Origin of the sequence: Aequorivita sublithincola DSM 14238, assembly GCF_000265385.1 — a bacterium.
Taxonomy (GTDB): domain Bacteria; phylum Bacteroidota; class Bacteroidia; order Flavobacteriales; family Flavobacteriaceae; genus Aequorivita; species Aequorivita sublithincola.
The window spans coordinates 115343-172883 of record NC_018013.1; the positions used below are offsets into that span (position 1 = coordinate 115343).

63 protein-coding genes (2 of these 63 cut by a window edge) are annotated in these 57541 nt (G+C 36.2%); 13 read left to right on the forward strand and 50 right to left on the reverse strand.

What is annotated here, in order from left to right; all coding sequences use genetic code 11:
• Positions 1–299 carry the 5' portion of an STN and carboxypeptidase regulatory-like domain-containing protein gene (locus tag AEQSU_RS16865; RefSeq protein WP_245529095.1) on the reverse strand. It extends 217 nt beyond the left edge of the window, so 299 of the gene's 516 nt are visible here — the first part of the coding sequence; its start codon is at positions 297–299; the stop codon falls past the left edge of the window.
• 97 nt (positions 300–396) lie between these two features.
• A complete protein-coding gene (locus AEQSU_RS00520) occupies positions 397–1527 on the reverse strand; it encodes a FecR family protein (protein WP_014780892.1) in 1131 nt (376 codons plus the stop codon).
• Between the two features lie 115 nt (positions 1528–1642).
• Here AEQSU_RS00520 and AEQSU_RS00525 point away from each other — a divergent pair, with 115 nt between their 5' ends.
• The 6 genes from AEQSU_RS00525 to AEQSU_RS00550 all read left to right on the forward strand — a co-directional run bounded on the left by AEQSU_RS00525 (position 1643) and on the right by AEQSU_RS00550 (position 8132).
• On the forward strand, positions 1643–2206 hold the full coding sequence (locus AEQSU_RS00525) for an RNA polymerase sigma factor (protein ID WP_014780893.1): 564 nt from the start codon (positions 1643–1645) through the stop codon (positions 2204–2206).
• Positions 2207–2346: 140 nt separating this feature from the next.
• Positions 2347–3711, forward strand: coding sequence for an oxygen-independent coproporphyrinogen III oxidase (hemN, locus tag AEQSU_RS00530; protein ID WP_014780894.1), 1365 nt, complete (start codon positions 2347–2349; stop codon positions 3709–3711).
• A gap of 92 nt (positions 3712–3803) precedes the next feature.
• A complete protein-coding gene (locus AEQSU_RS00535) occupies positions 3804–5078 on the forward strand; it encodes an alginate export family protein (RefSeq protein ID WP_014780895.1) in 1275 nt (424 codons plus the stop codon).
• A gap of 37 nt (positions 5079–5115) precedes the next feature.
• Complete coding sequence (gene nirK, locus AEQSU_RS00540) at positions 5116–6585, forward strand: copper-containing nitrite reductase (RefSeq protein WP_014780896.1); 1470 nt, start codon at positions 5116–5118, stop codon at positions 6583–6585.
• Between the two features lie 89 nt (positions 6586–6674).
• Positions 6675–7367, forward strand: a complete 693-nt coding sequence (locus tag AEQSU_RS00545) for a formylglycine-generating enzyme family protein (protein WP_083834420.1) — start codon at positions 6675–6677, stop codon at positions 7365–7367.
• 147 nt (positions 7368–7514) lie between these two features.
• Complete coding sequence (locus tag AEQSU_RS00550) at positions 7515–8132, forward strand: SCO family protein (protein WP_014780898.1); 618 nt, start codon at positions 7515–7517, stop codon at positions 8130–8132.
• A gap of 78 nt (positions 8133–8210) precedes the next feature.
• Here the strand turns inward: AEQSU_RS00550 and AEQSU_RS16735 are convergent, their stop codons facing one another.
• The 33 genes from AEQSU_RS16735 to AEQSU_RS00710 all read right to left on the reverse strand — a co-directional run bounded on the left by AEQSU_RS16735 (position 8211) and on the right by AEQSU_RS00710 (position 36897).
• Positions 8211–8363: a hypothetical protein gene (locus tag AEQSU_RS16735; protein ID WP_014780899.1), complete on the reverse strand. Its 153-nt coding sequence runs from the start codon at positions 8361–8363 to the stop codon at positions 8211–8213.
• A 12-nt stretch (positions 8364–8375) separates the two neighbouring features.
• Positions 8376–9113, reverse strand: a complete 738-nt coding sequence (locus AEQSU_RS00555) for a sulfite exporter TauE/SafE family protein (RefSeq protein WP_014780900.1) — start codon at positions 9111–9113, stop codon at positions 8376–8378.
• 110 nt (positions 9114–9223) lie between these two features.
• Positions 9224–9670 (reverse strand): FixH family protein, encoded by a 447-nt coding sequence (locus AEQSU_RS00560; protein ID WP_014780901.1) that lies wholly within the window; start codon positions 9668–9670, stop codon positions 9224–9226.
• Between the two features lie 135 nt (positions 9671–9805).
• Complete coding sequence (gene ccoG / locus AEQSU_RS00565) at positions 9806–11227, reverse strand: cytochrome c oxidase accessory protein CcoG (protein ID WP_014780902.1); 1422 nt, start codon at positions 11225–11227, stop codon at positions 9806–9808.
• Between the two features lie 84 nt (positions 11228–11311).
• On the reverse strand, positions 11312–12205 hold the full coding sequence (locus AEQSU_RS00570) for a cbb3-type cytochrome c oxidase N-terminal domain-containing protein (RefSeq protein WP_014780903.1): 894 nt from the start codon (positions 12203–12205) through the stop codon (positions 11312–11314).
• Positions 12202–12399, reverse strand: coding sequence for a CcoQ/FixQ family Cbb3-type cytochrome c oxidase assembly chaperone (locus tag AEQSU_RS00575; RefSeq protein WP_014780904.1), 198 nt, complete (start codon positions 12397–12399; stop codon positions 12202–12204). Before AEQSU_RS00575 ends, AEQSU_RS00570 begins: the two co-directional genes overlap by 4 nt.
• A gap of 2 nt (positions 12400–12401) precedes the next feature.
• Positions 12402–14603, reverse strand: a complete 2202-nt coding sequence (ccoN, locus tag AEQSU_RS00580) for a cytochrome-c oxidase, cbb3-type subunit I (protein ID WP_014780905.1) — start codon at positions 14601–14603, stop codon at positions 12402–12404.
• A gap of 13 nt (positions 14604–14616) precedes the next feature.
• Positions 14617–14844 carry a cbb3-type cytochrome oxidase assembly protein CcoS gene (ccoS, locus tag AEQSU_RS00585; protein WP_014780906.1) on the reverse strand — a complete coding sequence of 76 codons (228 nt, stop codon included), beginning with the start codon at positions 14842–14844 and terminating at the stop codon, positions 14617–14619.
• A gap of 57 nt (positions 14845–14901) precedes the next feature.
• On the reverse strand, positions 14902–17313 hold the full coding sequence (locus AEQSU_RS00590) for a heavy metal translocating P-type ATPase (RefSeq protein WP_014780907.1): 2412 nt from the start codon (positions 17311–17313) through the stop codon (positions 14902–14904).
• An 81-nt stretch (positions 17314–17394) separates the two neighbouring features.
• Positions 17395–18600, reverse strand: a complete 1206-nt coding sequence (locus AEQSU_RS00595) for a hypothetical protein (RefSeq protein ID WP_014780908.1) — start codon at positions 18598–18600, stop codon at positions 17395–17397.
• 130 nt (positions 18601–18730) lie between these two features.
• Entirely contained in the window at positions 18731–19456 is a 726-nt protein-coding gene (gene ric, locus AEQSU_RS00600; RefSeq protein WP_014780909.1) for an iron-sulfur cluster repair di-iron protein, read from the reverse strand.
• 138 nt (positions 19457–19594) lie between these two features.
• Complete coding sequence (locus AEQSU_RS00605) at positions 19595–20059, reverse strand: hemerythrin domain-containing protein (RefSeq protein WP_014780910.1); 465 nt, start codon at positions 20057–20059, stop codon at positions 19595–19597.
• Between the two features lie 5 nt (positions 20060–20064).
• On the reverse strand, positions 20065–20358 hold the full coding sequence (locus AEQSU_RS00610) for a hypothetical protein (protein WP_014780911.1): 294 nt from the start codon (positions 20356–20358) through the stop codon (positions 20065–20067).
• A 122-nt stretch (positions 20359–20480) separates the two neighbouring features.
• Positions 20481–21200: an SDR family oxidoreductase gene (locus AEQSU_RS00615; protein WP_014780912.1), complete on the reverse strand. Its 720-nt coding sequence runs from the start codon at positions 21198–21200 to the stop codon at positions 20481–20483.
• 6 nt (positions 21201–21206) lie between these two features.
• A complete protein-coding gene (locus tag AEQSU_RS00620; RefSeq protein WP_014780913.1) occupies positions 21207–21878 on the reverse strand; it encodes a ferredoxin reductase domain-containing protein in 672 nt (223 codons plus the stop codon).
• A gap of 65 nt (positions 21879–21943) precedes the next feature.
• Positions 21944–22279 (reverse strand): carboxymuconolactone decarboxylase family protein, encoded by a 336-nt coding sequence (locus AEQSU_RS00625; RefSeq protein WP_014780914.1) that lies wholly within the window; start codon positions 22277–22279, stop codon positions 21944–21946.
• A 54-nt stretch (positions 22280–22333) separates the two neighbouring features.
• Positions 22334–22630: a cupin domain-containing protein gene (locus AEQSU_RS00630; RefSeq protein ID WP_042491535.1), complete on the reverse strand. Its 297-nt coding sequence runs from the start codon at positions 22628–22630 to the stop codon at positions 22334–22336.
• A 56-nt stretch (positions 22631–22686) separates the two neighbouring features.
• On the reverse strand, positions 22687–23109 hold the full coding sequence (locus AEQSU_RS00635; RefSeq protein WP_014780915.1) for a hypothetical protein: 423 nt from the start codon (positions 23107–23109) through the stop codon (positions 22687–22689).
• Positions 23110–23112: 3 nt separating this feature from the next.
• Positions 23113–23382: a hypothetical protein gene (locus AEQSU_RS00640; protein WP_014780916.1), complete on the reverse strand. Its 270-nt coding sequence runs from the start codon at positions 23380–23382 to the stop codon at positions 23113–23115.
• Between the two features lie 3 nt (positions 23383–23385).
• Positions 23386–24399 (reverse strand): cbb3-type cytochrome c oxidase subunit II, encoded by a 1014-nt coding sequence (locus AEQSU_RS00645; RefSeq protein ID WP_014780917.1) that lies wholly within the window; start codon positions 24397–24399, stop codon positions 23386–23388.
• An 11-nt stretch (positions 24400–24410) separates the two neighbouring features.
• Positions 24411–26213, reverse strand: a complete 1803-nt coding sequence (locus AEQSU_RS00650; RefSeq protein WP_014780918.1) for a cbb3-type cytochrome c oxidase subunit I — start codon at positions 26211–26213, stop codon at positions 24411–24413.
• A gap of 99 nt (positions 26214–26312) precedes the next feature.
• The gene (locus tag AEQSU_RS00655) at positions 26313–26747 is read right to left on the reverse strand and encodes an RrF2 family transcriptional regulator (RefSeq protein WP_014780919.1); all 435 of its coding nucleotides are present in this window, start codon (positions 26745–26747) and stop codon (positions 26313–26315) included.
• A gap of 101 nt (positions 26748–26848) precedes the next feature.
• A complete protein-coding gene (locus tag AEQSU_RS00660) occupies positions 26849–27277 on the reverse strand; it encodes an RrF2 family transcriptional regulator (protein ID WP_014780920.1) in 429 nt (142 codons plus the stop codon).
• A 117-nt stretch (positions 27278–27394) separates the two neighbouring features.
• Complete coding sequence (locus AEQSU_RS00665; RefSeq protein WP_014780921.1) at positions 27395–28660, reverse strand: acetyl-CoA hydrolase/transferase family protein; 1266 nt, start codon at positions 28658–28660, stop codon at positions 27395–27397.
• A gap of 197 nt (positions 28661–28857) precedes the next feature.
• On the reverse strand, positions 28858–29454 hold the full coding sequence (locus tag AEQSU_RS00670) for a thioredoxin family protein (RefSeq protein ID WP_014780922.1): 597 nt from the start codon (positions 29452–29454) through the stop codon (positions 28858–28860).
• A gap of 115 nt (positions 29455–29569) precedes the next feature.
• Positions 29570–30352 carry an ABC transporter permease gene (locus AEQSU_RS00675; RefSeq protein WP_014780923.1) on the reverse strand — a complete coding sequence of 261 codons (783 nt, stop codon included), beginning with the start codon at positions 30350–30352 and terminating at the stop codon, positions 29570–29572.
• Complete coding sequence (locus AEQSU_RS00680) at positions 30345–31055, reverse strand: ABC transporter ATP-binding protein (protein WP_014780924.1); 711 nt, start codon at positions 31053–31055, stop codon at positions 30345–30347. Before AEQSU_RS00680 ends, AEQSU_RS00675 begins: the two co-directional genes overlap by 8 nt.
• Entirely contained in the window at positions 31042–32295 is a 1254-nt protein-coding gene (locus tag AEQSU_RS00685) for a nitrous oxide reductase family maturation protein NosD (protein WP_083834421.1), read from the reverse strand. The genes AEQSU_RS00680 and AEQSU_RS00685 overlap by 14 nt, the downstream gene beginning before the upstream one ends.
• Positions 32296–32411: 116 nt before the next feature.
• Entirely contained in the window at positions 32412–32846 is a 435-nt protein-coding gene (locus tag AEQSU_RS00690) for a nitrous oxide reductase accessory protein NosL (RefSeq protein WP_014780927.1), read from the reverse strand.
• Positions 32847–32918: 72 nt separating this feature from the next.
• The gene (locus AEQSU_RS00695; protein ID WP_014780928.1) at positions 32919–33530 is read right to left on the reverse strand and encodes a hypothetical protein; all 612 of its coding nucleotides are present in this window, start codon (positions 33528–33530) and stop codon (positions 32919–32921) included.
• A gap of 209 nt (positions 33531–33739) precedes the next feature.
• Positions 33740–35710 carry a Sec-dependent nitrous-oxide reductase gene (nosZ, locus tag AEQSU_RS00700; RefSeq protein ID WP_014780929.1) on the reverse strand — a complete coding sequence of 657 codons (1971 nt, stop codon included), beginning with the start codon at positions 35708–35710 and terminating at the stop codon, positions 33740–33742.
• Between the two features lie 33 nt (positions 35711–35743).
• The gene (locus AEQSU_RS00705) at positions 35744–36319 is read right to left on the reverse strand and encodes a fasciclin domain-containing protein (protein ID WP_014780930.1); all 576 of its coding nucleotides are present in this window, start codon (positions 36317–36319) and stop codon (positions 35744–35746) included.
• Positions 36320–36390: 71 nt separating this feature from the next.
• Positions 36391–36897: a c-type cytochrome gene (locus tag AEQSU_RS00710; RefSeq protein ID WP_014780931.1), complete on the reverse strand. Its 507-nt coding sequence runs from the start codon at positions 36895–36897 to the stop codon at positions 36391–36393.
• A gap of 212 nt (positions 36898–37109) precedes the next feature.
• Here AEQSU_RS00710 and AEQSU_RS00715 point away from each other — a divergent pair, with 212 nt between their 5' ends.
• Positions 37110–37607, forward strand: a complete 498-nt coding sequence (locus tag AEQSU_RS00715; RefSeq protein WP_014780932.1) for a hypothetical protein — start codon at positions 37110–37112, stop codon at positions 37605–37607.
• Positions 37608–37656: 49 nt separating this feature from the next.
• On the opposite strand, the gene AEQSU_RS00720 is transcribed toward AEQSU_RS00715, so the two are convergent.
• The 5 genes from AEQSU_RS00720 to AEQSU_RS00740 form a co-directional block, all read right to left on the reverse strand.
• A complete protein-coding gene (locus AEQSU_RS00720) occupies positions 37657–38508 on the reverse strand; it encodes a universal stress protein (RefSeq protein ID WP_014780933.1) in 852 nt (283 codons plus the stop codon).
• Between the two features lie 45 nt (positions 38509–38553).
• On the reverse strand, positions 38554–39402 hold the full coding sequence (locus AEQSU_RS00725; protein ID WP_014780934.1) for a universal stress protein: 849 nt from the start codon (positions 39400–39402) through the stop codon (positions 38554–38556).
• Positions 39403–39590: 188 nt separating this feature from the next.
• Positions 39591–40424: a universal stress protein gene (locus AEQSU_RS00730; RefSeq protein ID WP_014780935.1), complete on the reverse strand. Its 834-nt coding sequence runs from the start codon at positions 40422–40424 to the stop codon at positions 39591–39593.
• A 168-nt stretch (positions 40425–40592) separates the two neighbouring features.
• Positions 40593–41633 carry a response regulator gene (locus AEQSU_RS00735; protein WP_014780936.1) on the reverse strand — a complete coding sequence of 347 codons (1041 nt, stop codon included), beginning with the start codon at positions 41631–41633 and terminating at the stop codon, positions 40593–40595.
• Between the two features lie 6 nt (positions 41634–41639).
• Positions 41640–42869, reverse strand: a complete 1230-nt coding sequence (locus tag AEQSU_RS00740; RefSeq protein WP_014780937.1) for a PAS domain-containing sensor histidine kinase — start codon at positions 42867–42869, stop codon at positions 41640–41642.
• A 110-nt stretch (positions 42870–42979) separates the two neighbouring features.
• Between AEQSU_RS00740 and AEQSU_RS00745 the strand changes: the two genes are divergently transcribed.
• The 5 genes from AEQSU_RS00745 (at position 42980) to deoD (ending at position 45996) form a co-directional block, all read left to right on the forward strand.
• Positions 42980–43384, forward strand: coding sequence for a hypothetical protein (locus tag AEQSU_RS00745; RefSeq protein ID WP_014780938.1), 405 nt, complete (start codon positions 42980–42982; stop codon positions 43382–43384).
• Between the two features lie 75 nt (positions 43385–43459).
• The gene (locus AEQSU_RS00750; RefSeq protein ID WP_014780939.1) at positions 43460–44326 is read left to right on the forward strand and encodes an RsiV family protein; all 867 of its coding nucleotides are present in this window, start codon (positions 43460–43462) and stop codon (positions 44324–44326) included.
• An 11-nt stretch (positions 44327–44337) separates the two neighbouring features.
• A complete protein-coding gene (trxA, locus tag AEQSU_RS00755) occupies positions 44338–44640 on the forward strand; it encodes a thioredoxin (RefSeq protein ID WP_014780940.1) in 303 nt (100 codons plus the stop codon).
• On the forward strand, positions 44640–45311 hold the full coding sequence (gene deoC / locus AEQSU_RS00760; protein ID WP_014780941.1) for a deoxyribose-phosphate aldolase: 672 nt from the start codon (positions 44640–44642) through the stop codon (positions 45309–45311). The genes trxA and deoC overlap by 1 nt, the downstream gene beginning before the upstream one ends.
• Positions 45295–45996 (forward strand): purine-nucleoside phosphorylase, encoded by a 702-nt coding sequence (deoD, locus tag AEQSU_RS00765; RefSeq protein ID WP_014780942.1) that lies wholly within the window; start codon positions 45295–45297, stop codon positions 45994–45996. The genes deoC and deoD overlap by 17 nt, the downstream gene beginning before the upstream one ends.
• 65 nt (positions 45997–46061) lie before the next feature.
• Here the strand turns inward: deoD and AEQSU_RS00770 are convergent, their stop codons facing one another.
• The 7 genes from AEQSU_RS00770 to AEQSU_RS16035 all read right to left on the reverse strand — a co-directional run bounded on the left by AEQSU_RS00770 (position 46062) and on the right by AEQSU_RS16035 (position 54714).
• Entirely contained in the window at positions 46062–46901 is an 840-nt protein-coding gene (locus AEQSU_RS00770) for a universal stress protein (RefSeq protein WP_014780943.1), read from the reverse strand.
• 11 nt (positions 46902–46912) lie between these two features.
• Entirely contained in the window at positions 46913–47212 is a 300-nt protein-coding gene (hpf, locus tag AEQSU_RS00775) for a ribosome hibernation-promoting factor, HPF/YfiA family (RefSeq protein WP_014780944.1), read from the reverse strand.
• A gap of 180 nt (positions 47213–47392) precedes the next feature.
• Positions 47393–47599: a YgaP family membrane protein gene (locus tag AEQSU_RS00780; RefSeq protein WP_014780945.1), complete on the reverse strand. Its 207-nt coding sequence runs from the start codon at positions 47597–47599 to the stop codon at positions 47393–47395.
• A gap of 73 nt (positions 47600–47672) precedes the next feature.
• Positions 47673–50870, reverse strand: coding sequence for an efflux RND transporter permease subunit (locus tag AEQSU_RS00785; RefSeq protein ID WP_014780946.1), 3198 nt, complete (start codon positions 50868–50870; stop codon positions 47673–47675).
• Between the two features lie 2 nt (positions 50871–50872).
• The gene (locus AEQSU_RS00790; protein WP_014780947.1) at positions 50873–51952 is read right to left on the reverse strand and encodes an efflux RND transporter periplasmic adaptor subunit; all 1080 of its coding nucleotides are present in this window, start codon (positions 51950–51952) and stop codon (positions 50873–50875) included.
• 6 nt (positions 51953–51958) lie between these two features.
• Positions 51959–53263, reverse strand: a complete 1305-nt coding sequence (locus tag AEQSU_RS00795) for a TolC family protein (protein ID WP_014780948.1) — start codon at positions 53261–53263, stop codon at positions 51959–51961.
• A gap of 299 nt (positions 53264–53562) precedes the next feature.
• On the reverse strand, positions 53563–54714 hold the full coding sequence (locus tag AEQSU_RS16035) for a T9SS type A sorting domain-containing protein (protein WP_014780949.1): 1152 nt from the start codon (positions 54712–54714) through the stop codon (positions 53563–53565).
• Positions 54715–54996: 282 nt separating this feature from the next.
• Between AEQSU_RS16035 and AEQSU_RS00805 the strand changes: the two genes are divergently transcribed.
• Positions 54997–55590: a class I SAM-dependent methyltransferase gene (locus AEQSU_RS00805; protein WP_014780950.1), complete on the forward strand. Its 594-nt coding sequence runs from the start codon at positions 54997–54999 to the stop codon at positions 55588–55590.
• A gap of 178 nt (positions 55591–55768) precedes the next feature.
• Here AEQSU_RS00805 and AEQSU_RS00810 read toward each other — a convergent pair whose 3' ends face one another.
• The 3 genes from AEQSU_RS00810 to AEQSU_RS00820 form a co-directional block, all read right to left on the reverse strand.
• Positions 55769–56341: a cytochrome b/b6 domain-containing protein gene (locus AEQSU_RS00810; protein WP_014780951.1), complete on the reverse strand. Its 573-nt coding sequence runs from the start codon at positions 56339–56341 to the stop codon at positions 55769–55771.
• Positions 56342–56373: 32 nt separating this feature from the next.
• Positions 56374–56763 carry a DUF302 domain-containing protein gene (locus tag AEQSU_RS00815; RefSeq protein ID WP_014780952.1) on the reverse strand — a complete coding sequence of 130 codons (390 nt, stop codon included), beginning with the start codon at positions 56761–56763 and terminating at the stop codon, positions 56374–56376.
• A gap of 517 nt (positions 56764–57280) precedes the next feature.
• On the reverse strand, positions 57281–57541 hold the 3' portion of the coding sequence (locus tag AEQSU_RS00820) for a GIY-YIG nuclease family protein (protein ID WP_014780953.1). It continues 63 nt past the right edge of the window; only the last 261 of its 324 coding nucleotides appear in the window; its start codon lies beyond the right edge, outside the window — the gene reads right to left on this strand; the stop codon is at positions 57281–57283.

Consider the following 57541-nt stretch of genomic DNA (forward strand, 5'->3'; position numbering starts at 1 on the left):
AGGCCTTGCAATACTTCTATAACCGGCTTGTCTTCCGCAGAAAAAATCACTCTTTTACGAACGTTTACATCTTTACTGTTATAAAAGAAATGAAAGTCGGTTTGATCTTCAATAATTTGAAAAACCTGAGTGAGTGGCACTCCGTCTGCAATAACAGAAACATTTTTTCCTTGTCCGTAGCCATTGGTAGCGTTCATCTGGAAAAGACTGACAAGTAATAATGTGAAAGTGAGTTTCATCTTTAAATGATTGGTGTTGAAAATGTACCGAAGCACACCTCTGATTGATTCGTTTTTCATAATTTTACATCGGTTTTACTTTGTTGGAAATAAGGTTAAATCACTTTTATTAAAGGGAGGTGTTGGCGCATCTTCCTTTTTTTGGTTAAATATGTTTCTATTTTTTAGGCTTGTTTATAGTAACCGTCCCATTTTTAATATAATAGTCGAAATTTTTATAGGTTTGGAAAGTCTTTAAAACTTCCTCAATAGTTTCATTTTTGAAAGTCGCTGTAATATATATTTTAGCGAGTTCAGGATAGTTATTTTCAATTTTTACATTGAATTTTCGCTCTAATTTGTTGGCTATAACTTTAAAAGAATCATCTACAAAAACCAACTCACCTTGAACCCACGCAACATATTTGGCAACATTTACTTCTACGATTTGCAAAGTTTCGTTTTCAAAAACCGCCTTTTCGTTAGGACTAATGATCTTTGTATCATTGTTTGCGAGTTTACTGTGTGCAGCCACTTTTCCTTCAACCAAAACAGTATACGTTTTTTGGTCATTGGTATAAGAAGTTACGTTGAAATGTGTTCCCAAAACCTCAACATCCATATCTTTCGTATTCACTATAAAAGGGTGTAATGGATCTTTGGCAACTTCAAAATAAGCTTCTCCATCCAAGAAAACCGTGCGATTTTCGCTCTTTATAAAATTGACGGGGTATTTAAGTTTTGTTCCAGCATTCAAAACAACTTGCGAACCGTCGGAAAGCACAAGTTTGAAAGTTTTTCCATAAGGAACATTCAAAGTGTTGTATTGCAAAGTTTCTTCAGGAGTAGCATTTCCATAAACAAGTTCATTTTGTTTTTGTTCTGAAATTATATTTCCGTCCGCATCTACAATCGTGGAATTATTATTTTCATCAATAATTTTAATACTGCCGTCCTCTAGTTGTAAAGTAATTTGGGGAGCGTCCATAAAGGCATTTTTTTGCGGGGAATTCAAATAAATACCGTAAGTTAAAATGGCCACTCCCACAAAAACAGCGGCATATTTCAGCCAATGAGGAATAAGTTTTCTAATAGGGGTAGTTATTTTTACTGCTGAAAGATTCGTCATCAACTTAGAATAAGCAGTTTCAGAATCCACAGATGCTGAAAGCTTGTTGAGACGATGGTTTATTTTAACGAACTCCTTAAAAGTTTTTTGATTTTTTGGAGTTTGTAACCATTCAATAAGCTGAAGTTTTTCTGCTTCGGAAATGGTTTCGTTTAAATATTTAATTATAAGTGTTTTCAAAACTAAATTTTCTCTTTTATACCGCTATGATGCATAATAAATGATTTACCCTTAAGTTTTTTTTCATTATTTTTAATATTCCTAACTTCGACACCGAAATCTCGCAAAAACACCAATGGATGATGACCATTTGATAGCAGATATAAAACTAGGAAATGAACGAGCGTTCAAGTCTTTGTTTGAAAAATACTACAGGCCGCTCTGCGCCTACCTTAGAAGCTACACCCCAGATTTTGATTCCGCTGAAGAATTGGCCCAAACCACTTTCGTAAAATTTTGGAATAAACGCGAAGAAATTGATGTTCATACTTCTGTGAAAAGCTATCTTTTTAAGATGGGTTATAATTCTTTTTTGAAAACCATTCGGCAGAAAAATAAGCAATCCACTTTGCTAGAAGAGCTTAAATATAAAGCTTTGGAAGAAGAGGAAAACCGTCCAGAAAATGATTTGCAAGCAGCCACAGAACGTTTACGTAACATTATTGAAACCCTTCCTCCGCGCTGCCAAGAAATACTAAAACTGAAACTGGAAGGTTTAAAATATCAGGAAATTGCGGATCAATTGAATCTTTCAATAAAAACCGTGGAAGCTCAAATGCGGATTGCATTCACCAAAATTCGAGAAGACTTTAAGGATGGATTGATTTTGTGGATTTTGCTGAATACCAGAAAAGTTTAGCCACGAATTCACGAATAATTACGTGTAAAATATTCGTGCATTCGTGGCAAAAAAAGTATCATTTCCAAAATCTAAACTGACAATTATCATTTTATAGTTTTTTAAGCAAAGGTAATTTTGAAGCAGAATTCAAAAAAGCCATGCAAAATAGTTTAGTTTCAAAATACAACGTTCCCGGACCTCGTTACACAAGTTATCCAACCGTTCCATACTGGAATAATGAAGGTTTCTCATTGAGTGAATGGAAGAAAGATATAGTCCGAAGTTTTAATGAAAGCAACACTGAAGAAGGAATCAGTCTCTACATCCATCTTCCCTTTTGCGAAAGTTTATGCACTTTTTGTGGCTGTAACAAGCGGATTACTAAAAATCACGGCGTAGAAACTCCTTATCTAGAATCTGTTTTAAAAGAATGGCAACTTTATACTGAAATCTTGCCAGAACGCCCCATAATAAAAGAACTGCACCTCGGTGGCGGTACGCCAACCTTTTTTTCTGCTGAAAATTTACGTCTGCTTTTAAAAGGAATTTTTCGCGATGCAACTATGGCTGAAAATCCATCCTTTAGTTTTGAAGGACATCCAAACAACACCAAAGGCGATCATTTACAAACGCTTTATGATTGCGGTTTTACGCGAGTGAGTTATGGTGTTCAGGATTATAATCCCGCAGTTCAAATTGCAATTCATAGACTTCAACCGTTTGTAAATGTGGAACGTGTTACTAAAACCGCTCGCGAAATTGGCTATACTTCCGTAGGTCACGACCTTATTTTTGGATTGCCTTTTCAGAAGAAAGAACACGTAATTTATTCCATAGAAAAAACAAAGAAATTGATGCCAGACCGAATCGCTTTTTACAGTTACGCACACGTGCCGTGGATAAAAGGAAACGGTCAGCGCGGTTTTAAAGATGAAGATTTGCCAAGCGCTGCAGAAAAGCGGGAAATGTACGAAACTGGAAAACGTATGCTTGAGGAAGCTGGTTATATTGAAATTGGGATGGATCATTTCGCCCTAAAAACCGATAGTTTATATAAAGCTGTTGAAGAAAAAAACCTACATAGAAATTTTATGGGTTATACTGAAAGCAAAACGCAATTAATGCTTGGTTTAGGTGTTTCCGCCATTGGCGACAGTTGGTACAGCTTTGGACAAAACGTAAAAAATGTGGAAGAATATCAAGACTTGGTTTCCCAAGGAATTATTCCTGTTTATCGCGGTCATATGCTAAATGAAGAAGACCTTATAATTCGAAAACATATTCTAAATATGATGTGTCGATTGGAAACTTCTTGGGAAGACGCATCGCTTCAATTTAAAGAATTACCGGAAGCACTTCTAAAACTGAAAGAAATGGAGGAAGATGGTTTAGTGAAAATTTATTCTGAAAAACTTCAAATCACTGAAAAAGGAAGACCATTTGTTCGCAATGTTTGTATGGCTTTTGATGTGCTCTTACAACGTAGCCAGCCAGAAACACAACTATTTTCAATGACCATTTAATTTATTCTTAAAAAAAATGAAAAACTGATATTCATCATATTTGATTAAAACATCAATACTGACCTTTGTATCAGAAATTAAAAACAATTTCAATGAATTTCTCTAAAAGTGTTTTTCTCGTAATTTTATTCTTTGGCTTAACCAACAGTTATGCACAGTTTACAGTAGATGCGGAGCTTCGTCCGAGGTTTGAATTTCGTCACGGTTACAAGACACTTTTCCCAAATGATGTAGAACCTGCTGCTTTCGTTTCACAAAGAACAAGATTGAATTTTGGCTATAAAACTGAAAAGCTTCATTTTTATTTAAGTACTCAGGATGTTCGGGTTTGGGGCGATGTTCCGCAACTGAATGTAGCAGACCAAAACGGATTTTCGCTTCATCAAGCTTGGGCAGAAATTGAATTGGTTAACGAACTTTCATTAAAATTAGGACGACAAGAAATTGTTTATGACGATCAGCGTTTCTTCGGAAATGTTGGCTGGGCACAACAAGCCAGAAGCCACGATGCTGCAATTGTAAAATTTGAACCCAAATATATGAAGCTTCATTTTGGAGCAGCTTACAATCAAGATGGAGAAACCTTAACTGGAAATATTCTTAAAACGAATACGTATAAAAGCCTTCAATATGTATGGCTTCATAAAGATTGGGAGCAGTTTTCTGCAAGTTTTTTGCTGCTGAATAACGGTTTGCAATTTATTGATGAAATAGATGAAACTAAAAATGATACACGATACAGTCAAACCGCTGGACTTCATTTAAAGGCCAAAATGAACAAATTCAACTTTGTTTCCAACCTATATTACCAGCTAGGAAAAGATATTTCTGATAATGATTTAAGCGGGTATCTACTTTCTTTAGAAGCAAATTACGAAGCAACCGAAAACCTCAAGATTGGCTTAGGTAGCGAACTACAAAGCGGAAACAAGTACGGAAAACCAACAGACGGAAAAAATAAGGCTTTCAATCCTCTCTATGGAACTAATCATAAATTCAATGGATTTATGGATTATTTTTATGTTGGCAACCATATTAATAATGTAGGGCTAATTGATTTTTACGGAAATGCGAAATATACTTTTAATTCAAAATTAAACCTTAATCTTGCAGCGCATCAATTTTTTGCTGCTACGACAATAAATGACGAAGTCTCAGAAAATTTGGGTTTCGAGATGGATTTAGTAACTTCGTACAAATTGAGTGAATTTGTGGGTGTCCAAGCTGGTTATTCACAATTTTTTGCTTCAAAAGGCATAGAAACTGTAAAAAACAATTTTGACGGAAATACCAACAATTGGGCTTGGTTAATGTTAACCATTGATCCTGTTCTATTTACTTGGCAAAAATCAGATTCTAAAAACTAAAAACAAGAAATAATATCAATTTTAAAACAACCAATCAATGAAACTAAAAATCAACAAAACCACTGTAACCAAAATGCTGCTTGGCCTGAGCACGGCAGTATTTTTAACGGGCTGTGTTAACGACCAATCAGACAAAAAATACAACGACACCGTAGATATTCCCGTGAATCAAGAAATGATAGCGGAACTTACATCGCCCCCATTCGTTCCAACTCCTGTAGGAAAGCGTATGGCAAAAAAGTTAATCGTCGATCTTGAAATTCAAGAACGTGAAGGCGAAATGACCAGTGGCGTAAAATATGTTTACTGGACTTTCGGCGGAACCGTTCCAGGAAGTTTCATCAGAACCCGTGTGGGTGATGAAGTGGAATTTCACTTAAAAAACCACCCAGACAATAAATTGCCTCACAATATTGACCTTCACGCTGTGAACGGTCCTGGTGGTGGTGCCGAATCTTCTTTTGTGGCTCCAGGGCACGAAAAAGTATTTTCTTTTAAAGTGCTTAACCCAGGTCTTTATGTGTACCATTGTGCTACTGCACCAGTAGGGATGCACATTGCCAACGGAATGTATGGGCTAATTTTAGTTGAGCCAGAAGGTGGATTAGAACCTGTGGACAAAGAATATTACATTATGCAAGGTGATTTTTACACCGAAGGAAAATATGGTGAGCGTGGTTTACAGGCGTTCGATATGCAGAAGGCTATTGACGAAAAAGCAGACTATGTAGTTTTCAACGGTCACGTTGGCGCAATGACTGGTGACAACGCTCTTACTGCAAAAGTTGGCGAAAAAATACGTCTGTTTGTTGGTAATGGCGGACCAGGGCTAGTTTCCTCTTTCCACGTGATTGGAGAAATTTTTGATAGAGTTCACGTTGAGGGTGGAGATTTAATTAACGAAAATGTTCAAACTACTTTGATTCCTGCTGGTGGTGCTGCAATTGTGGAGTTCCGCGTGGATGTTCCCGGAACTTTTATACTTGTGGATCACTCTATTTTTAGAGCCTTCAACAAAGGTGCTTTGGCAATGCTTAAGGTGGAAGGTGAAGAAAAGAAAAACATTTACTCTGGAGAGATCCACGATGGTATTTATCTTCCAGAGGGTGGTGTAATTCAATCCATGCCTACTGGAAATAAGAAAGATGAAGGTGAAAAAGAAGTGAAATTATTAAGCTTTGAAGATCAAATGAAATTTGGTAAAGATAAATATATGGCAACCTGCGTTGCTTGTCACCAGGCCAACGGTTCTGGTATTGAGGGCGCGTTCCCTCCTTTGGCAAAATCAGATTACCTAAATGCAGATATTGATCGTGCTATAGATATTGTATTACACGGTAAAACAGGCGAAATAACTGTAAACGGTAAAAAATACAATAGCGTTATGACTGCTCAAGCTCTTTCTGACGAAGATGTATCCAACGTACTTACTTACGTTTATAACAGCTGGGGTAATAACAAAACAGTCGTTACTCCTGCAATGGTGGAAGCCGTTAGAAACAAATAGAACTATTGTTTAAATTGAAATTTTATAGCACCGCCCTTTTCCTAGTCATTGCTTTATTGTCTTGTAAGCTCTCAGCTCAAAATGATAAAATGGCTTTAGTAAAGGGCGGTGTTTATCTTCCACTATATGGTGCAGAAGGTAAAACCGTTAAAGTTGATGCTTTTTTGATGGATGAATATCCTGTGACCAATGCAGATTTCTTAAAGTTTGTAAAAGAAAATCCGCAATGGAAAAAAAGTAATACTAAAGCATTATTTGCAGACAAGAGTTATTTAACCAAATGGCAAAATGACGAAACCTACAGCGGACTTCCAAACGCTCCAGCGACCAATGTATCTTGGTTTGCTGCAAAGAAATATTGCGATTGTCAAGGCAAACGTTTACCAAAAATGGACGAATGGGAATATGCTGCAATGGCCAATGAAACTGTTCCCGACGCCAGAAAAATAGAATCCTACAATCAATATATTTTAGGTTGGTATGAAACACCTAAAACCTACAATAACCCAGTTGGAAAAACATTCAAAAATTATTGGGGAATTTATGATTTGCACGGTTTGGTTTGGGAATGGACCCAAGATTTTAATACCGTACTTATCTCTGGAGAGTCTAGAAAAGACGTAGATAAAGATTCCAACCTTTTCTGCGGAAGCGCGGCAATTGGCGCTTCAGATTTAATGAATTATGCGGCATTTATGCGCTTTGCATTTCGTGGAAGTATGAAAGCTCGTTATTCGTCCCAAAATTTGGGCTTCCGTTGCGCAAAGGATATTGAAAAATAGACCTAAGACAAAACGACTTATGACTTAAGACTTAAGACTTAAGACTTAAGACTTAAGACTTAAGACAAATTTTAAATAATTTTTAGTCTAATATCTTACGTCTTATCGACTAACGTCATTATTTAAAAAATTAAAAATCAAATTATTATGAAAAACTTCAAATATATTTTAATTGTACTTTCAGTATTTGCAATATCCTGCAATAACACTTCAAAAAAAGATTCGGAAACAACTGCTGAAAACACTAAAGAAAACACTGATAGCAACAAAATTTCTGATATGTCTATCTACAACCTTCCCTCCCATTGGACCACTCAGGATGGTAACGAAATAGAACTTAAAGAACTTAAAGGAAAAGTTTTGGCAATGGTAATGATTTACACTTCCTGCAAAGCTGCTTGCCCACGATTGGTTGCGGATATGCGTAATATTGAAAAGCAAATTCCAGAAGACAAAAAGGATGAAGTACAATTTGTTTTTGTGAGCATAGACCCTGAAACAGATACTCCAGAACGATTAACTGCTTTTGCAAAAGAGAACCAAATGGAAGATGAAAAATGGCTTTTCTTGCGTGGATCTGAAGAAGACACTCGTGAGTTTGCAGCAGTGCTTGCCGTAAACTACAAACAAATTTCCCCCTTGGATTTTTCCCACTCAAACATTATCAGCGTTTTTGATCAAGGTGGCGAACTTGCCCATCAACAGGAAGGTCTTGGTGTGGACAATAAGGAAACGGTTGAGGCTATTATTGATTTAGCCAAATAGTGAAAAAGTGGGTAGCGGGTAGTTTGTAGTGTAGAATTTAATCTTACTTTAAAAAAAGTATTCTAAGTTTTCTACCAACTACAAACTATCCTCTTGATTGTCTTCCTTCTTTTTTCCTTTAAACACAAAGCTAAGAACTAGGACTGTCATTGCGACGCAAAGTACTGCAAAGAAAATTATAATTGCGGTTCCCATTCCCCAATTGGCAAGTGGTAAGATTGAATTTGTCATAGTCTAAATATTTTATTGGTTATTAATTGTTTCGTTTTCTGAAAGCATCGGAGCGCAATTTTGATTGGCATCTACAATTTCAGTCATTGGTTTTGGCGATACATAAGGAATTCCCAAACCTAAGCCGCGAATTATAAAAAGGCAGCCAATAATTACTACAAAAATAGGAATTGCGCGTCTAATTCGCTGGCGTACTTGCCCGTTTATAAAGTTTCCTAGATATATTGCCGAAGTCATTAAAGGAATAGTCCCTAAGCCAAATAACGCCATATAAAGGCTTCCTTGCAAAGCATTTCCTGAAGCGATTGCTCCAAAAATAGCCATATAAACTAAACCGCAAGGAAGAAAACCATTCAGAAAACCGATGGTTAAAAAGGTATCAGGAGTTTTCTTTTTAAGTTCTTTCCCCAACGCCGATTTCACTTTTGAAATAATTTTATAAACTGGTTTTGAGAAGTTGTACTTATTAAAAGTTTTCTGCGGAAGAAAAATCACCAAAAGCATCAAAACACCAATAATAATAGAAAGCTGTTGCTGAAATCCGAAAAGGTTTAAACTTTTACCCACCAACCCGAAAACAAAGCCTAAAATGCTATAAGCCAAAACTCTTCCGAAGTGATACAGAAATATCTGTCCAAGTTTCTTTACTTGGTTATTTCTATCAACTGGTAATAAAAATGCAATAGGGCCGCACATTCCCACGCAGTGAAAACTACCTAATAAGCCAAATATAAGTGCGGTGTATAGCATTCAGTTATCTGTTATCTGTTATCTGTTATCTGTTATCTGTTATCTGTTATCTGTTATCTGTTATCTGTAAAAACTAAACTTTTAAACCTTTAAACTCATAAACTTTCCTATCAATAAACAATTTTGCTTTTATACAAATAATCCTCTCCTTCGTAACTCCATTGTACGGTGGTGTTCCATCTTCCGGCTATCATTTTTTGGTCTTCAATAAGTAAGTTTGGGCTGGAAAGATTCAACGGAATTTGAAAATCTAACTTCTTGTTTGACGGTCTGTAAAGAAAAACGGTGCCTTCTATTTTTGAATAATCAATATTCTTCGGAAAAGTGAGCATCCATCCTTCCGCTACCTTTTCACCGAAAATATTACCATCTAATGATTTTGAATTTTCCTCAGCATCAATCTCCTGTTGATAAACCATTTCCTTTTTGTAATATTCCTCGGTCACCAAATCATAATCGTATTGTTCATCAATACTAATTCTTATAACGAAATATAAAATAAAGGCTATAAAAAGCGCCATCCCAATCACCAATCCTGTTCCCCAATTTATCTTCATCGCATTATTATTTATTGATTATTCATATTATTTATTTCTAATCTTCAATTTAAACCTACAAGGAGCCCCGCTAAAAAAGTGGGGAACACCTTGCAGGTTGTTTCGGTCATCGGTCACCCGTCATCAAGCACCCAACTATTTATAACTTCTAGGCCCTAAAAACGTGACACTTGTGGTTTCAATTAAATCCTCGCCACTATAAACTTCTATGACGGCCCGATTTTTATCGCCGCTCAACGCTGCATTGTTTATTTCTATGAAGAGTGTCCCTTCGGCTAAATCCTGTGCGGGAACTGTTAGTTCACCTTGTTTTACGGTGTGAATTTTTCCTTTGGGAGATTTCAGTTTAAAGTGAATATCCTCAATATTTTTCGTGGTTTTATTCAGTAATTTATAGGTGAAAACATTGCTGATAATGTTACCATCCTTATGTTCATAAAGCTGTCCTGGAAGTCTCAAAATACTAGCTTCCACATCACTTCGCAAAAACAATAATCCTGAAAGAACACCAATTAATATAACCAAAACTGCAGTATAACCTTTCAGTCGTGGCGTGAACTTAAAGGGTTCTTTCTTTTCTATATTTTCTTCACTTGCATAGCGAATTAATCCTTTTGGAAGATTTACGGCTTCCATAATAGTGTCACATTCGTCAATACAAGCGGTGCAGTTTACGCACTCCAACTGCGTTCCGTTACGAATATCTATTCCGGTTGGACAAACGTTTACGCATTGAAAACAATCAATACAATCTCCTTTTCCAGATGCTTCACGATCTTCGTTTTTCTTGAATTTTGCACGTCCCACTTCTTTTTCGCCACGCTTATGATCATAAGCCACAACGATGGATTTGTTATCGAGTAGCACACCTTGCAACCTTCCGTAAGGGCAAGCAATAATGCAAACCTGTTCGCGGAACCAAGCAAAAATAAAATAGAAAACTCCTGTGAAAATAAATAGTGAAATCAGCGTACTAACGTGGTCTAAAGGCCCTTCAAAAACATATTGAATCAATCTGTCACTGCCGATGAAATAAGCAAGAAAGATGTTTGCAATCAAAAACGAAATAACGAAAAAAATGATCCATTTTAAGACTCGTTTCCTAATCTTTTCAGCATCCCATTTTTGTTTCGCTAAACGAATCTGTGCACCTCGATCGCCATCTATCCAATATTCTATTCGTCGGAAAACCATTTCCATAAAAATGGTTTGTGGACAGATCCAGCCGCAAAAAATTCTACCAAAAGCCGCAGTAAAGAAAATTATGAATACAACGCCTATGAGCATCATAATAACAAACAAGTAAAAATCCTGTGGCCAAAATGGAAACCCTAAGAGATTAAAACGACGCTCCAAAACATTGAAAAGCAAAAACTGGTTGCCGTTAATCTTCACAAAAGGTGCCGCGAACAAAAATGCAAGCAGTATGTAGCTCACATATTTTCGGTATTGGTACAGTTTGCCCGAAGGTTTCTTAGGATAAACCCAAGCTCTTTTTCCTTCTTCGGTCATTGTTCCTAAAGTATCGCGGAAATGTTCGTTTTCTGGAGTATCCAAATTGTTAGTTGTTATTTGTTAATTGTTCGTAGTTAAAAGTATCTCGTCACTGAACATTGAATCTTGAATTTTGAACATTGAATTTTACTCTGCCGAAGCGGTTTCATCTTTCCAAACATCTCCTTCTGGCTCTTTTCCATCTGGTGGATTTGTTCCGTGAAGACTCAAAACATAACTGCCAACTTGTGCAATTTCACCTGGTTTTAGGTCAGATTTCCATGGAATCATCCCTTTTCCGGCGCGGCCTCCTTCGCTAATGGTGTGGAATACATTTTTAATTCCGCCACCCAAAATCCAACTATCATCGGTAAGGTTTGGACCAATTCCGCCACCGCCATTATCTTTATGACAAGCTACACAGTTTTCGCCAAAAATTGTTTTTCCTGCTGCAAGATCGGCAGGCTCAGTTAATAGCTCAACGTTTTCTGCGTCTATTAAATCCTTATTGTTTTTCTTGTATTCGGCCATTTCTTCCTTTGCTATTGCTACTTCTGCTTCATATTCATCAATTTGGGTTGGACCATCAAAGACTTCATAATACACAAAATAAACAACCGCAAAAACAATGGAAATATAAAAAAGATACGTCCACCAAGGCGGAAGGTTATTGTCTAACTCACGAATACCGTCATAGTTGTGGTCTAACACAATTTCTCCTTCTTCTGAAACAGGTTTGGCTCCAAGCATTTCAACGTATTTTCTTTTAAACCATCCAAACTGGTTTTGTTCGCGCAAAGCTTCTTTAGCAATGTATCGCTCTTTTGCTTCTTCATTTAAACCCGCAAATAAAATGCGGTGTAATGCTGCTGCAACTATTTCTAAAGCAATAGCGAAGAAAAACACCATCCCCAAGACTGCCCAAATGATTGGATATTTTACTATTGCCAAACTATCTCCAGACTCAACAATGATTTCCAGTAGAAAAAAGGCGAGGATCATAAAGCCGATGACCCTTAAATATGATGCTGTGGTTTTCATAGTATTTCGTCGTTTTGGTTGTTAGTATCGTTTTCCAATGGAATATTGCTCACTTCAGTGATATGTTCCTTTTTCGCTGTGAATACCCAGTAAAAAAGCACAACAAAGAAGACGAAAAATATCAAAAGTGAAATCAATGGATATATTTGAACGTCGTCTATGTTTTCTAAATTTCCTTTTATAAATCTCAACATAACTATTCGGTTTTGGCTGAAGTATCCTCAGCATTTTCTACTTTAATATCGGTTCCTAAACGTTGCAAATATGCTATTACTGCGACTATTTCGCGGTTCTTCATTTCTATGAAATCTTCACCGTTATCCTTTGCATATTTTTTATCTGCTTCATAGGTTTTTTCAAAATCAGGATCACCATAAAGGTTCTTTTCAATCTTAGCTCCTTGCTCGTCCATCAACTTTTGGGCGTTTGTAATTTCTTCTTCGGAATAAGGAACTCCAAGCATAACTAAGGCTCGCATTTTTGCTTCGGTGTCTGATTTGTCCAATTCTGAAGTTATCAACCAAGTATAGCGAGGCATAATGGAACCGGGTGAAGTACCCTGAGGTTCGTACATATGGTTTAAGTGCCAACTGTCTGAATATTTTCCACCAATTCGGTGTAAATCTGGGCCTGTCCGTTTACTTCCCCAAAGGAATGGGTGGTCATAAACAAATTCCCCCGATTTCGAATATTCGCCATAGCGTTCCACTTCACTTCTGAAAGGACGAATCATCTGTGTATGGCAGTTTACGCAGCCTTCACGAATGTAGATATCACGTCCTTCTAATTCCAAAGGTGTGTACGGTTTCACACTAGTAATTTTAGGTACATAATCATCAACCATCAACGAAGGAATAATCTGAACCATTCCCCCAATTAAAATTGCGATAGTTGCATAAATCGTCAATTTAACTGGACGTCGCTCTAACCAAGTGTGCCATCCTTCACCTGCAGTTTGTCTTTTGGTTACTGGTGTTAGCGGTGCTGCTTCGGCAAGTTCATCTGTAACTTTACTACCTCTTCTGGCAGTCATAATTACGTTGTAAAGCATTATAAATGCTCCAATTATAAAGAGCGTTCCACCAATGGCGCGCATCCAATACATTGGCATAATCTGGGTTACCGTTTCTAGGAAGTTTGGATATTTAAGATTGCCATCTGGGTTAAATTGGTTCCACATAGAAGACTGCATAAACCCTGCAACGTACATTGGTAGTGCGTACATAATGATTCCTAAAGTACCTATCCAGAAATGTGCGTTCGCCAATTTAATGGAATATAATTTTGTTTTGAAAAGTCGCGGAACCAACCAATAGATCATACCAAAAGTTAGGAATCCGTTCCAGGCCAAGGCGCCAACGTGAACGTGTGCAATAATCCAATCACTAAAGTGTGCAATGGCATTAACATTTTTAAGCGAAAGCATCGGGCCTTCAAAAGTTGCCATCCCGTAACCTGTTATGGCTACTACGAAAAATTTTAAAACTGGATCTACACGAACTTTGTCCCAAGCGCCACGAAGCGTCAAAAGACCGTTAATCATACCTCCCCAAGACGGAGCCAAAAGCATTACCGAAAAGGCAACACCCAAGTTCTGCGCCCATTCTGGAAGTGCGGTGTATAACAAGTGGTGTGGTCCAGCCCAAATATATATGAAGATCAAAGACCAAAAGTGAACAATGGAAAGTCTATAAGAATATACTGGTCTGTTGGCGGCTTTCGGTACAAAATAATACATCAAACCAAGGAATGGTGTAGTAAGGAAAAACGCAACCGCATTATGCCCATACCACCACTGAACAAGCGCATCTTGAACGCCTGCGTACATTGAGTAACTTTTTAAAGCGGTTACAGGAATTGCCATACTGTTCACAATATGCAAAACGGCAACGGTAACCCAAGTTCCTAAATAGAACCAAAGCGCAACGTATAAGTGACGTTGGCGTCTTTTAACCATTGTCATAATTAAGTTTATTCCAAAAGCCACCCAAATTACTGCGATAGCAATATCAAAAGGCCACTCTAATTCGGCATATTCTTTTGAAGTTGTGTAACCCAAAGGAAGCGTAATGGCAGCTCCAACAATAATAGCTTGCCATCCCCAAAAGTTTAGGTTGCTTAAAAAATTGCTCCACATACGTGCTTTTAGCAAGCGCTGGCTAGAATAATAAACCCCAGCAAAGATTGCATTCCCAACAAAGGCGAAGATAACTGCATTGGTGTGCAATGGTCTTAAACGCCCAAAACTGAGCCAAGAAATGCCTTCAGTCATATTCGGGAACAAAAACATATATGCCAGCAACAAGCCGACGCTCATACCAATGAGACCCCAAAAAATGGTCGCATTGATAAATTTTTTGACAATCTGATTGTCGTAATAGAACTTTTCTGTTTGCATAGTGTTCGTTGGTTTATTCCTGCTCGTGTGCAGAGATGGTTTTGGGATTGGTTGAGTGTTTATCTGAAGTTTTACATTTTACTGAAGGACCTTCTTTTACCAATTCATCATCAAAAAGCATTCGTACAGAAGGGGTGTAGGTATCATCATATTGGCCTTTTTTCACCGAAATAATAAACAGTACAAAAAAGATGAGCGCCACAAAAACACTGATTGCTAATAGCATATAAATGATGTTCATACCTAAAATTTATGGTTCAAAAATATTGTTGAAAACGCCTTTAAAATATGACATTTGTCAACTTTGCTTATTTATATTCATTCTTAATCTCTTCCCAATATATTGAGTTGCTAGAGTCGTAAAAACCACAATACTTATTGAACTTAAAGGCATTAAAATAGCCGCAACTACTGGCCTTAAATGACCTGTAACTGCAAATGCTAATCCTATCAAATTATAAAACAGAGAAAACAAAAACGCCCACTTTATAATGCTTACACCTCTTTTTGAAAAGTTTAAATAATCTCCAATCTTTTCAAAATGTGAAGCATCCAAAATACCATCGCAGGCTGGCGAAAAAACGTTAGTGTTTTCTGAAATTACAAAGCCAACATTACTTTGCCTTAAAGCTCCAGCATCATTTAGACCATCGCCTATCATCAAAACTTGTTTTCCGCTTTTTTGAAGCGATTTTATAAAATTGAGCTTATCGTCTGGTTTTTGGTTGAAGTAAAGTTTTGTTCCTTTAGGAAGTAGTTTTGCCAGGCGCTCCCGTTCGCCTTCGTTATCGCCAGAAAGAACGATTACATCTTTGTCAGTTCCTAATTGTTTAAAAATTTCAGCAACGCCTTCTCTGTATTCGCTGTTGAAAATATAGCAACCTTTGTAAACCTTGTTGGTACTGATGTGGACAGTAGTTCTATTTTTTACTTCGGAAGTATTCTCATCATAAAACCCGACAAATTCATACGAACCTACTTTTATGGAATTATCATTGAAAGTTGCGGAAATCCCCTTCCCTATTTCTTCTTCAAAATTGTCTAAAGTTTGGATATTGTTTTTATCCAAAATATTGTAAAGCGAACGACTAAGCGGATGACTAGAAGCGCGTAACGTACTAGTGAGTAATTGCTTTTCCTCCGAAGAAAGTGCTATGCCTTCATACGTTATCAAGTTTTTTTGATTGGTTGTTAGTGTTCCTGTTTTGTCAAAAACTACGGTGTCTAACTTCGCCATTTGTTCGATTACGGAAGCTTCTTTTAAATATAGCTTCTCTCTTCCGAAGATTCGCAAAACGTTCCCTAAGGTAAAAGGTGCGGCCAACGCAATCGCGCACGGACAGGCAACAATTAATACAGAAGTAAATACATTGAATGCTTTTGACGGATCTACCATCAACCAAAAAATGGTGGAAATAAAGGCTATGGAAAGAAGAATTACTGTAAAACGTTTACTAATACTGTCCGTAATATTTTCAAAAGCACCCGTTTTGTCTTTGCTGAAAACGTCATTGCTCCAAAGTTGCGTTAAGTAGCTTTGGGCGACAGGTTTCAATACTTCAACTTCCAGAATTCCAGCTTGTTGTTTTCCGCCGGCGAAGAGTTTGTCGCCGCTTTGTTTGGTAATTGGCTCCGCTTCGCCAGTGACGAAACTGTAATCTATTAGTGCGTTTCCTTTGATTAAAATTGCATCAACCGGAATTATTTCGTTGTTACGAATAAGCAAACGGTCGCCTTTTTTTACTGTGTAAACTTCGGCTTGTTCTTCAACGGTTTTTCCCTCAGTATTTTTGAAAAGGCGTGTTACGGCAATTGGAAAGTATGATTTATAATCACGTTCAAACGAAAGATAACTGTAGGTTTTCTGCTGAAAAAACTTTCCCAGCAATAAAAAGAAAACGAGCCCAGCAAGGCTGTCGAAGTAGCCCGTGCCCCAATCCATCACAATATCTATCGTACTTCTTATAAAAAGAACGGCAATTCCGAGAGCAATAGGAACGTCAATATTCAAGATTTTGGAACGTAAACCTTTATAAGCAGAAGTGAAATAACCACGTCCCGAATAAAAAACCACCGGAAGCGAAAACGCAAACATCAACCATCTAAAAAATGGTTTAAACTGATCTAACCAAAATTCAGAATGCTCAAAATATTCAGGAAACGAAAGGAACATAATGTTTCCAAAAGCAAAACCTGCGATGCCCAATTTATATATTAGACTTCGGTTTATGTGTTTTTCTTTTTTATCTGAATCATCCAGCGAAATGTAGGGTTCGTAACCAATTCGACTTAAAAGAATGACTAGGTTTTTGAGTGAATTCTCTTCCGCAGTAAAAGTTATCCGAACGGTTTTCTCAGGAAAATTTACTTGTGAAGATTTTACCGCAGAATTTAGCTTATTGAGATTTTCAAGAATCCAAATACAACTGCTGCAATGGATGGAAGGAATTACGAAAGAGACAATCTGCGTTTTTCCATCATTAAATTCAAGCATTTTCTCAACGATAACTTCGTTGTCTAGAAAGTCATATTTCCCAGCGATTTCCTTTGGAGAAATACCTGGGTTTTTTTCAAGATCATAATAATAACTTAAGTCGTTGTCGTGGAGAATATCATAAACCGTTTTGCAGCCATGGCAGCAGAAGGATTTTTCCTCGTGCTTTATTTCTACGTCCAAACACGCATCACCACAGTGAAAACAGTTTACCATCAATTAAAAATTTGCTTGTTATAACGGTTGCAAAGATTAAGAATGATTGTGGTTTGAAAAATGACAATTGTCAGTTATCAATTATGAACTACGAGATTTCAAATTTTTGAAGAATAAAATTCCTACTGCCACGGGAAATAAACAGCTTAAAACAGCAAGACAGATATAATAATCCTGAAAAAATGGAAGCCCAAGCCACACAGCAAAAGCTTTGTAGAAAATTAGGAATTCCGTGGTAACGAAAGCCACGAGAAAGATAGAAATGAAACTCTTTGGAAGTAGAATCAACTTAAAATATTGAAGGAAGGCAAGCATTGTTGTGATTACAATTCCGAGGAAAACTAAGTGAAGATAGCCAATCACAAAATCTTTAAGCAGAAAAGCGAGATTGGCGATATACGGAAAAGCCGAAAACAATTGCATCAGTAATTTTACTAAAACCAAACCTCCAGCAATTTTCAGAAGAAAAAAAGCGCGTGGCGTAAATACCTTTTTGAGGACAGGAAAATGGTCCTTAAGAAGCAAGAAAAGTTCAAAGAAAGCCAGACATTGTGCCACTGCTCCAATTAATCCCAACACATAAAAAACAGTAGGCGGAACAAACCAAAGTACGGAAAGGAAAACTGTAAACAGTACGCCAAAATTCAAAAGAAGAAAAAATGATTTCAGCTTTTGAGGGTTAAACTGGATTCCTTTTTCCTCAAAAACATAAAACACTACGCCCAAAAGCGCCAAGATAAACCAACCGTTGTACTGAAAATGAAGATAGAAATAAATGGAGGTTTTGTACCAAATAGACTCAGGCCCCAAAGTAGCCATCACGCCACCGATTGTCCACGGACCAATACTGGAAAGCACGAGATACCAGAGTGAAGCTTTTATAAGTTTCCACGAAAAGCGTGTTTTAAAATGCGCCGGAATGTGATTCATCGCAAACCACGAAAACCAATAGGAAGCGAATAAAAACAAAGTTGAAAAAATGATGGAAAACAACGCATACCCTTGAAAAGGAAAGGTTATCATCATACCAACAATACAAACATTTGTAAATATGAAGATGCGTTTGTAAAGTTTAGGCTTTTGTGCTTCGGAAAGGAAAATTTTGTAAATCAGAGTAGTCAAGCCCAAGTAAATCCAGCCTAACAAGGCGGTGTGGGAATGTGCGTGGAGTAAAAATTTAAAGTTGAAAGGAAGCGAGACAACAAAATAAAACCTCAGCAAAATACCCATTAACGCTACTGCCAAAAAATAGGCCAAGGCAATACCTATATGTTTTTTTAAATCCATCAAGCACAAAATTAAAAAAACAGTTCAGAATTTGGCAGAAAACCTTCCTTATTGCCATTCTTCTGAACTGTCCTAAAAACCAATCAAATAAAAATCTAAAATTAGGGGATAGTTAAAGTTTACTAAAAGGTTAGTTGTTCTTTAGTTTCTTTTCCAAACCTAAAGCTTTTGGGAAGAGAATATTATTTTCTAAGTGTATGTGTTGGTGCAAATCCTGCTCAAACTCATCTAGTTTAGCGTAGAAAGCGCGATACGTATTACAAGCGCCTTCTGGTGGGGTAAAATTGCTGCTCAATTCCGAAATTCTACGCATAATCTGGCCAGCTTCTTCGTGCTCCTCCTCCATCATTTTTATAGGATTTTCAACAGTACCAAAATGTACTGCAGGCACTTCTGTATTTTCTCTTTCTGCTTTTACCAATCTTTTAATGAAAGGAAAAAGAATCAGTTCTTCTTTCTTTTGATGGGCTGCCATTGCCTGAACAACTTGAGTTACCAAAGATTCTATTTCTGCAAGTTCGGTATAATGATGGCCGTGAACGTGATTTACACGTTTAGAATATTGCAAAAGCAATGGGCTACTTTCCTCAACATAATGATGATGCACGTTTACAATATGATCCGCAAGAAAATCTAGTTTCCAGCTATTATAATCGTGAGCACGATCTTGAACAGAGTCCAAATTTAACAATTCCGTTTCCAAAACGGAAGGATCTATTTTTGCCTTTTCGCAGGCTTTTTTAATGCTGATGCCGCCGCCACAGCAAAAGTCTATTCCGTGTTTTTTGAAAATATGAGCGGCTTTTATGTTTTCTGTAACCACATCGGCTACGGTACGTTCTTGAAGTGTTGTCATGGTTCTAAAAGTTTTAATGAATAATTTATAAAGCAAATTTCATAATAAAAAGAGAAACAAAATATGACTTAAATCATAAAATGACATTTTTATCAGAAATTAAATTATGTCGAAATATTCAATATTAAAAAAAAATAATTATTCCCAAAAAGGGTCTTGATAATCTGGATATTTTTTTAGTTCGCTATGAATCTCCGCTATCTTTTGTAGTTGAGCTTCTGTAGCGACTTCCTGGATTTCGTTAAAGAGAATACGTTCTTCAAAACGAATATGAGCATCTAATTCTTCTTCTAAACGATGCAGTGATTTTTCTGGATCTTTGGTATCGTTAAACAGACGTTTTATGCGACGGTGTTCTTTTAAGGCACGTTCAATTAGTTCATTGTCCGGTTCTAAAATTGGGAAAAGATATTTTTCTTCATCATTAAAATGTGGTTCAATTTCATTTTTAAAAAACCATTTTGCATACTTCTGCATACGCCCAATTTCAATATCTTTATTAAAGCCTTTCCGCAGTTTCCAACTGAACAGCAATCCAAAATGATGTTGCCGGCTTAACGGTTGTAAAGCCACATGACGTTTTATTGGTTTTTTCTTTTCCATGAATTTTAGGGAGTTTCTATGTATTTTATATGTTTGCCACCACATTTGGAGCAACGTTCAACGATTCGTTTTTTGTTTTTGAAGCCATCTACGTGTTCCACCATAAATTTGCCAACTTTCACATATTTGTCTTTATGGTTTTTTACATCAATCTGTTTGTCTTTTGTCAATAAACGGGTTTTATCATCATATTCTTGATAGCCCCAACAAAAAGGACAGTTTTCATCACCGACTAGCTCTGGCTCTGGCGCTTCAGCTTTTTTCTTGAAAAATGTAAGAACACGATTAAAATAGCTCATTTCAGATGAATTAAAAAATTGATTTTTCACTTATAAAGACTTAGGACTTCTCGACCTAAGACTTAAGACCAACTACTTTATACCATACATTAGTCCTACGGCTTATTTCTTTACGTCTTATGTCAATTTTTGTCTGGTGCTTTTGGATTTAATGGCCGAACCGTCATTTCGCTTATCAACATATTGTCTGGTGTTTTCAAAATGTGCAATAACGTTGAAGCAATATCTTCTGCTTGAAGCATATTTTCGTGCGACTTGATTCCCGAACTTTCAAAAAACGAAGTATCAATAGAACCTGGATTTAAACAGCTTACCTTAATATTATATTCGCGTAATTCCTTAAAAAGGGCTTCACTAAACCCGCTGATACCATACTTTGTGGCAGAATAGGCAGCACCTTCCGAACGTGTTGTTATGCCTAGAATAGAGCCTACATTAATTATATGCGTACTTTCCTTTTTTGGTTTCATAAGTCTTACAACTTCAGAAGTAATGCAGTACATTCCATTCAAATTGGTATTTATCATTTTATACCATTCTTCAGATGGCATTTCGTCTATCTTTCCAAAAGAACCTGTTCCAGCATTATTTATTAAAATATCTGGTGATTTTTCCTTTGAAAATGTTTCTGCAACCCAATGTTTTACAGCTTTTTCTTCTGAAATATCTAGAATAACTGGAGTAAAATTATTTCCAAGGTTTTTTTGAATTTTTATAAGGGCGTCGCTATTTCTAGCAAGACCGTAAACGATTGCGTCCTCAGCAATCAACGCTTCAGAAATAGCCGCTCCCAGCCCACTACTGGCCCCTGTAACTATTGCAATTTTATTCTGTATTTTCATTATAAATTAAAATGCTTCTTTCACTATTTTATCCGCTGGCACTTTTAGGTTTTGCAATTGTTTTTCAACTGCATCCATCATTGGTGGTGGACCGCAGAGATAAAAATAGGAGCCTAATGGACCACTATTCTTCTCAATAAATTCCTCTGAAATTTGACCGTAGGCATATTCTTCCGTTTTTTCTTTTGAAAGGATATTGATGAAATTTTCGCCTAACATTTGGCTAAATTCATCATTCATAATAATATCATCCTTCGTTTTATTTGCGAAGATCAGTTTATTAATTCCTAGTTTTTTCTTTTCATTTAAATCTCTGAAAATCGAAATAAATGGCGTTACTCCTGCCCCACCGGCAATAAAGGTTCCATCGCCTTTGTATTCTATAGCTCCAAAAATATCGTTTACAATTAAAGTGTCGCCGGCTTTTAAACTGAGCAATTCATTTGTAACTCCTTTATGATCTGGGTAGGTTTTTATGGCAAATTCTAGATAGTCATCCTTCGGGAGACAGGTAAAAGTGAAAGGTCTGCCTTCATTTTGCCAGCCTTGTTTATCCACAAAAATCTCGGTGGCTTGACCGGGTGTAAAATCGGCTCCAAATGGTTTTTCTGTTACAATCTGCAACACATCGTGCGTAAGGTGTTTGATTAATTTGATTTTAACGGGTTCATTTTTCATAATCATATAGTTTAATTGTTTTCAAACATATTGTTCACAGCCGTTAAAATTAGAATCTCAAATTATTAGCTGTGTTTTTCCATTTCTTCCATGGCAAGAGTTGCGTGCGCGTAAGCGGCGCCGGCGCGCATTTCTGAGGCTACCCAAATGGCTTCCATAATTTCTTCTTTGCTGGCACCTTTGCGCATTGCTTGTGGAGTATGCGCGCGAATGCAGTATGGGCATTGTGTAACGTGAGCCACTGCAACTGCTATAAGCTGTTTCGTTTTTTCATCTAAAGCTCCCGCTTGAAAAACAGTTTTGCTAAAGTTGCGCCAAGCTTCAATATTTTGTGGTGCAAGTGCGGCTTTTTTCTCGGCTAATTCTCGTGTTGTATTCGGAAACATATCTGTATTATCCATAATTCAGTTGTTTAAAATTATTACTATTTAATCGAAATCGCAGTTAAAGGTGTATTAACTTTCAAATTGAATTTCTGAATCATTTTCCATAATCGCAATGGCGTGAAAATCCTTGTTAATTTTTAAACTATGATCTACCATTGCTGGAATTATAAAGGTGGTATTTTGAGAAAGTACATGCTCTTGCGTTGGCATTTTTAAGATTGCTTCTCCTTTTAAAACAACAATTACTGCTTCTTTGGTACTGTGATGAAGCGGCATTTGCATTCCTGCTTTAGCGGTTATATTCAGTGTTTTGAACTTCTCGCCATTATTAAGAGGCGTCATTTCGGGTTTATATGAATTTTCCATAACAATTGAATTTTTAAAATTTCATTTCATATTCATTTTTAACTTCCAAAAATTTCCTAAAAGAAAGATTTATATAATTCTGGACTCCAATACATAATTAGGTAGAACAATCCATAACCTATTACTCCAACTAACAAAGCCCAAACCCAAGCAGGAATTGCTTTTGGTGTTTCGGAACCTTTAATTACAAAGAAATCCTTTGTTTCACTTCCGTAGGCATTGATAATTAATGGAACTTGAGTATCTACGGTCTCGTTATCCTTCAATCCTACTATTGAAATCGCAGGACCATTTCGAACCACAAACGGAATTTCACGAACACCTTCTATTCCATTTGAAGACTTTGCCACAATTTTTAAAGTGTGTTTGCCATCGGGGATTTTGGTAGTGTCCAAAACAATCTTAACTGGAGGAGCGAAAGACGCAAATGGTTTTGGGTCTTCATCCAAAAAAACTTTTATGATTCTGTTATCTTCCATAATTTAAAATCCTTCATTTTTAACGATATTCTTTATGTGGTCAGGGTTATTTTCCTTTGGTCTGATTAAGTATTTAAGACTTAAAAATAACGTGGCCGCCACAATTATAATTCCAACCCATATTATTATATAATCGAGTGTGCCAGAAGGTCCAGGGCCGTGGGTGATATTCTCAAAGCCGGCTGGTTGGTTTTTTTCGCAAACATCACAAGCCCAGCTTAGTTGATTTCCTAAAAAAATCAAGATTGTGAAAATTGATAGTATCTTTTTCATCTTTTATTTGTTTAGTTCGTTCATAACCATTTCACGAATTTTCTTTACATCTTCTTCTTTTACAGGAGGAGCATCGTTACCCCAACTGCTACGCTCGTGGGTTGTGATAGCTGCGATTTCAGCATCAGTTAATAAATCGCCAAATGCTTGCATCACACCATAATCAGGGCGAGCATCATAGCCTTGAAGGACTATTCTTAATAGCATTTCGGGGTTTTCATCATTGACAATCTTACTTCCTGCCAAAGGTGGGAACGCTCCAGCAATCCCTTTACCATTGTCTTGATGGCAGGCGGCACAGGTTTGTTTAAATAGATTTTCTCCGTCTAAACCACCAGCTGTCTTGCCTTCGCTCATTCCTTCTTCTTGAATTTTTCGCAACGCAGGTATAAAATCATTCACGTTACCTCCTGGTAGCTCTGTTTGTTGAAGCGATTTTAAATAATCGACCAATAATAGCGCTTCTTTACTAGCAACGATTTTTCTTCCCGGCTCATTGAAATACTCCTTCGGAACAGCGACAACTTTATCGTCTTTTGTAACTGAAACACTATCAATTTCTCTAAACATCCAAGGATATGAAGGCATAACAGATGCTGAAACTACTGCTCTTGGATTGTATAAGTGCAACAAGTGCCAGTCTTCACTTGGTTGGCGTTTACCGATATTGGTAAGATCTGGACCTGTTCTTTCACTTCCTAAAAGCGAAGGAGATTGCCTCCAAACATCCAATCGTTGTTTGCTGTAATAATAATCTGATGGAATGGAAGGACGACCTCCCCAAACATTATCCATTTCTATATTCCGAACTTGCTGGGTATGGCAGGCCATACAGTTTTCGGAAACATAGATTCGTAAGCCTTCTTTTTCGTTGGCGGTTAATGGTTTTTGATCTGGAATGGGTTCCGTTTCCTGCATCTGAAATGCGGGAATTATCGCTATCATTATACTCAGTGCTACAAACACGACTCCTGCCGTGAGCACTAGATTTTTATGTTCTTTGTGAAAATTGAGCATTTTTAATCTTATTAAACAGTTATTTCCTCTATTTCTTTTGACTTAACTTCGGTTTCCACCTTTCTATAATTTTTCACCATATAATAAAAATTATAGACGAAAACCAAATGCGAAAGGAACATTAACGAACCGCCAATGGCACGCCATACCCAATAGGGTCTCATAAGAATAACCGATTCTATAAAAGCATTGCCTTCTATCCAGCTAAGTCCTTTGTAAGTTCCTCCAGCCATTAGGGAAACCATATAGGCGAAAAGCCCAAGAAAAGCCATCCAGAAATGCGCTCCAACCAAAACTTGTGGTGGTTCTTTTCCTGTTATTTTTGGTAGAATTGCATAAATACACGCCCATAAAAAGAAAGCGACAATTCCATACATCGTCATATGGCTATGCGCCACGTTAAAATCTGTAAAGTGCCAAACGAAGTTCGTAAATCGAAAGGCTTGAACCGTTCCCTGCATAGAGCCTACGAAGTAAAAAATAGTTCCTACTAAGAAGAAAGGCAAGACATAACTTTTTGAAATATGGCTCCAACTGCCTCTCATAGTCATTAAGAAATTTGTGGTTCCCGCAACCACTGGAATTATCATTCCTACACTGAAAACAATCGCTACAGTTTGTAACCACCAAGGTAACGGACTAAACACGAAGTGATGCGTTCCAATCATTGTGTAAAACAGCATTTGTGTCCAAAACGCCAGTACTCCTAAGGAATATGAATAGATTGGTTTGTTTAGAGAAGATGGTAAATAATAATAAACCAAACCGAGTGTAAAGGTCATGAACCACATTCCTACTCCTTGGTGCATATAATATCCTTGGATTACGGTTTCGCCTAAACCGTCTTGATAAAACGGTAAATAACCAATAATAGACAAAACGATAGTCCAAATTAAGGAAGCAAGTATAAACCAGTTTGAGATATATATTTCTGAAATTTTACGTCTTGCAACCGTTTTATAGAAATTGAAAAACGTAATTATCAAAGCAATAGCGAAGAGAAGCATAATGGGCCAAATATATTCGCGATACTCACCACCTCCATTATTAATACCCGACATAAGGCTTAAACTCCCCAATATTATGGTTGAATTTATAAGCCACCAGCCAGTCCAAGCAAGTTTATAACTGTGTATTACAGTATTAGATGTTCTTGCAACAACGAAATAGCCCAAACCAATCATTGCCATAGATGACCATCCCCAAAAAACCATATTGGTATGAACAGGTCGCAACCTTCCGAAAGAAAGCCATGCTTGATGATCCATTTCTGGCCATACAAATTTCATCCCTAGATATTGGCCAATAAAGGTTCCTACAATCAACCAACAAGCCGCAGCACCAATGTAATAGATTACAATTTTCTTTAATGCTTCGGGAGTTTCGATGCTAAGTGTAGTCTTCTTTTTTTCATCAAAAAAAGCATTATTTGGCTTATTGTCTATATGATGAATCAATCCTTTTTCATCTACTGCTTCATTTTCTCCTCCTAACTCATCACCGGATAGTTTATAAGTGAGTGCTGCCTTCCTTTTTTCGAGGATGGAATCGATTTCTCCTCCATCCATGGCAATAATTTCATCATCAAAAGCCATTTTATTTTTATCGTGCTGCTTTCTTTTCAGCGTGTCTATGTAGGCATTTAATTTTACCAATAGAATTATAACTGCAACTACCATAACAATGGCAATCAAAACGAAAGTGCCAATAATTCCCGGGCTCGACAACCAGTTTTCTGTTGAAATACTTCCCTTGTTTTGCGAAATTGCAAATTGTGGAATCAATCCTAGAATCAATAGTATTAACCAATTCATTTTTTTCATTTGTATCTAATATTTGCTTATTTAGTATAAGATAGAAGCTTTGTTAGTTAGTCTTCTTTTTCGTTTTCTACGATAAAAATACAATTTTATTTAACGCTTCAAAAATGACATTCCAACGTCCAAACCATTTGCTAATTCAAAGAGACTTGTGGTTTCCAACATTACTCTAAGATTATTTCTGATAGCAACAAATTTATTGTGCATTGGGCAAGGTTGAAGAGCATCACATCTGTCAAATCCAAGTGCACAACCCACATAAATTGAATCACCATCAATGGCTGACACAATATTGCTAAGTTTAAGTATTTCTGCCCTACCTTCAGGAATTTCAAAGCCACCTGTTGGTCCTTTTAAAGATGTTAAGATGTTTTGCTTTGCTAATTGATGAAGAATTTTTGCGGTAAATGCTTCAGGAGAATCAATGCTTGAAGCAATCTCTTTCAAACTAACGCGATTACCCAACGCAGACTGCGATGCTATAAACACCGAAGCTTTTATTCCATATTGGCAGGCTTTTGAAAACATTTTATCGTTTTTGTTTCTGCAAATATATACAAAAATCCTATTTCTGATAAATTTATCAGAAATTAATTATCAAGCTTAAATATTAGATTGGTTTAGGAAGATTAAAGTTTCAAGAATGTTTCTCCTCTGCGAAGTCTTTCAGAAAGATCAAGTACCAAAGTGTTTTCACACATATTTTTTAAACCGTCTCTAACTGCTTTAAATTGGTCATGAACTGGACAGGGATGGGCTGCAGAACATTCAGGCAGACCTAAACCACAGCCCGTAAAAATAGTATCACCATCAATAGAGGTAACGATATCAATTAGCTTAAGCTTTGAATCTTTTTCAAGATAGAAACCGCCATTGGGTCCTTTTTTGGAAAGAATAACGCCCGCACGTGCAAGTTGTTGACAAATTTTAGCAGTAAACGGCTCTGGAGAATCAACAGCTTTGGCTATTTGCACAACATTTGGTCGCTTATCTAACTGGGATTGTTCTGCAATGAATAGAACTGATCGTATTCCGTATTCGCACGCTTTTGAGAACATAATATTTTGTTTTGCCCAAATTTAAAAAAAATCAGTTACTAAAAGTATAAAAACATCTTAAAGTCTGAGCGGACAAAATCTCAATTTGGTAAATACGACAACTCTCTTTAAAAAAAGTTAGTTAAAACGCTGTCTCGCTTCTCGTTCCAATGCTTCTCGATGATTTGGATGCGCTATTGAAATTAAAGCTTTTGCTCGCTGTTCCAATCCTTTTCCAAAAAGATTTACAACGCCGTATTCTGTAACCACATAATGAACGTGCGCGCGTGTTGTTGTTACACTTGCACCTTCTTTTAAAAAAGAAGTTATTTTTGAAATTCCTTTGTTGGTAATAGAAGGCATCGCAATAATTGGCTTCCCTCCTTCTGAAAGTGAAGCACCGCGAATAAAATCCATCTGTCCGCCAACGCCGGAATATTGGTATGTACCAATACTATCTGCACAAACTTGACCTGTTAAATCAATTTCAATGGCGCTATTTATGGCTGTTACCTTCGGGTTTCGTCGAATAATTGCGGTATCATTTGTGTAAGCTGCTTCTTTAAAATGGACTAGTGGATTATCATCAATAAAATCATATAACTTTTTTGTTCCCATTGCGAAACAAGTAACAATTTTACCTGTTTTCACTTGCTTATCTTCGCCTGTAATAATTCCTTTTTCAACTAGCGGAAGAATTCCGTCGCTAAACATTTCGGTGTGAATTCCCAATCTTTCATGGTTACCTAAATTGTGAAGCACGGCGTTAGGGATGTTGCCAATTCCCATTTGAAGAGTGGCGCCATCTTCTACCAATTCCGCTACATTTCTTCCTATTATAGCTTCAATTTCTGATGGTTCACCGATAGTTGCAGCATAAATTGGAGTACTAATTTCTACTCCAAAATCAATATTATTTATATGAATTATACCATCACCATGCGTTCTTGGAACATTTGGATTTATTAAAGCAACAACATGTTTTGCAGTTTGAATGGCTGGTAAAGTAACATCTACCGAAAGTCCCAACGAACAAAAACCATGTTTATCCGGTGGTGAAACTTGAATAAAAGCGACATCCAACGGCAGAATATTTCTTCTAAAAAGCCAATGTATTTCACTTAAAAAAACAGGAATATAATCTCCGTGAATAGTATCTACACCCTTCCGAACATTATCCCCAACAAAACAACTGTTTAGACGAAATGCTTTAGTATAAGGAGCTACAGTGTATTTTGCTTCGCCGTGGGTGTGAATTTGAATTATTTCAACATTTCTAAGTTCGCGATATCGTTCACATAATGTGTCTATCAACAAATTGGGCGTCATTGCTGCGCCCTGAAAATATATGCGATTATTAGATTTTACTATGGATACGGCTTCTTGTGCGGATACTATTAGCATAATTTATGTTTTTATGCAAAGATTGTAAAACTGTTAGGTTTTATAAATGATATTGGTCAGATCTTTGGAATATAAGAAAATGTACTTCTTTGTGTCCTTTGTGAAAACCTTGGTGTTCTTTGTGGTTAATATTACCCTTTTTAACCAGAAAGATCATAGAGTTAAGGCACAGAGTTCACAAAGTATCTTTATTCAGTTCAAGCTGAAAACTTCACACATTTCAAAAGATCATTTACAACAGAAACTCCTTTATCATTATTATACCAAACTTGTAGCAATTCTTTTAAAGTATCGTCAACTTTTCCGTGTTGGGTTAGATAATCTGTTATCAGTTTTGTGGCCGTCTTGGAACGTGGACCAAATGTTTGAAGCAGATTATTTTCAGAATCTACCATAATAACTATAGGAATAGACATCGAGCCATTGGTTAAAAACTCATTCATCAATGCTGGATTTTCGTCGCGAAGCACAATTTTTAATTCTATATTTTCTGAAAGTTGTGCTATTTTATTCAAATACGGAAGTGTTTGCGCTGCATCGCCACACCAAGGTTCGCTGATTACGAGCCAGGTTTGTTTTTGCGAAACATTTTTGAAAATCTCCATAGCCTCATCCGAGATTTTGGCTGTTTTATCAAGTCTTTTCGTCCGACTGAAATTCAATTTTGTGTAATCGATTTTCTCTTGGGTTTGCTCGCCAGTTGTTCTGCCTTCTTCCACTAATTGTTTAAAAAGTAAATTGTACTGCGCGTAATCCATTGCTTTGGAAATGCAACTTTCAATCAAATTATTCATCTTGTTGTTTTCTTTATTGCAAACATAAGTGCAAGATTGTTATAAGGAAATGATATGGGTAAAAATATTTTAGTGTATCTTCATTATCTCCAAAACACAACCATTGTTATAAGATTTAAAAATCCTTCCGCTTAGCTATTCTCCAAATAAAGAAAGTTGGAATTACTACCCAAAATACTAACATTACAAAAGATAAAATCAGTCCGAAACTAGTTCCAAAGAATTTCTGAAACACAGCGCCAGTATAACCCAATAAGGCTGAAATGTCAAGCTTTAAGAGTATTAAGACTCGTGATAAATCCACTGGGTTTAGCATCGTGGCAACCAAAGAGAATTTATCTAATGGATAATCTTCAAAATAAAGAAGTGACATTAAAAAGAGTCCGTCGTAGATTACTGCCATAAAAAGCCAAAGCAAAATGGCATAGCCAAAACCTTTAATTCTATTTTCGTTGGAAAGGGCGATTACAAAGGCTAAAGCCGTAAAAATAAAGGTTAAAAAAGCACCTGTTATAAGCAAGAGCGTAAAATCCCAAATAGCGTTACTGTTGAAAATTCCGTAAAAAACAAAGGGCAATCCTAAACCTATTACTAAACTCATTGCCAATGAAGTGGCGACCCCGAAATATTGTCCTAAAAATATGGAGCTTCGTTTTACGGGTTGCGCTAAGAGCAGTTCGGTAAATTCGCGGGAGTTGTAATAATACATCACTCCAAAAATAGTTCCGATTAAAGGAACGAGAATAATGATAACGTTCATCAGCGTGATTACCGCTTTTGAAAGATCGTTGTTTAAAAATAGAAGCACAACGCCAAGCAGTAAGTAGAACAAGAAATATACGTAGCTCCAACGGCTTCGCATTAAATCGTAAAAACTGTATTTTAATATCTTAAGCATAACTGGCGGATAAAATGGAGGCTATTGCGTGTTCAAAATCGGGTTGTTCAGTCTTAGATTTTAGCTCGGGTATGGTTCCTTTGAAGTAAATTTTTCCTTCCAAAAGGAAAACAATTTCATCGGCAATTTCTTCTACAAAACTTAAAATGTGAGACGTAACTAAAATTGTTTTTCCTTTTTCTTTTTCAGAAAAAATTAAATTTTTCAATCGTAAATGTGAAATTGGATCTAAGCCACTTGTAGGTTCATCAAGGATTATCAATGGGCTATCAAACATGAACGTAAGCACTAAGTTCACTTTCTGTTTTGTTCCTCCTGAAAGGTTTACCAATCTTTTATTCAAAAATGGTTGTAGTTTAAAAAGTTCGATTAGCTCTTCATCTTTTGTAGCTTCGGATGCTCTTAAATCTTTAATCATATCTATAAGCTCGTTCACTTTCAGGTTTCCTGGAAAGTTGGCTATTTGCGGTAGGTAATCGATCTTTTCGCGATATTTAAAATTGTTCTTTAATGATTTGTCATTAATGAAAATTTCACCCGAATCTGGCAAAACCATCCCCAAAATAGCTTTTATAAGTGTGGTTTTCCCTGAACCGTTTGGCCCGAGAATAGAAAATATTCCACCTTCTTTTATAGAAAGATCAATGCCTTTTAGCACTTCGTTCTTTCCGAATTTTTTATATAAATCCTTAATTTCTATCATGTTGTAAGAGTTTCATTCTTGGATTTTCATCCGATAAATCGTCTGGTGTGAATACTGGGGAAACTTTTTCGGAAAAATCAATGATGTCTATAAATAGACTTCGCATTAAAATAATGGTTTCCGGAGTGCGGTTCACTATATATGAAAAGAGCTTTACAGGGCGAAATGGTATATCGCCAATTCCGTTTTTGTCGAGGTCGTAACCTGTGTAATTACTCCAATAATTGTTATCAAATTTATTGTCGTTGATTCTTCCATTATAGGAAATATCGAACGAGTTATAAAGAAAGTTGTTATTGATTATTTCATTAGCATAACAAGCGCCTTTTACCTTTATCGCATAACCATTACTTGTGAAATCGTTGTTGGAATACACGAGACGGTTACTTCCTTCAACGGTGATGCCGACGGTGTTTTCACTAAATACGTTGTTTATAAGATTGGCGTCATTCACTTCCTTCAACAGTAAACCATAAGCTGCAGTACCCCAGTTTTTCTTAATAACGTTATTTTCAACCTCCATAAATTTTGAAAACATCAATGCTATTCCCGCTCCGTTGGTTTCAAACACATTATTGATGACTTTGTTATTATTGCTAAACATAAAATGAAGTCCATAGCGTACGTTGTTTTTGCTGAAATTATCAATAATAGAAATATTATCTGAAAACTCAAGATAAATCCCGTCGCGAACATTTTGAACGTCGTTTCCGCGGACTTCTACATTTTTACAATACCATAAATGGACGGCATTACCGGAGTTAAATTCGGTTACGGCTTCTCCCCTAACCTTGTTGTTCAACACTTTTCCATCATTGGATTTCTGGAGATATATTCCGAAGAAAAGTTTTTCGAGTTCCAAATTCTGAATTAAATATCCACTACTATTTACAACGCGAACTGAAGCATAATCTGTGGTATAACTTACGCCAACATTAATAATTTTAAAGCCGTCAACCGTTACATTATCAGCGCCAATAGTAATAATTTCACCCTTTTTCTCTCCATCAATCACAGGCATATCTTCACCAATGAGTGTGATACTTTTATTGATTTTTAAATTGGCTTCCTTATAAACTCCCTTTTTCACCAAAACAATATCACCATCTAAAGCTTGATTTAGAGCCTCTTGAATTGTTTTAACAGGACAGGTAGCGCAAACTGTAATTGTTTTTGCCCATACGTTTGTAAAGGCCAACAATACAATTAAAAAGAATACTATGAAGTGTTTGTTTTTCAAAATTGAATTAAAATTAATCAGTATTGAACCTAATTATTTTGAAGTAGTAAAAAAGACTTCAGCAAATTTTAAAAGCTGGTTAGCTATTCAGAAATTGCTGAAGCCATACTTTATTCTTACAATTTTAGATGATCCTGAATTTCTTTCCAAGAAAATACATCGCCTGTAAATTTTTCTTGGGCTTTTTGTCCAGCTATGGTATTTACAAAAGCTGAAAGATTAGCTCCCATTGGGCTTTGTACTTGTTCGCTTACCAAATATGAAGCTTTTGTAGCATCAATTAATTCGCCTGGCTGAAGAAAATCTGCCACTAAATAATGTGCCATTTCAGTATCCTTAAATTCATCTTGTAAGGAATGAACCATACATTCAATAGCATCATATTTATAAGCTTTGCCCTTTGCCGTAACTAGTTGAGAGGCATGTTGTCTATCTACAATTGTCATATTGCAAAAATGACATGCGTCTGAACCGTAATTTATAGACTCTGGAGTTATGTTGCAAGAAGCAAATAAAAGGGTGATTATGACCAGAAAACTAAACTGTTTCATCTGTATATTTTTAGTATTTAATATTCAAATTGTAATTTAATTAGGAAAATCAACATCATCATTTTCCAAACTTTAAGCTTTTTTATATTCCTTTTTTCCCACGAAGAAAGCTACTACAGTCAGCATCATTCCAAAGAAGATCATATATGCGCCAACTCCTGGCCAAGAATCTACATCGAAATTCAACATTTTTTGATAGCCTAAAAGTGGTGGTTTATACGTCATTGGAGTTCCATCTAGATTGAGCAATTTCATAATAGCTTTTGGATCCAAATCAGTTCCGTACTCAATTAGCCATTGGTTAAAATCATACATACCCATTATTCCAAGTATAGACATTACTATAAACCAGCCAAGAAACCATTTGTAACTCACTTTTCCGAAGAAACCAAGTAAACCAATGATTACTCCGAGTGCTACCATTATTCCAATGACAATGGGGAAAACTTCAAATTCCCACATATCTTCTACTTTAGGAATGGTTTTCATCCCAATATAGTGGTTAAGACCGTCAATATTCTGAATATCAAATTCCTGTACGCCTTGTATTCCTTCAATATAAATATTCATACCAAGTGGGTCTGGATATTGGGGTGCACCCAACATTATATTCCACAATGGAAATTTAAATAGACCCAATAATAGCAAGGAGCCAATTATCATTATTATTCCTGCTTTCTTCATCTCATTAAAATTATTAAAGTTTTATTAAGAAGACTTATGACTAAAGAACATAAGACGTAGGACAAAAAAGTAGCATCAAAATGTCTTATGTCCTAAGTCATTTAGTCCTATGTCTGTTTAAAAAAGACGGGGGAAATCAACAACCCCCGTCTTTACTGAAAATACCATCAATCACTAAGCTAGTATTTTCACAACTAAAAACATCTTTATTAATCTTCGCCTAGACCCCAAGACAATTCTAAATTAGAATCTGCTGGGCTTACGCGAACATATCCTTGCATTTCTTGATGAAGTGCAGAACAGAAATCTGTACAATAAAATGGCCAAACCCCTACTTGATTTGGGTACCAAACTAAAGTTTCTGTAGCTCCTGGCATAATAAGCAATTCAGCATTATTAGCACCAATTACTGCGAAACCGTGAGGTACATCAAAATCTTGTTCGTGGTTTGTAATGTGGAAGAATACTTTGTCTCCAACTTTTACACCTTCAATATTATCTGGGTTAAAGTGGCTACGGATCATATTCATATAAATATGTACTTCTTTCCCTTCACGTTCTACTCTCACATCAGCGTCTTGAATAACTGCATATTTATGCGTGTTTTCTGCAAGTTTGAATATCTTTCTAGATTTTGGTGCGATCAAATTCGCTGGAATACCGGCTGCATAATGAGGTTCTCCAATGGTTGGGAAATCTAACAGTAGTTCCATTTTATCACCACTAATATCAAATAACTGGGCAGACTGTGTAAGTTCTGGACCTGTTGGCAAGTATCTGTCTTTTGTAATCTTGTTTAAGGCTACAAAGTATTTACCAAATGGCTTACGAGAATTTCCTCCAGGAATCATACCGTGACCTACAGAGTAAAACACTGGCTGACGGTCCAAAACTTCCCAAGTGCCTATTTTCCATTTTACAACTTCTGAAGAGATAAAGAAGGTAGTATAAGCATTTCCTTTACCATCAAATTCTGTATGAAGTGGTCCTAATCCTGGTTGTTTAACAACACCAGCAAGAATATCTTCAAATTTCAAAATTGGAATTCCGTAAGCTTCTCCGTCAAATTTCTTGTTTTCAATAGCATCAAGCATCTTCGTAAAACTGTGAACAGTTAAATCTGCTGAAAGTTTTCCGTTTCCGATGATATATTCACCTGTTGGATCAACATCGCAACCGTGTGGAGATTTTGGAGTTGGTAAGAAATAAACAGCTCCAGGAACATCCATTGGGTTTACTGTAAGTACTTCCTTCAACATTGTCGAAGTAGCCGTATGGCTATTTTCATCTAAAATGTTATGTGCGTAATTAGCAGGAACTTTTGTTCCACCACCGTTATTTACATATTCTTCAATTACTTTCCAGTTTACGGCAGCAATAAAATCTTTATCGTTTTGTGAAGCGTTAACTTCCAATAATGAGTGAGCTTCTTCAGTATTATAAGTAGTAAAGAAGAACCAACCGTGACTCTTATCACGCCCTGGGTGAGAAAGATCGTAGTTAAAACCTGGCATCATTAATTGGAATTTAATTCCCATTCTACCTGTTTCTTGGTCAACGCTAATAAATGTAAGCGCTCCTTTAAAGTTACCTTTGTAATCTTTTATAGACATATCTTTCTGTGGCACTGGTACAGAGAAACGAGTTCCCGCAACCACATACTCCGTGTTTTCAGTAATAAAAGATGAACTGTGGTTACCCGCACTGTTTGGTATTTCAATGATTTCTTCAGTTTTGAAGTTCTCCAGACCAATACGTGCAATTCTAGGTGTATTGTTACCATTGATAAATACCCAACGGCCATCTAATTCACCGTTTGTTTGTGAAATATCTGGGTGGTGAGCGTCATCCCAAGGTACAAACCCGTAGGAAGTATTCAACATAGGTTTTGTTTCTTCAGAATATCCCCAGCCGTTTTCTGGGTTTTGTGAGAATACAGGAAGCACTTTAAGTAAACGACCTGAAGGCAAGCCGTAAACAGCAAGCTGTCCGCTGAATCCACCAGATATAAATGCGTACATTTCATCTAGTTCGCCTGGAGCAACATAAACTCGCTCGGCGGCATTGGTAGCCAAACCACCTTGGCCTCCTTTTTTGTTTTTTTGATTTCCGCCATCATTACAGCTTACCATTCCGGCAACCATAACAAGAGCGATTAACATATTAATTGATTTTTTCATTATTCTATTGTTTAAGTTAAATTGTTTATGAAATTAGTTTGCTGGTAAAATCACTTTATCCACTACGTGAACGATTCCGTTTCCTGCAGGAACACTTGCTATAATTTTAGCGCCGCCCACATATACATCATCACCTTTTACTTCTACACTGGCATCATTACCATCGGCCTGTCCAAGTTTTTTGAATTTTTTAAGGAAATCTTTTGAATAGTTACCTGGCGTTACGTGATGCTTAAGTATGGAAGCTAATTTGTCTTTGTTTTCAGGCTTCAATAGATCTTCTACTGTTCCTGCTGGTAAAGCATCGAAAGCTGCATTGGTAGGTGCGAAGACCATCAAAGGCCCAGCATTTACCAATGAATTTTCCAATCCTGCTGCTTGCACAGCTGCTACCAACGTAGAGTGGTCTGGTGATCCGATTGCAATTTGAAGCACATTAGGTACTGACTCATCATCTTGAATAAAAGCTTGTCCTTGGTTACTAGCAGGAGCTTCGTTTTGGGTGGAACTCTCTGCCGAAGTTCCAGTTTCGGTGTTTGTTTCGTTTTTACAGGCTGAAAACACAAGCAGTGCAGCCGCAACAAATAGAATTTTGAATGTTGTTTTCATTTTGGTTTTGGTTTTTAAAACCTTGCAGGGCCTAAACTCTGCAAGGGGTTTTGGTTGTTTAAGTATATAGATTAAAGTGTTCTAAAATATTCCAATACTTGTCTGGCTTCTTCCTCGGTAAGGTGTTGGTTTGCCATTGGCGAACCGTTAAATTCTGCCATTAATGCCATTGCAAGTGGATCTTTTTGAGTCATTTCCTCAGGGTTTAGGATCATATTCATAATCCACTCTGGAGTACGTCTTTCCATAATTCCCTTAGGCGCTGGTCCAACAAACTTTTTGTCTGGTTTGTGGCAAGCCATACATTTGTTTTTGTAAACCTCCATACCTTTGGCAGCCATTGCATCATCTATTGTGGCTGGAATTTCTACGCTTTTTATTGGGCCAATTCCCTTATCAGTCAAATTAATAGTTTCGGAAGGCTTGATGGTGCTTTCTGTTGGAGTTTCCGCTGGAGTTTCAGTAGCCGCTGGTTTTTGACCTATTTGAATACCGTCGTTCTTTTTTTCTTCTTTTCCACCGCAGCTTATCAAGGTTAGGATTGTTAATGCGGTTATTGATTTCATTATGTTTTTCATAGTTGTTTGGATTAATTTATAGGACAAAACTATCCTTATTGAATGATGTGTGAAATGATATATATCATAAAAAGTATTATTATATCTTTTAATCTTATTTAATAATAAAGAAAATATATGGTGTCAAAAATTTCAGCTAGAGGCAACTTTTTATGATAAAAATCATAAAAAGAAGAATACTGAAAAGTTACTTTTACCAAAATTTATCAATTATGAGAAAAGCAATTTTATACACAGCTCTTATTTCAGCAATTACAATAGGTTGTAACGATGCCAATAAGCAAGAACAATCTGAGACTGTTGAAGCAACAGAAGTGATTCAAGAAAATAATTCAGAAGAAATACATACCGAAGATCATTCTTTAAACAATGACTGGGTAAATGAAATAGCCCTAGATAACGGCGCCAAATGGGAAGCCAATCTGGAAACAAATGAAGGGGTACTAAAAATGCTTGAAGATATAAAGTCTAGCGAGCCACAATCTATTGAAGATTATCACGGCTTAGCTACTCAGTTAAATGAAGAAAAAAATACTGTAGTTAAACAATGTACGATGAAAGGACCTTCACACGATAACCTTCACGTTTTTTTACATCCATTAATTGAGAAAATTGGAGCTTTAGGAAAAGTTTCAACAACAACAGAAGGTGCCGAAATAACAAAAAGCATCAAGGAAAACCTCGATGCTTATAGTAATTATTTTAAATAATTGGCTACTCTATTTTTGAGAGTCTATATTTAAAATAGTTCGATCTGTTTTAATTTCTTAAATCGTGCATTGCCAAAAGAGGCACATTGGTATGCTTACCAAGTTCTTTCACCATTGGGTTTGAAAAAATACTGCTGAAAAAATTGTGTTTTTTGTTTACAATTGCAATCATTTCACTTTGGCGGCTTTGAACAAAACTGCGAACACCATCACGTAAATCTATATCAAATAGCGTGTGTTGTGTGAACGTTGCTGGGTCCAAAAGACGTTCCAGTAATGCTTTGTTATCCAATTGTGCTTTTGTCAACGTTTTACCTTTTTGAATGTGCAAAATGCGGATTGGAGCGTTTGTGCACCGTGAAATTTCAACCAAAGTTGCCAGTTCCTTTTCCTTATAATGCGTTCTAAAACTGGTCGGAAATACAATCTCGTTAGGATCCTTAAACATAACAGTTGCTGGAATGGCGAGCACTGGACAATTCCTGATTTCCTCCATTGCATTTACGGCATTACTTCCAAGGATTATGGTTTTATTGTCCGTTTCGCCCTGAGTTCCCATTACAACCAATTCAATATCTTGCTTCTCAACTGTTTTTTTCAGAACATCGAAAAACGACCCAAATTCAGTAATATATTGAAATGTGTGTTTATCATTTTCTTCAAATAAACCCATCTGCACTTTAAACTTTTCCATATTCCTTTCAGCATTTTCCTTTGCCGCAAGATGTGCTTTTTCAGTGGGTTCGGGAATCAAAAGATTGTCTTTGGAATATCCTGAATGATAAAAGGTGTGCAATATAAAAAATTCGCAATCTTCCCTTTTGTATATTTCCATTGCATATTTAAGGGCGTTCCAAGAATTTTTTGAAAAATCTGTGGGAATTAATATTCGCTTTTTCATAATTGATTTTTTTTAAATGAATTGATTTACTTTTCTGCTACTATTTTAATATTTCACTGGAATTACTAAAGTGGGAACATGTGCGTGTTTCCCTACTCTACTAACCACTGGTTCGCGGAAAAGTTGCTTAATAAAAGCATGTTTGTGATAAATTAATGTAAAAAGGTCTATTTCTCTTTCATCGATAAAAGCGTGAAGCGATTTTGAAATGTTTCCGTTTTTAGGGACGAAATGAAACGCTGTGTCATATTCGGTAAGATCATTCTTAAACTTCTCAAAGTTCTGTTGTTGTTTTTCATCCAAATTTGCTTCTAAACCTACGTGAATTATATGAAGTTGAGAATTATACTGTCTTACCAAACGCGTTATAGGTTTCAATTTTGAGAGTTGATAAAACTCATTATAGTCTGTTGCGAAAGCCATTTTTAAAGGAATCACAAAGCCAACTTGGCTGGGAACAATCAGTAGCGGACAACCTTCCAAACTTTTAGTAATCGTAACGGTCGTGCTTCCCATCAGTACATCTTCGGCGCCTGTACGACCTTTGCTGCCCATTACAACAAGGTCTATATCTTCAGAAACAACCAAGCTGTTTATGGATTTTGACAATGAAGCTGGCGTTGAAATAATTTCGTATTTGTGGGATTGTTTTTTTGTATCGAGTTTAATTTTCTCCAACAATTTTTCCCCATCCTCGTCAGATTGTTTGTAAAGGGTTTCAATAATACTATCAGAACGACCAATATCTACACGACTTGTTAATTTGCCGATTTCATCAGAAAAAGAATGAAGAATGGTTATACTTAAAGCTTCATCGCTAAAAAGTCTTGAAACATAAACTAATGCAGCATACGCATTATTTGAGAAATCTGTGGGAACTAATATTTTTCGCATGATATTACTTTAAAAATTGAAAAGTAAAGGTAGCAAACGGAACACTAAAAAAGTATGATTAATGTCATCTTAACTATTGATTATTAAGGATTTGTTAAGAAAAATACAACTGTAGATTTATGACTTGAAAATTTGAAATGTAGAAATATTTAATTAAATTTTTTTTACTGAAAACTGAATACTAAAAACTATTCATGAATCACCAAAAACGGAACGTGGGTGTGATAACTCACAAATTTCACCGCCGGCCTTAGGAGCAATCGCTGGATGAAATTCAAATTTTTTGCTACAATTGAAACTAAGCTTATTTCCCAAGTTTCAACGAAGTTTTCAATACCAGTTTCAAGTTCCTTGTTTTCCACAAAGTGAAAACTGTGTTTCTTTTCCCTAAAAAAATAGTGCAGAAATCCCTTGTTGTCTGTTTGGGTTACGCTAAGATCTGAATTGTTGGATTTCACATGAAGCACGCGAAGTGGCGCATTGTGAAGACTCAAAGTTTCAGAAAGTGTACTTATCACCTTGTTGCGATAAACACAGTTGTAGTCTGTAACAAAAGCAATGTTTTTTACGCCTACAAAGCGCGCATCTCCTGGGATTATCATTATTGGACATTTCACTTTTGTGATAACCTCTACAGTATTGCTTCCCATGTCACTAGAATTATTTTTTGATGCGCCTTTTGTACCCATCAAAATATAGTCTATTTCCTTTTCGGAAACTTGTTTGCGGATGGCTTCCACTAAATTTGAATCTTCTTCAAGAGCGAAAAAGTTGTGTTCGGAGTTTTTGGTTGAAATTCGACATGTAGTTATTTCCGCTTTTAAAAGTGAAGTCGTGTTTTGAACGGTTTGTATTTCGGAATCAAAAAAACCTTCAAACTCAGGATCTACTTGAAGTTTGCCTTTGGAGGACGAATGAAGTATGTAAAAATTCACAGGAATTTCGGCAAAATAATCCAGCGCATACCTAATGGCATTATGCGCATTCTCAGAAAAATCCGTAGGAATTAATATATTTTTCATTGCAAACAATTCACACTGACAAATGTATCTGTACTGTTTGTTACAATAAATGACAAAAATCAGTTTTTAGTAAATTGACTGATTTAATGTTGAAAACAGGAAAAAATAGTTTAGGAAAAAACTTCATAAACTATATGCAAAAGGAGTATTCGAAAGTTTAAAAGCGATTTAATTAATATCTCTTAAACTCTCCAAATCTATAACTCGAATATCTCGTCCTTCAATTTCAATAATACCACTTTTTTTAAAATCTGAAAGTGTTCTTATTAAACTTTCCGTAGCAATTCCCGCGGTTGCGGCTAGATCATTTCTAGAAATTCGCAATGGAGCTTTTGGATTTTTATTCATTATTTCAACAAACTGAATAATGGTTGAGGCCGTTTTTTTCCTAACCGAGCTATACGCCATTTTCAGTAATTGTTGTTTTACATCAGCAAGATTATCGGAAAGAAGATTCATTAATTCTAAAGAAACATCTTGGCTTTTCTTCAAAATATCCTTGACGTAAGCTTTTGATAATCCAACAATTTCAACATCTTCCACAGCTGTTGCGGTTTCGTTGTACGGAAAATTATCATCAAAAGACGTAAAGCCTAAAAAGTCGTCTTCTTTGTGAAGACCAGTGATTAGTTCCTTTGCATTGTCATCCATAGTGTGGGTTTTCACAACGCCCTTAAGTATTAAAAAAAGACTGTTAGAATGATCGCCTCTACGATAAATATTTTCTCCCTTTTTATATTTTGAAACTTGGCCTTCATCACAAAAAAAATTCTTTAACTGATTTAGATTTTTTGGATTTTCTTCATCTATAGAAAGGTTTTGATTTCTCATTGCTAAAATGCTCGCCTTTGCCAAGCGACTTTCCACAGCACTTAACAGCTCTTCTTCATCAAAAGGTTTTGTGAGATAATCGTCCGCGCCCATATCCATTCCTTTTCTAATTTCTTTGTGTTCCGTTTTGGCCGAAAGAAAAATGAAAGGAATATGCTTGGTTTTTTCTTCAGAAGTTACTGCTTCCAATACACCATAACCATCAATTTCGGGCATCATAATATCACAAATAATTATGTTTGGCGTTTCTTGAATTGCTTTTTCTATCCCTATTCTGCCGTTTGGGGCAGTAAAAACTTTGTAATTGGAAAGCTCCAAAAGCTCGGCGGTGTTTTCGCGTAAGGCGGTGTCGTCTTCAATTAGGAGGATGGTTTTCATTTAATTTTATATATTTTGTATTGGAAAAGAAATAGTGAATTTACTGCCATTATTTTCTACACTTTCAAAACTAACACTTCCGCCAAGGCTTTCCAAATGGCTCTTTACAATGTTAAGACCAATACCCGTGCCTTGATTCAACAAAGCGTTTTCTGCCCGGAAATATCGATTGAAAATGTACTTTTGCTCTTTCTGCGGAATCCCAATTCCTTCGTCAATAATTTCTATACTTAGTAAATCTTTTTCGTGAAGCACAACCACATCAATCGTGCTGTGTTCTGGCGAATATTTCACTGCGTTATTTATAAGGTTCGTTAAAGAAAGCTCTAGGATTTTTTCATCAAAATTTATTGTAATATCATCAATATCATTGGGATAGTTTATTTTCTGACCTTCCTTCAATAACATGTTTGCGTTATAAATTACTTCATTCACAACTTTACTCAACGGAAATGTATCAAACTTATAATTAGCCTTTCCAGATTCCAAGCGCTCAATAGATAAAAAATCATTCAAAATATTATTTAAATATTTCACTTTACTTTGAATGGTTTTTAGGTGCTTTTCCCTTTTATCCTGTTGCTCGGTTTCAGTATATTTTCCAGCGAGTGTAGCTGAAGTGAGAATCCCGCTCAAAGGAGTTTTAAATTCGTGTGAAACCAAGGACAAGAACTTTGTTTTCAAATCATTCAATTCGCGTTCCTTCCGTAGAGATTCCGTGATTTTATGCTCGGCTTCCTTGCGTTTTGCAACTTCTTCATTTAATTCATCAATGGTTTTCTTAAGTTCTTTGGTACGATCTTGAATTTTTTGTTCCAATGAGGAGTTAAGTTCTATAATTTCGTTTTCTTGATTTTTACGAACAGAAATATCGGTTACAAGCGCCATAACATATTTACTGCTGTAAATTTCAAAAGGATTTAATCCAGCTTCCACAGGAAAAATGCTTCCATCCTTACGTTCTCCATAAAGATCGCGTCCGTGCCCCATTTGCCTTGGATCTCTTTTCCCTAAAAATTCATTAACTTGTTTTGGGTGACTCTGACGGTATTCTCTGGGAATCAAAACGTTTAAGCTTTTTCCCAAAAGCTCGCCAGTTTTATACCCAAACATATTGTCTGCAGCTTCATTAGAAGTAACAATTTCCTGTTTCTCGTTAACGATAACAATGCCTTCTGAAATCGCTTCAGACAAAATCTTGAAAATGTTTCCTTTTTTTTCCTCAAAAACCTTCATCCCCCAAAAGTAAGGATTTTAAACAGTTTTTGAGAACTGATTTATGTCATAAAAATTCTTAAACAAACAAGTTAGTTTTACCTCATTAAAAATCATTAAACTATAGAATTATGGGAACCTTAGAAAAACCGCAGCTGCTGTTTTATCAGAAAACTGGTGAGCTTTTTTACGCCATTGCAGCGGCAGACAAAGTAGTGCGAAAGGAAGAATATAACGCACTCAAAAAATTGGTTTTGGAAGAATGGAAAGACCTTGATGCTTATGAAGATCCGTTCCATACCGATGCTGCCCACCAAATAGAAGTGGTTTTTGAATGGTTTGATTATGAACAACTTGAAGCAAAGGAATGCTTTGATAGTTTCGCAGATTATAAAACAGAAAATGCTAAGCTTTTTACCAAAGAACGAAAAGAATTAATTTGGAAAACTGCAAATGCTATAGCCAATAGCTTCGCCGGAAAAAACAAAATCGAAGTGATTATGCTCGCTAAACTGAAAATTCTTTTGAAAGATTAAAAGCCGTACATTGAAAAAATTCCTTTTCGGCAATAAAATTGTTTGCTTATTTTTATTAATTAAAAAATCCAAAACATGAGAGTTTTTCTGTCATTAGTATTTATTTTCACTTTAATTGCTTGTAAAAACGATCCAAAAAAGGAGGAAGTTGTAACGGATATGGAAATCAATTCCGAAATAATTTTAGATTCTTTGAAAGTTTCCAACGAAAACTTAGAATTTCAACAAAAAGCTCTCAATCTGAAAAGACGAGAACTTCTTGAGAAAAAAGATTCTAAAGCAGAATTAGAAGAGTTACTTATCTCTAAATCTTTTTTAAAGGTAGACGACTTGTACACTTTGAATTTTAAATATCCATACCTAAACGAAAAAATAAAACCTCAATTTGAAAATTTCAACGAATATATCAACAAACACTTTGTAGCTATAAAAAGCATAGAAAAGCAAATTTTGGAAGAAAAGCGACTGTGTGATTCATTAGGAATTCCTAAACAAAATGAATTGCGAACAGTAGATTACAAAATCTACAACCTCAACGACAGACTGATTAGCGTTCTTTTTTACAAAGAAAACCACTACACTGGCGCTGCTCATGCTGCCTATACTTTTGAATGTTTAAATTTTGACTTGGAGCGTGCAGTTTTCATGAAATATGAAGATTTTTTCAATAATGGAACTGAAGAAGAGCTTCGCGAAATTTTGAATTCACTTTTAAAGGAAAAGATAAATTCTGGTGAAATTTATTACGATTGTTGGGCAATTTCTGCAGATGATTTTTTCGGCGCAAAAAATAATTTTGTAATAAATGATGATGTGGTAGAATTTTACTTTGACGATTGTGTTATTTGTCCGTCCTACACAGGAACGTATTCTATAAAAATTCCGTTGGAAATGTTGATGCCTGTTTTAAGGAAAAACAAAAGGAATCCTCTATTAGGCTAAAAAAATAAACAATGAAAAGCAACTTCCATAAAATAATAAACTCAGAAATACCTGTATTAGTTGACTTTTATGCAGATTGGTGCGGACCTTGCAAAATGCTTGCACCAATACTAAAACAAGTAAAAGATGAATTGGGAGATTATGTGAAAATTGTAAAAATAGACGTTGACAAAAACCAACCCTTAGCTTCACAATTTCAAGTGCGAGGTGTTCCAACAATGATTCTTTTTAAAAACGGAAAACAACTTTGGAGACAGAGCGGCGTTCTTCAAAAAAACGAACTTGTTACTATAATCAATCAACACAAAAATTGATGGAACTGAATAAGTATATAGATCATACTGTGCTCAAGGCAACAACTTCTCCAAAAGATATTATAAAACTTTGTAACGAAGCTAAAGAATATAATTTTTATGCCGTTTGTGTTAACAGTTGTTATGTTCTTTTAGCTGCAAAGGAATTAAAAAATAGCCATGTAAAAGTCGCTGCGGTTGTTGGTTTTCCTTTAGGTGCAAACAGTTGCCACACCAAAGTATGCGAAGCAGCACAATGTATAAAAGATGGCGCAGATGAAATTGATATGGTACTGAACATTGGTCTACTGAAAGCAAAATTACACAAATCTGTTCGGGAAGAAATCTCAGCTGTTAAGGAAGCAATTGGCAGTAGAACTTTAAAAGTAATACTTGAAACCTGCTATTTAACCGATGATGAAGTACGAATAGCTTGCCAAATAGCTAAGCGTGCTGGTGCCGATTTTGTAAAAACCTCCACCGGTTTCGGAACAGACGGAGCAACAGAAAACGTCGTAAAAATAATGATTTACGAAGTTGGCGACACCTTAAAAATAAAAGCTTCCGGAGGAATTAAAGATACTGAAACTGCCAAAAAATATATTGAAATGGGTGTTAGTAGAATAGGAACTTCCTCGGGAATCGAGATTGTAACGTCCACAAAAAAAGACACAGATGAGCACACATATTGAAGCCAAAGCTGGCGAAATTGCAGAATCGGTTTTACTTCCTGGCGACCCAATGCGCGCCAAATGGATTGCAGAAATTTTTCTTGAAAACGCAAAATGCTATAATGACGTTCGTGGAATGTTGGGCTATACAGGCACTTTTCAGGGGAAACCGATTTCGGTTCAAGGAACTGGAATGGGTATTCCTTCGGCCTTAATTTATTGCCACGAACTTATTAATGATTACGGCGTGAAAAACCTAATTCGCGTTGGTTCGGCTGGCTCGTATCAAAAAGACATCAATCTACGCGATATAGTAATTGCAATGGCTGCATCCTCAAATTCTGGCATAAACAACACACGTTTTGTAAACTGCGACTTCTCGCCTACTGCCAATTTCGAATTATTTATGAAAGCCGCACTTTACGCTAAGGAAAGAAACATTCCCATAAAAGCAGGAAACGTGCTTTCCAGCGATCAATTTTATGAAGACGACTTCAATAATTATAAAAAATGGGCAGAGTTTGGAGTGCTTTGCGTAGAAATGGAAGCTGCTGGACTCTACACAATCGCTGCCAAATTCAATGTGAAAGCTTTGGCTATTTTGACTATTTCCGATTCCTTGGTAACTGGTGAAAGTACCACTGCTGAAGAACGTGAAGGCAGTTTTTCAAAGATGATTGAGATTGCGCTTAACACTTTACTTTAGAGATAAAAAAGCAGGAATTCAAAATGAAATTCCTGCTTTCTGTTGTTAATTGATGTCGATAGCAATTAACTTATCTTAAAAGTCATTACTGGCAAATCTGAATGGTTTACCACGTCTTCGCCAATACTTCCAGAGAAAAAGTGTGCCAAACCTTGGCGACCTTGCGTTGGTAAAGCAATAATATCTGCGCCTGCAAGTTGGCTATAAGCAAAAATTCCAGCTTCCACAGAATAGTCGTTATATTGGACTACATTATTTAGACTTTCAAAAGGATTTGGCTCTTTGGCTTCATTCATAAAAGTTAAAATACGTTTTTCAATTTCACGAGTATTTCTGAAATCTCCCGCAAGATTTATATATATCGGCTGCATTTTAATTCCTAGTACGTCGAACATCCTTTTTGCTTTTAAATAAGGCGTTATTGAATTTGGCAAAAAGTCGCAAGCAAAAACGCCAAGTTGTGGATTAAAATCTGTTGTTTGGTGCTTAATGACCAATACAGGAATTTCAGAAGTGCGGACCACTTTTTCTGTGTTGCTTCCTACGAAAACTTCCTTTAAACCTGAACTTCCGTGAGACCCCATTACAATTAAATCTGCTTCAAAATCGAGTGCTACATCGTTCAATTCACTAAAAACTTTATAATTGTGAACGGCGTCCGTCACCTTTATTCCTTTCAAATAATCTTTATCAAGAAATTCTGCGAAACGTTTTTCAGCTAATTTCATATAAAACATTGCTTCAAAAACTTCTTTACTTTCATCACGCGTTACAACCGCTTCGCTAAGGCCCATCATATGTAGCGCAATAATTTCAGCGTTTTGTTTTTTGGCAATTCCTGCCGCAACTTCTAGGGCATAATCAGAATGCTGTGAGAAATCTACGGGAACTAATATTTTTTTCATCTTAATAATTTTTAGTGTATTGTGAATTTAGCTTTGCGTTTTTTGAGCTGTTTTTCGATATCCGAAATTGTTTCTTTTGCGGCGGCTTCAAAAGTTGCTTCTGTTGAAGTTGCAAATATTTTGGGTCCTGGAAGACTCAGTTCCATTTCACAAATGTTGCCTTTTCCATACACATTGTTTTCCAGTTTAAAACTAACATCAGCTCTAATAAGCCATTCATATTTTTCAGCGATTTTATTCAACCTCTTTTCTACATACTTGTTCATGGCCTCACTGGTGGGCATTTTCACGTATTGGATGTTTATAGTCATAGCTAATCTGAATTGGTTTATATTTTCAAATATATTCTATATATATCTGTTTTGAAATGACCAATGTCATAATTGGAAAGTCTTTCGAGAATATATTGCAGACACTTTTAGTAAATAAAAAATCCCGCAACAATATTTTGTCGCGGGATTTTTCGTGAGGTTTTAGTTGAAGAAAAACTGTTAGGAACTGCAACTTTCCTTTTTATCTTTTACTCCAATTCTTTTAAGAATTTTTTCCAACAAACACCATTTTGTAATTGATGACTGAAGTAAATTGAAGCCAACAAAACCAGTTAGCCACAACCAACTAATATTTATATAAACAGCCAATAAAAGACTGATTAATATAATAGCTCCTGCAACTCCTCTAATATATCTACTAATCATAATATTGAAATTTACAAGTTAAATACTTCGTTCTATCGGAACCACTAAAGCAATTAATATTTGCTTTTTTAAATTACTCCTTAAAGTTTTTCCGTTCAATCATATAATAAACCAACGGCACCACAAGCAATGTAAGCACTGTAGAAACAATGGACCCACCCATTAATGAAATTGCAAGTCCTTGAAAAATTGGGTCGAATAGAATTACAAATGCGCCAATCACAACGGTTCCGGCTGTTAATAAAATTGGAGTTGTTCGCACTGCTCCTGCTTCTATAACAGCTTGTTTTAGTGGAATTCCTTCCGCGGTTCGTAAATTTATAAAGTCTATTAATAATACTGAATTTCGCACCATAATTCCAGCGAGGGCAATCATTCCGATAAAGGAAGTAGCTGTAAAAAACGCGCCCATAATCCAGTGTCCGAGTACAATTCCTATTAAAGATAATGGTATTGCAACCATCATTACTATTGGAGCCTTAAAGTTTTGAAACCAACCTACAATCAAAATGTAAATGATGATGATTACTCCTAAGAATGCAATTCCCAAATCGCGGAATACTTCAAGCGTAATTTGCCATTCGCCATCCCATTTCACTGTATAATCGTCTTCATATTCTGGCTGTTGCAAATACAGTTCATTCATTTTATAACCAGCTGGTAATTTAATTTCGTTCAGCTTATCGGTCATTCCCAGAATAGCGTAAACAGGGCTTTCGAGCTCCCCTGCCATATCTGCCAATACATAAACCACTCGTTTTTGGTTTTTGCGGTAAATACTTTTTGCACGAATGGTTTCTTCAATCGTTACCAAATCGCCCACAGAAACCATATTGCCTTGTTTTGAAGCAATTTGCAATTGCGAAATATCCTGAATTGTAGATTTTTCCTTTTCATCTAAAGCCAATAAAATTCCAACTTGTTCTACAACGTTTTCATCGTAAAGATTGGTTACTGACTTGTTTGAAAGTGCCATATTCATTGTATAAACAATTTGTTGCGGCGCAATTCCGTAACGCATTGCTTTTTCTTTGTCTATTATAAATTCGTATTCCGTTTGATCGTCTTCAACCATCCAATCAACATCCACAACATCTTGAGTTTCGTTCAAAATGTTTTCAACTTGTTTTGCAACTGCAATTTGTTGGTCATAATCTGGCCCGTATATTTCAGCTACAATCGTTGAAAGTACTGGTGGTCCTGGCGGAGCTTCAACGATTTTTATATTCGCGCCAAACTTCTTTCCTATTTCTTGAATACGTGGTCTAATTAGTTTTGCGATATCGTGACTTTGAAGTTTTCTATCGTCCTTATTAACCAAATTTACCTGAATATCAGCCATATTGCTGCCACCACGTAAATCGTAATGGCGTACCAAACCGTTAAAAGTTATCGGCGCAGAAGTACCCACATAATTTTGATAATTCACTACCAATGGCTGTGTTGACAGGTATTGTCCAATTTCTTTAGCAACTACAGCTGTTCGTTCTAAAGTTGTTCCTTCAGGCATATCGATCACAACTTGCATTTCGTTTTTATTGTCGAAAGGAAGCATTTTTACAGCAACCGCATTTGTGAAAAACATCATTACAGAACCTAAAAGCATTATGACTGTGATTCCTAAAAATAGCCAGCGTGTTTTTATATTTTCAATTAAAGGAGTTTCTAATTTTGAATAAAGTCTATAGATGAAAGTGCTTTCTAAAGGTTTTTCTTCTTTCGGTGCTCTTCCTTTTTTGTCCTTTTCACGAAGGAAAATGTAACCCAAATACGGCGTAATTGTTAATGCAACAAACAACGAAAGTATCATAGCGATAGAAGCTCCAATTGGCATTGGCGACATATAAGGCCCCATTAATCCTGAAACAAACGCCATCGGCAATACCGAAGCAATTACCGTGAAAGTTGCTAAAATCGTTGGATTTCCTACTTCATTTATCGCGTAAATAGCTGCCTGCTTAAACGGTAAGCGTTTCATTTTGAAATGCCTATGCATATTTTCGGCAATAATAATGGAGTCATCAACGACGATTCCCGTAACGAAAACTAGTGCGAAAAGTGTAATTCTATTCAGTGTATAATCGAGTAGATAATAACTCAAAAGCGTTAATGCAAACGTAATTGGCACCGAAAGGAAAACTACCAAACCACCACGCCAGCCCATTGCCAGCATTACAATTAAAGTAACAGCAAAGATTGCTCCTAGAAGGTGCATCAATAATTCTGAAACTTTTTGTGAAGCGGTTTCGCCGTAATTTCTCGTGATTTCTACGTGAACATCATCTGGAATTAGGTTGCTTCGTAAATGATCTACTTTATCGATAATTACATTGGCAATTTTCATAGCATCCGCACCTTTTCTTTTTGCTACGGAAATGGTTACCGCAGGATATTCTGAAAGATAGTTTGAAGCATTTTCCGTAGCTCCGCCATAACCGAAGGAAACATAATTTCTCGGAATTTCGGGCCCGTCAAAAATTGCTGCAATCTGTTTTAAATAAATAGGTTGATTTTGTTGAACACCAACAACCAAGTTTTCAACATCGGTTGCAGACTTTAAAAAATTGCCCGTTGTAACCAAAAACTCCGTATCGTTTTTATCAAAACTGCCCGAGCTCAATTGCTGGTTGTTTGCCTTTATCATTTCGGCAACGCCCAAGAAGTCTAGACCGCTAGCAGCCAATTTATCTTTGTCTAAAACTACTCGCAGCTGTCTATTACGGCCACCAACTTTTTTGGTGGTGGAAACTTCTTTTACTTTTTCAATTTCCTGAGTCAGCTCGTCGGCGATTTGCTTTATTTGAAAATCATCATAATTTTCGCTCCAAAGTGTAACGCCCAACATTGGCACATCATCGATGGCACGAGGTTTTACAAGCGGCATGGTAACGCCCGGAGGCATTTTGTCCATATGCTTGTTCATTTCGTTGTAAAGTTTTACGAAGGAACGCTCAATATCTTCACCCACATAAAACTGAACAATTACCATTGCCCCTTCTTTCGAGGAGGTGGAATACACATATTCAACCCCAGGAATGTTGGAAACCAATTTTTCCAAAGGTTTCACAACCCTCGATTCTACTTCGGTTGGCGATGCACCTGGATAACCTACAAAGATATCGGCCATTGCAACATCAATTTGCGGTTCTTCCTCGCGCGGTATTAAAAACGAGGCCCACACACCAACGACCATAAACACGATCATCAAAAGCACTGTAAGCTTCGAGCCTATAAATAACTTGGCAATTTTGCCTGCTAATCCGTCCTTCATCGTTATTGCTTAATGGTTATTTTCGCCCCGTTGAAAAGTTTTCCTTCGGAAGAAATAATATAGTTTTCGTCTGCATTAAGTCCTGAAAGTATTTCCACATTGTCGCCGAAAGTTCGACCTATTCTTAACCAGCGAAGTATTGCAGTATTGCTTTCGCTCACTGTGTAAATTCCTGTTAATTGTCCGCGTTTTACCAAAGCTTCTTCTGGTACTAAAACTGATGTAACATCGGTTTTCTTTTCAATTGGAAACTGAACCGTCGCATACATTCCTGAAAGAATGCTGGCTTCAGTCTTATCTAAAACCACTTTTACCAAAAACTGTCCGCCCGTATTTCTAGCGGAAGTACTTACTTCGGTGACTGTTGCAGGAATTATTTTATCTGAAGATTTTACAATTACTTTCACTTCACTTCCAGGTTTTATTTTTGAAATTTCGCTTTCGGGAACTGAAGCAGTAACTTCAAAATTCCCTGGGCCTTCAACCGAAATTAATGGCATTCCTGGATTTGCCATATCGCCAGCTTCAATAAATTTGTTGGTAACAACTCCGTTAAAAGGAGCGCGAAGACTTACATACGCAAATTGCGATTGTACTTCGTTTTTCATTTGTCTTGCACCTTCAAGTCTTGCTTTTGCCATTTCATATCTGGCGCGTTGATCATCAAGTTCCTTCTGGCTTGCACTTTTATCTGCAAACAGATTTTGGAAACGTTGGTAATCTTTTTCGGCATTGTTGAAAGCCGCCTTAGCTTCCGTAATCCCAGCGCTTGTCTGCGCGTTTTTTGCAGAAAGATCAGAATTATTGATGCTTACTAACAATTGTCCTTTTGAAACTTTATCACCCACATTTACGTGAACTTTATCCACAAAGCCCATCATTCTCGTACTAAGAGTGGCGCTGTTGGCGGCTTCTATTTTTCCGCTGGCAGTTAAAAAAGGCGTGTTATTTTCAGCGGCAACCGAACTAACTGTTACTACAACTTCTGGGGAATTATCCACGATTTTTTCTTCGGAAGTATTATTACAGGCTGTAAAACTGATTACTGCTGAAAATAAGAGGAGCGTATATATATTTTTCATTGGTGGTTAGTTTTTTGTTAAAAATTGAAGGTATGCTAAAGCGTAATTATGCTGAAAAACGGTGTTGAAAAATTCTAACTGTTTTTGCGAAAACTGGGTTTCGGCCATTAACAAATCGGTTGTTCTTTCTAGACCTTCGGTAAATCTATTGGTGCGAATACGCAAGGCTTCTTTTGATTGTTCGAGTGCCAATTCGGTCAATTTTAAATTGTTTTTGGAGTCTTGAAACATACGTTTTGCTTTGTTAATTTCTAATTGGCTTTCGGCTTTGTATTGATCTAATTCAAGATTTGCTTGATTGAATTCAACTTTGCTTTTTTGTGTTTTTCCGAAACGCTTGGAGCCTTCAAAAAGATTCCAAGTTAGGGCTGCGCCATATAAATATCCGTTCGCATCTGCTTGAAAAATCTGGTCGTCGTATAGTTCGTAGCTTCCGAAAGCGTTTAGTCTTGGGAGAAATGTCATTTTATCTGCTTTGTAATTTTGCTTGTAAGCTTCGGTAGCAAACTCCATTGCTTGAATATCTGCTCTAGAATTTGAAAGTTTTTCAGCAAAACTTAATTCCGAAGCAACCATCAAAGAATCCGTTGGTTTTAAAACTCCCTCAACTTCTTCATTCATAAGCACGGCAAGATATTCCGAAGCATTTATCACATTACTTTTTGCGTATTGCAATTGGTTTTCTACTTCGGTAACACGCACTTGCACAGCTAAAACATCGCTTTGCTGCAAATAACCTTGCTTAAAACTGTTGTTTGCCAAACGAAGGTTTTCATTGGCAGCTTTATGAGCAGTTTCCAAAACGGTCACACTTTTATAGGCTAATTGCAATTGCATATACGCCTTTTCGGTTTCCAAAGAAAGATAATCGCCAGTCCTAGCTAGTTGCATTTGAGTTGCGTTCCACTTTGCTTTTGCTGCTTTTCTTTGATAAATACCGTCAACATTTATAAGAGGTTGTTGCACTTCAAATTTTGTGGCGAACATGTTAATCTGTGAAGGATTGTTTAAATTATTAGGATTAAAATCTGCTTGTGTAACTATTTCCTGATTCAGTTTAAAACCGAAAGCCATTAGCGGATTTGTAGTTGCCATTCCGCTATGCGAAGCACTTATGTTTGGCAAAAAAACTGCATTAGTCTGGTTGTAATCGCCTTTTGCCGCAAGTACTTGCTGCTCGCCTATCTTCAATTTATTATTTTGCTGAATCACCTTTTCCAGTACTGCTGCTTTGGAAATTGGGACTGTTTGCTGCGCAAATAGTATTGCTGGCAATAAACCAAATAGCGTAATTATAATTTTAATCTTCATTGCTACATTTAATTTGCGGCAAAAATACATTAGAAATTAGAGTGTGTAAGTAACTAATGTTACCAAAGACAGTATTGAGAATGAATAATGTCTAATGGCTAATGAATAATGCCTAATGAATAATTTCTGGTGAATGGTGAGTAGGAAAGAAATAATAAAGCTAATCGCCTATAAACTATATGCAAAAAAAGTCGGGAAACGCAAAATGCATAACCCGACTTATCTTCATTATTCTTAAATTGTAGCCAGACGTGCGCTTTAAACTTAAGGTGTCTAAATCTGACTAAATAAAAACCAAACTATTTTACTACTAACTTTTTGGTGTCAATACCATTTGAAGTTGAGAGTTTTACGTAATACACACCCGATTGAAGACCAGATACGTCCATACTCGTTTCACTCTTATTTAAGTTGGACTCTTTTAAAACCAATTTACCAGCAGTATCCAGAATATCAATATTTCTTAGCAGCGTGTTATTAGCGGTAATAGTTATAAAATCTGAAGTAGGATTAGGGTAAACAAGCATATTTACTGCATTAAGTCCGTGGTCTGGAATTCCTACAGTTCCAAGAAGATCATAGGTATATATATAGTCACAAACATAAACCAAATTACCTTGATCATCTTCAGTGTACCAATGTTTAAGAGTTACCTTATTCTTCATCTCTACAAGACTTTCCTTATCTGAGTCGGCCTCTGGTTTAATTGGTAAAACGAGCTGATCAATAGTATAATTTAGATCGTATTCATATTCGTTTCTGTTTGTAACCCTACTGCCACTTTTTTGTTCCCAGGTTATGCAATTTTTATTGGCATCATAATAGAACCATTCCGCACTAGGAGAATACCAAGAAGCGCCGTCCCAAAAGGATTGTGCTAAAGTTTTCAGCGTACCATCTGTATTGTATTGGTAATCTATCTTCCATGAATCTTCCATTGTACCAGAATTCCAAATGTCTTGTGAGAATTCTTCAATAATTTTACCTTCAGCATTATAGGTCAGTGTTCCAAGAGCAACTAAATCTGTACCATTCAAATACAGATTCCAGTTTGTGCGTACATTATTGTCATAAAAATAGTTATAAATTCCGCCTAAGGTAAAAGTGGTTCCACCAAAACTGTTGTAATTTGAGCGTGACAAACGATTGCCATTGCCATCATAAGTATATTCTATATACGAAACGTAAGTCCAAGTTCCGTTTATAAGCTGATAATTATCAAGTTTAATAATGTTATTAGACGCGTCATAAGTTAGCGCGTTTTTCAGTTCTGTACCATCTTCAAAAAGAATGTCAGTACCCTCCAATAAAAAATCTAAATTGTAAGTATAAATATCATATTCTAGTTCATCCGAAGATCTAATTTCTGCAAGGGAATATTCTTTGTTGGTTTGGGCATAGCCTACTGCCGAAAAGGCAATAGCAATGCATAGTAGTAAAAATCTTTTCATTATAATTTGTTTAAGAAATGGGGATTAAAAAAAATGTTAGCGGCAAACATATTCATATTATATTAATAATACCTCTAAATGAATGTAATTAAGTAAATTCAGAGAACAAACTCAACTTCTTCAAATGAATGCCTGCATCTTTAAGTTTTAAAGCTATTTTATTTTGATTACTAAGCGCATAAATGGTAGTATTAAGAAGAAATAGCGTTTAATGTCTAGTTTGTTTTAGAAAGCAGAAAATCCAAAAATTACCTTATATTGTTTCTTGAAATTTAAAAAGAAATGAATCATAGTGAAACTTTCGATTTATTAGGGAATGTTGACATTTACGTTATCGACCAAATTTTAAAAGGTCGCTATGAGCATGGTCAAAGTATATTAGATGCAGGATGCGGTACTGGGCGTAATTTAAAATGGTTTTATCAAAATGATTTTAATATATACGGGATAGATGTAGATGCGCAAAGAATTGCCGTGGCAAAGGAGATTTATCCAAAAGCTTCAGAAAACTTTATAGTTGGTGAATTAGACAATCTGCCTTACGAAGATCATAGTTTTGACCATCTTTTATGTTGTGCGGTTTTACATTTTGCACAGAGTGAAACACATTTTAATAAGATGATTGCCGAACTGTTTCGAGTGCTAAAACCATCGGGAACCTTATTGATACGCGTAGCTTCAGATATTGGCTTAAACGATAAAAAACCCTTTGTACAGGATGGCTCTAGTAAAGAAATTGCAGGGTTTTATATAACTCGCAGTATCATTTCAAAAATTTCAGAAGAATATCCGTTAGCATTGATTGAACCGGTAAAAACTACAAACGTTCAAGATATAAGAGTAATGACTACTTTAGTGTTTCAAAAGACGCTTTAAGATGTAAGACCGCTGCGCTGAAAGACTTAAGACCGCTTCGCTGCAAGACATAAGACTACATTTGGAATCTAGATTATTGATAATAGAAAAGCACCCTTTTCAGAATGCTTTTCAACCAATTAAATCTGCACTTATTAGGAACGAACCAACCAAGAAACGTTCCTAAATTCTTTTTATATTAATCATTAGAACCGCGTACAATTCTTGAAATGATTCCTTTTTGATTTGTGAATTCTGCTATTAGTACGCCGCCCACATGAACTACAATAAATGCAATGAGATAGTAAATACCCAGCACGTGAATTTCTTCCATTGATTCTTTCAAAGCCTTAGGACCCCAAACTATTAATAGCCCTGTAACTAATGATACCACTACGCAAACGTAAAAAATGATATACGTCCATTTTTGGATTTTCTGTTTTAGAGTTAGGTTTTTTACCAATGGGTTTTGAATTTTCATTGTTCCGAAAAACGGAAGTATAAAACGCAAACTGAATAAACCCGTTAAAACATAGCCCAAATAAATATGCCAGTCCCACATTGGTTTCCGGATCTGTTTTGCTAAAACGATTAGCTGCTCTCGCGTTAAAGATTGGTCGGTGCCACTGAGGTATGCTTGTATAATATCTGCCATATTATTTTTATTCATCCAAGTCAATCTCAGAAAAATAGTTATCAATAAAAGCAGAAAAGTAATGGCTACGGCCCAGTGGAGTATTCGGTAGATTTTAGAATATTTTACAGTTTCCATAATATTCGCGTTAAAATTAAACCCTTTGATTTTTAAATACTTTGAATGACTTTAGTCAATTTCTTTTGAACATCTTTCGCAATTTCTCCTAAGGAATCATTTTCTACAGCCATCATTGAAGCGGCTGGATTTACTGCTGAAACCTCAACAATTCCTGATTCGCGTTCCTGAACTATTACGTTACAGGGAAGCATCGTCCCTATTTTGTTTTCGGATTGTAATGCTTGATGTGCCATTTCTGGATTGCAGGCACCAAGAATGGTATAATTATAAAAATCTGCGTCTAGCTTATTTTTTAATGTAGCTTTAATATCTATTTCGGTCAATACGCCGAAGCCTTCTTTTTTTAAAGCTGCCGTTGTTTTTTCAATAGCTTCTTTAAAACTTGTGTTTTTTAATGTGGTGCTGATATAGTAATTCATGATTTTTAATTTTTTGATTGACTTAAACAATATTGAATAAAGGTAAGGCCACAAAACGGGAAGTTCTGTAACAAAGATTACACAAGGAGAAAAACTTTTTGCTTTTGTCGGGTCGAGCCCTCCTACTGCGCTCACCCTGACATTCTGCTGTCACACTGATATTCTTTTGTCACACTGAGCGCAGTCGAAGTGCTTTATAGTTAGCTACATACTTCTTACTACTAAGAGGGTTCGACTTTAGTTTATCCTGAGCGCAGTCGAAGTGCTTTGCTATCCAAAACAACATCGTTCTAACTAAGAGGGTTCGACTGCGCTCACCCTGACATTTGGATTTTTGATTAACATTCTGCTGTCACACTGAGCGCAGTCGAAGTGCTTTGTGGTTAGCAACATGTTTTTTACTACTAAGAAGTTTCGACTTTAGTTTATCCTGAGGCTGTCGAAGGGCTCACCCTGAGATCATACTATTACACTGATATCCTTTTGTCACACTGAGCGCAGTCGAAGTGCTTTAAAGTCACTCACTTTCTAACTTGTATTTATAGTGAGTTGCATTCCTACATTCCGATAAAATCTGTAACATATCATAATCTCCATCAATCAATGCTTTTTTCTTTGCTCTTGTCCACCTTTTAATTTTTTTTTCAAAATAAATTGCTTGCAATACATCATTGAATTCTTGATGAAATTTTAAGGTTACCGGTCTCCTTTTATAAGTATAGGCATCTCTTTTAGTGCCGGCTTGATGTTGTTCCAATCTTTTTGATATATCATTGGT

Bases quoted from the DNA above. Each gene is read 5' to 3' on its own strand.
- ric (WP_014780909.1), bottom strand. From the start codon at position 19,456: ATGACAACACTTCAAGAACGTACCGTAGCCGATGTGGTTACAGAAAAC.
- AEQSU_RS00750 (WP_014780939.1), top strand. From the start codon at position 43,460: ATGAGAGTTTTTCTGTCATTAGTATTTATTTTCACTTTAATTGCTTGT.
- AEQSU_RS00770 (WP_014780943.1), bottom strand. From the start codon at position 46,901: ATGAAAAAAATATTAGTTCCCGTAGATTTCTCACAGCATTCTGATTAT.
- ccoN (WP_014780905.1), bottom strand. From the start codon at position 14,603: ATGCAAACAGAAAAGTTCTATTACGACAATCAGATTGTCAAAAAATTT.
- AEQSU_RS00620 (WP_014780913.1), bottom strand. From the start codon at position 21,878: ATGAAAAATGAACCCGTTAAAATCAAATTAATCAAACACCTTACGCAC.
- AEQSU_RS16735 (WP_014780899.1), bottom strand. From the start codon at position 8,363: ATGACAAATTCAATCTTACCACTTGCCAATTGGGGAATGGGAACCGCA.
- AEQSU_RS00710 (WP_014780931.1), bottom strand. From the start codon at position 36,897: ATGAAAAACATAATGAAATCAATAACCGCATTAACAATCCTAACCTTG.
- AEQSU_RS00570 (WP_014780903.1), bottom strand. From the start codon at position 12,205: ATGAAAACCACAGCATCATATTTAAGGGTCATCGGCTTTATGATCCTC.
- AEQSU_RS00545 (WP_083834420.1), top strand. From the start codon at position 6,675: ATGGCTTTAGTAAAGGGCGGTGTTTATCTTCCACTATATGGTGCAGAA.
- AEQSU_RS00595 (WP_014780908.1), bottom strand. From the start codon at position 18,600: ATGGATTTAAAAAAACATATAGGTATTGCCTTGGCCTATTTTTTGGCA.
- AEQSU_RS00780 (WP_014780945.1), bottom strand. From the start codon at position 47,599: ATGATTAGTAGATATATTAGAGGAGTTGCAGGAGCTATTATATTAATC.
- AEQSU_RS00815 (WP_014780952.1), bottom strand. From the start codon at position 56,763: ATGAATTACTATATCAGCACCACATTAAAAAACACAAGTTTTAAAGAA.
- AEQSU_RS00535 (WP_014780895.1), top strand. From the start codon at position 3,804: ATGAATTTCTCTAAAAGTGTTTTTCTCGTAATTTTATTCTTTGGCTTA.
- AEQSU_RS00745 (WP_014780938.1), top strand. From the start codon at position 42,980: ATGGGAACCTTAGAAAAACCGCAGCTGCTGTTTTATCAGAAAACTGGT.
- AEQSU_RS00690 (WP_014780927.1), bottom strand. From the start codon at position 32,846: ATGAAACAGTTTAGTTTTCTGGTCATAATCACCCTTTTATTTGCTTCT.
- nirK (WP_014780896.1), top strand. From the start codon at position 5,116: ATGAAACTAAAAATCAACAAAACCACTGTAACCAAAATGCTGCTTGGC.
- AEQSU_RS00525 (WP_014780893.1), top strand. From the start codon at position 1,643: ATGGATGATGACCATTTGATAGCAGATATAAAACTAGGAAATGAACGA.
- AEQSU_RS00615 (WP_014780912.1), bottom strand. From the start codon at position 21,200: ATGAAAATACAGAATAAAATTGCAATAGTTACAGGGGCCAGTAGTGGG.
- AEQSU_RS00795 (WP_014780948.1), bottom strand. From the start codon at position 53,263: ATGAAGATTAAAATTATAATTACGCTATTTGGTTTATTGCCAGCAATA.
- AEQSU_RS00695 (WP_014780928.1), bottom strand. From the start codon at position 33,530: ATGAAGAAAGCAGGAATAATAATGATAATTGGCTCCTTGCTATTATTG.
- AEQSU_RS00605 (WP_014780910.1), bottom strand. From the start codon at position 20,059: ATGGAAAAGAAAAAACCAATAAAACGTCATGTGGCTTTACAACCGTTA.
- AEQSU_RS00655 (WP_014780919.1), bottom strand. From the start codon at position 26,747: ATGTTTTCAAAAGCCTGCCAATATGGAATAAAAGCTTCGGTGTTTATA.
- AEQSU_RS00705 (WP_014780930.1), bottom strand. From the start codon at position 36,319: ATGAAAACAACATTCAAAATTCTATTTGTTGCGGCTGCACTGCTTGTG.
- AEQSU_RS00640 (WP_014780916.1), bottom strand. From the start codon at position 23,382: ATGAAAAAGATACTATCAATTTTCACAATCTTGATTTTTTTAGGAAAT.
- AEQSU_RS00630 (WP_042491535.1), bottom strand. From the start codon at position 22,630: ATGGAAAATTCATATAAACCCGAAATGACGCCTCTTAATAATGGCGAG.
- AEQSU_RS00625 (WP_014780914.1), bottom strand. From the start codon at position 22,279: ATGGATAATACAGATATGTTTCCGAATACAACACGAGAATTAGCCGAG.
- AEQSU_RS00575 (WP_014780904.1), bottom strand. From the start codon at position 12,399: ATGTTGAGATTTATAAAAGGAAATTTAGAAAACATAGACGACGTTCAA.
- AEQSU_RS00560 (WP_014780901.1), bottom strand. From the start codon at position 9,670: ATGAAGATAAATTGGGGAACAGGATTGGTGATTGGGATGGCGCTTTTT.
- AEQSU_RS00680 (WP_014780924.1), bottom strand. From the start codon at position 31,055: ATGATAGAAATTAAGGATTTATATAAAAAATTCGGAAAGAACGAAGTG.
- deoD (WP_014780942.1), top strand. From the start codon at position 45,295: ATGAGCACACATATTGAAGCCAAAGCTGGCGAAATTGCAGAATCGGTT.
- AEQSU_RS00555 (WP_014780900.1), bottom strand. From the start codon at position 9,113: ATGCTATACACCGCACTTATATTTGGCTTATTAGGTAGTTTTCACTGC.
- AEQSU_RS00650 (WP_014780918.1), bottom strand. From the start codon at position 26,213: ATGAATTGGTTAATACTATTGATTCTAGGATTGATTCCACAATTTGCA.
- trxA (WP_014780940.1), top strand. From the start codon at position 44,338: ATGAAAAGCAACTTCCATAAAATAATAAACTCAGAAATACCTGTATTA.
- AEQSU_RS00725 (WP_014780934.1), bottom strand. From the start codon at position 39,402: ATGCGAAAAATATTAGTTCCCACAGATTTCTCAAATAATGCGTATGCT.
- AEQSU_RS00740 (WP_014780937.1), bottom strand. From the start codon at position 42,869: ATGAAGGTTTTTGAGGAAAAAAAAGGAAACATTTTCAAGATTTTGTCT.
- hemN (WP_014780894.1), top strand. From the start codon at position 2,347: ATGCAAAATAGTTTAGTTTCAAAATACAACGTTCCCGGACCTCGTTAC.
- AEQSU_RS16035 (WP_014780949.1), bottom strand. From the start codon at position 54,714: ATGAAAAGATTTTTACTACTATGCATTGCTATTGCCTTTTCGGCAGTA.
- AEQSU_RS00790 (WP_014780947.1), bottom strand. From the start codon at position 51,952: ATGAAAAATATATATACGCTCCTCTTATTTTCAGCAGTAATCAGTTTT.
- hpf (WP_014780944.1), bottom strand. From the start codon at position 47,212: ATGACTATAAACATCCAATACGTGAAAATGCCCACCAGTGAGGCCATG.
- nosZ (WP_014780929.1), bottom strand. From the start codon at position 35,710: ATGAAAAAATCAATTAATATGTTAATCGCTCTTGTTATGGTTGCCGGA.
- AEQSU_RS00635 (WP_014780915.1), bottom strand. From the start codon at position 23,109: ATGGAAGATAACAGAATCATAAAAGTTTTTTTGGATGAAGACCCAAAA.
- AEQSU_RS00665 (WP_014780921.1), bottom strand. From the start codon at position 28,660: ATGCTAATAGTATCCGCACAAGAAGCCGTATCCATAGTAAAATCTAAT.
- AEQSU_RS00720 (WP_014780933.1), bottom strand. From the start codon at position 38,508: ATGAAAAAGCGAATATTAATTCCCACAGATTTTTCAAAAAATTCTTGG.
- AEQSU_RS00660 (WP_014780920.1), bottom strand. From the start codon at position 27,277: ATGTTCTCAAAAGCGTGCGAATACGGAATACGATCAGTTCTATTCATT.
- AEQSU_RS00805 (WP_014780950.1), top strand. From the start codon at position 54,997: ATGAATCATAGTGAAACTTTCGATTTATTAGGGAATGTTGACATTTAC.
- AEQSU_RS00810 (WP_014780951.1), bottom strand. From the start codon at position 56,341: ATGGAAACTGTAAAATATTCTAAAATCTACCGAATACTCCACTGGGCC.
- AEQSU_RS00610 (WP_014780911.1), bottom strand. From the start codon at position 20,358: ATGAGCTATTTTAATCGTGTTCTTACATTTTTCAAGAAAAAAGCTGAA.
- AEQSU_RS00675 (WP_014780923.1), bottom strand. From the start codon at position 30,352: ATGCTTAAGATATTAAAATACAGTTTTTACGATTTAATGCGAAGCCGT.
- AEQSU_RS00590 (WP_014780907.1), bottom strand. From the start codon at position 17,313: ATGGTAAACTGTTTTCACTGTGGTGATGCGTGTTTGGACGTAGAAATA.
- ccoS (WP_014780906.1), bottom strand. From the start codon at position 14,844: ATGAACATCATTTATATGCTATTAGCAATCAGTGTTTTTGTGGCGCTC.
- AEQSU_RS00785 (WP_014780946.1), bottom strand. From the start codon at position 50,870: ATGAAGGACGGATTAGCAGGCAAAATTGCCAAGTTATTTATAGGCTCG.
- AEQSU_RS00730 (WP_014780935.1), bottom strand. From the start codon at position 40,424: ATGAAAAATATATTAATTCCTACGGATTTTTCTGAGAATGCGCATAAT.
- AEQSU_RS00715 (WP_014780932.1), top strand. From the start codon at position 37,110: ATGAGAAAAGCAATTTTATACACAGCTCTTATTTCAGCAATTACAATA.
- AEQSU_RS00735 (WP_014780936.1), bottom strand. From the start codon at position 41,633: ATGAAAACCATCCTCCTAATTGAAGACGACACCGCCTTACGCGAAAAC.
- AEQSU_RS00645 (WP_014780917.1), bottom strand. From the start codon at position 24,399: ATGCTCAATTTTCACAAAGAACATAAAAATCTAGTGCTCACGGCAGGA.
- deoC (WP_014780941.1), top strand. From the start codon at position 44,640: ATGGAACTGAATAAGTATATAGATCATACTGTGCTCAAGGCAACAACT.
- AEQSU_RS00550 (WP_014780898.1), top strand. From the start codon at position 7,515: ATGAAAAACTTCAAATATATTTTAATTGTACTTTCAGTATTTGCAATA.
- AEQSU_RS00670 (WP_014780922.1), bottom strand. From the start codon at position 29,454: ATGAATAATTTGATTGAAAGTTGCATTTCCAAAGCAATGGATTACGCG.